The organism is Burkholderia sp. HI4860 (assembly GCF_002223045.2).
Taxonomy (GTDB): domain Bacteria; phylum Pseudomonadota; class Gammaproteobacteria; order Burkholderiales; family Burkholderiaceae; genus Burkholderia.
On the sequence record NZ_NKFO02000003.1, the window covers coordinates 1066458 to 1122038 of the forward strand.

Sequence of the window (55581 nt, forward strand, 5' to 3'; positions counted from 1 at the left end):
GCCTTGAACTCGACCGCGCCGGCGTCGGTCAGCTCGCCGACGACGACCGTGCACGCGCCGCAGTCGCCTTCCGCGCAGCCTTCCTTGGTGCCGGTGCAATGCGCGTCCTCGCGCAGGTATTGCAGCACGGTGCGGGTAACGTCCGCGCCGCTGACTTCGCGGATCGCGTGACGATGGTAGAAGCGGATCGGCTCACTCATGTCTCGATGGTTCTTCAAATGGGGGCAAGGCGGCCCGCGCTATGCGCTCGACCGACGTTTTTCTGACAGTTTGCACGCTATCACCATCAAATTTCGCAACCCATAGCCCATCACGCATGGGGCCCATATAACTGCCGCGATATGAGCGCCGGGCCCGCCCGGCGGCCTTTCCACACGGCGCTCCCGGCCCCTTTCCCGCGCGCTCGCGACCGTCCGGGATGCCCGAAAACAGGTCGCGATTAACTAAATGGTACCTGCGGGAAAACCGGTTCCATGGGAAAATCCCGATTCCCTTTTTCGCCGTCCTCTGTCCGTTTCGTTCATTCGTTCCGACCCCATGTCAACCGATTCCGCCACACCGCCGCGCAGCGGGTTCGCGGTCACGCTGCAAATCGTGTCCGTCGTCTGTTTCACGTTCATCTGCTACCTGACTATCGGCCTGCCGCTCGCGGTGCTGCCGGGCTTCGTCCACGGCGACCTCGGCTTTTCCGCGATCGTCGCGGGCGGCGCGATCAGCGTCCAGTATTTCGCGACGCTCGCGTCGCGGCCGCTCGCCGGGCGCCTGGCCGATACGCTCGGCCCGAAGCAGACGGTATTGCGCGGGCTGGTCGGTTGCGGCGTGTCGGGCGTGCTGCTGCTCGTCGCGCTGCTGCTCGCGCACTGGCCGGTCGCGAGCCTCGTGCTGCTGGTCGCGAGCCGGCTCGTACTCGGCGTCGGCGAGAGCCTGTGCGGCACCGGCGCGATCCTGTGGGGCATCGGGCGGGTCGGCGTCACGCACAACGCGAAGGTGATCTCGTGGAACGGCATCGCGACCTACGGCGCGCTCGCGCTCGGCGCGCCGGTCGGCGTCGCGATCGCGAATACGCTGAATCCGGCGCTGATCGGCGTGATCGTGATCGCGCTGGCCGCAATCGGCTTCTACCTCGCGCGCCTGATCGCTTCGGTGCCGCTCGTGCACGGCGAACGGATGTCGTATGCGAGCGTGTTTACGCGGGTACTGCCGCACGGCCTCGGCCTCGCGCTCGGCTCGGCCGGCTTCGGCTCGATCGCGACCTTCGTCACGCTGTACTACGCGGCGCGCCACTGGCCGAACGCCGCCCTGTCGCTGACCGTGTTCGGCACGTTGTTCATCGGCGCGCGCCTGCTGTTCGCGAACACGATCAAGACGTACGGCGGCTTCCGCGTCGCGATCGTGTCGTTCGCATTCGAATGTTCGGGCCTGTTGCTGCTGTGGCTCGCGCCGGTGCCGCACATCGCGCTCGTCGGCGCCGCGCTGACCGGCTTCGGCTTCGCGCTGATCTTCCCGGCGCTCGGCGTCGAGGCCGTCGCGCTCGTGCCGCCCGCGAGCCGCGGCGCGGCGCTGTCCGCGTACTCGGTGTTCCTCGACCTGTCGCTCGGCATCACGGGCCCGCTCGCCGGCTATGTCGCGGGCGCGTTCGGCTATCCGCAGGTGTTCCTGTTCGCGGCGGCGGCGGCGGCGGCCGGTGTCGCGCTGTCGATGGTGCTGTACCAGCGGCAGGCGCGCGTGGCGGAGAGCGGCGCGACGGCATGAGAAGCGGAGGCGCGTTGCCGCGCGCGCCACGCGGGTTCAACGCAGCAGTATGTTGAAGTCCCGCAATACGCCGGCCGCATCGGGATGCCCCCTGAATGGAACGGCGCGCCCGAGCGAGAGCTTCGGTTTGGCACGATCGAACAGCACGAGCGCTTCCGACGTGTTGAGATGGCGCGACATGTACAAAAAACCCGTCGACGCGACGGGGATGCCGGTGGACGGCAAGCGACCACTGTTGCGGAACGTCGTACGGTGCGATGGTCGACAACGCACCGTCACCACCGAGATTCTTCAGCGGCAAGCCGTGCAGGACGGCGACGGTCAGCGGCACGCCGTCAAATGAAAGAACGTAGCGATCGAGTTCGGTCGTCACGAGCGGAAAACCGCCCAGCACCAGATCGGCGACTTCGTCGTGCAGCACCGTCTCGGCGAATGCGCAATGCAGATCGAAGCCGAAATAGCTCGTGCCGTACCGCCGCCGCTTGCGCGGATCGTCGAAGCGATTGCCGCCCGATTTCCCGAAGTAAGGCTCGCCGGTCGCATATCGCGAGATACGCACCAGCGCCGTCGGCGCAACGTCGCGAGTCACCAGCGTTGCGCTCACGAAATGTTCCCCCGGCGCCGTCAGCAAACGCACCACCTAGCGCTCGGCGAACGCCGTGGCGGCACGCTCGACTTCATCCACCTTCCCGCGCGACAGCGCGACGAGTGGCGTAACGTTGCCCAGGGACGCCTTCGGCGTCGTGAAGAACTGCCATTTGCTCCATCCCGGCAAACCGCCCAGACATTGGGTCACCTTGCCCAACGTCTTGCGATCGATGTCCCCCGCCAGGTAGAAGGCCGGGTAGTACTGTGCGGCGCCGACATCGACCGTGAAGATCCGGCCGGACGCCACGGCCTTGCTGAGCGCCTGCCGCGTCATGCCGAGGCCGACCCATGTCTGCGCGGCAGGCAGCAGCTTGCCGTCGGCGACCAGCATGCGCCGTTCCGCCTGCACCTGCCGCTCCGGATCGGCGACGACGCCCGCCGCCCGCTTCTTCCCGGCGGTCGGCTTCCTGTCGCGCGTCGCGGCCGCAGCGATGCCGAACGTGATCGTGCCAGCCAGATCGATGACCTGCGCGATGCCGACCTTGAACAGGTGCCCCAATTGCTCGTCAGACAGGCTGAGCAGCGCCCGCGCGCGATCCGGGCCGAGCATGGTCGCCGCGCCGACAGCGCTGCGCAGCGCTTCCTCCGTCTCGACGTCAAGAACGACGGCCGTCCCTTCCAGCGTATGAGCCCGCGCAATCATCATCACCTCCCGTCACGACCGGAATGATCAAGCGTAGCCCCGACTCGAAACCAAGTCAACCGTGTCAACCGAATCGACCGTGCGCCACGTTCCTCGATCGTGCGTTCGCGCAGCCCCGAACGTCTCACGCCGCCCGCAAAAACAACCGCCGCGTCAGGTCGAACGCGACCAGGTTGCCGGCCACCACCAGCAGCAGCCCGACCACCGCGAGCGGCGACCACTGGTAGCCCTCGAACACCGTCGACACGGCCAGCGCGACGATCGGGAACAGCACCGTGCAGTACGCGGCGCGCTCCGGCCCGATCCGGCCGACGAGGGTCAGATAAGCGGTAAAGCCGATCACCGAACCGGGCACGGCGAGGTAGACGAGCGCGCCGAGATAACGCGGGCTCGTGTCGAGCGTGAACGGCATCCCGGCCACCATGCTGCCGACGGTCAGGATCGCCGCGCCAATCAGCATCGCCCAGCCGTTGGTCGCGAGCGGGTGCAGCCCCATCGACTGCATCCGGCTCGACAGCAGGTTGCCGATCGAGAAACACATCGTGCCCGCGAACGCGATCGCGAGCCCCGTCCACGTCGCGTGGTCGTCGAGATGGCCGGCCATCTGCTGCCAGAACAGGCACGCGATGCCGGCCAGCCCGAGCAGCGCACCGGCGATCGCCGATGGCCGCAGCGGACGGCCCATGAACAGCCGGCCGTTGATCGAGTTCAGCAGCGGCGCGGTCGAGAAGATCACCGCGACGAGGCCGCTCGGCACGACCTGCTCCGCATAGTAGAAGCACAGGAAGTTCAGGCAGAACAGCGCAAAGCCCTGCGCGAGGAGAAAGCGCCACGCTTCGCGCGGCGGGCGCACCGGCCGGCGCATCACGCGCAACAACGCGAACAGCACGGCGGCCGCGAGCCAGAAGCGCCAGGCGATCGACACGGGCGGCGGCACGGCGCCGAGCTGCCATTTGATCGCGATCCAGGTGGTGCCCCAGATCAGCACGGTGACGAAATAAAGCGACAGGTTCATGGCGACAACGATCCAGAAAGCAGGTGAAACGGATCCCGACTATGCCGCCGCCCGGCGCGCACCGATTGTCCGGAATTGCGGTCTTTTTCGGGCCGCCGCACGCGGCGCCGCGCGCCCGCTTATACTCGGGCCATCATGAGCCTCTCCCTTTCCGCGCCCCCCGTCGACCATCCCACCGCCCTGGCTGGCGGCGATCTGCCGTTCGGCCTGCAGTCGGTCTGCCGCACGCTCGCGGACGCGAACGCGACGCTCGAGCGCTTCGCGTGGCTCGGCGATCACCTGGCGATCGCCGAATGGACGCGGATCACCGACGAAAGCGAGACGGTCTACGAGCAGCCGGGCCACCACACGCTGTCGTGCTACCTCGACGGCGGTTACCGGACCGAACGCCAGCGCGTGCCGCGCTACGGCGCGCCGAGCCTGCTGTGCGCGCTGCCGGGCGACCATGAATCGCGCTGGTGGGTGCGCGGCGAGATGCACTTCATCCACCTGTATTTCCTGCCCGAACACTTCACGCAGCGCGCGATCCGCGAACTCGACCGCGAGCCGCGCGAGCTGAAGCTCGCCGACCGCACTTATTTCGAGGATGCGCGCGTCGCCGCGCTGCTGCGCTCGCTCGCGCTGGACGGCTGGGACGATGCCGACGAACGGCTGCGCGTGAACGAGACCGCGCACGAGGTGCTGAGCCTGCTGCTGCGCGGGCAGAGCACGACCCGCACCGACACGTCGTTCCGCGGCGGGCTCGCACCGGCCGTGCGCCGCCGCGTGCGCGACTACATCGACACGTACCTGACGCAACCGCTGACGCTCGGCGAACTCGCCGATGTCGCTGCGCTATCCGAATACCACTTCTCGCGGATGTTCCGGCTGTCGTTCGGCCGCGCGCCGCACGCGTGGGTGGCCGAACAGCGCCTCGCGCGGGCACGCGAGCTGCTGCGCACGACGGCGCTGCCGCTCGCGCAGATCGCGGCCGACTGCGGCTATGCGAACGCCGGCCACTTCAGCCATCGCTTTCGCGACGCACACGGCACGACGCCGAATACGTACCGGCGCGCGATGCAGGGCCGCTGAGCGCGGGCCCCTTTTTCCCGTTTCCCCGCCTACGCGCCGCGCCGCGACAGTTCCTGTTCGAGCGCCGCGACACCGGCCGGCAGGTCGACCGGCACCTTCAGGTCGACCATCGTGCGGCCGAATGCATGCAGCGTGCGGAACAGGTTGTGTTCGCGGCACTGCTCGCCCATCTGCCCGATCCGTACGATCGGCAAGCCGAACGAGCCCGAGATCTCGACCTGGTACTGCTTCGAGATATGGCCGCAGACCATTCCGGGCGTGAGCCCTTCCGGCGTCTCGATGCCGACCACTGAATTGAGCCGGCAGTCCTTCGGCGCGTAGAGCTTGAGCCCCATCGACTCGACGCCCGCCTGCAGCGCGAGCGAGCAGCGCAGGTGGCGCGCGAAGCGGCTTTCGAGCGTCTCCGCGCAGACGAGCCGCAGCGCCTCGTGCAGCGCGAGCACGCCGGACACGGGCGCCGTGTAGTGATAGCCGGCGTTGTGCCAGAAGTTCTCCGCGAGCGCCATGTCGAGACACCAGTGCGCGTTCGGCTCGGGGCGAGTCTTCATCCGCTCCCATGCGGCGTCGGAGAACGCGATCAGCGACACGCCCGGGATCGACGACAACCCCTTCTGGCCGCCGGTGATCACCGCGTCGATGCCCCACGCGTCCATCTCGAGCGGCATCGTCGACAGCGTGCACACCGCGTCGACCACGACCAGCGCGCCGGCCGCCTTCGCGAGCGCCGCGATGTCGCGCAGGTCGCGATTCCATACAGTGTTCGACGTCTCGCCCTGCACGATCGTGACGATCTCGGGCCGCTCGCGCGCGATTGCGTCCGCGATCTCGTCGAGGCTGGCGACCGCGCGGTCGGCCACTTCGAGCGTCGCGACGTCGGCGCCGACGCGCGTGGCCATCTCGGCCATCCGCGCGCTGAAGAAGCCGTTGCGGATCGACAGCACGCGCGTGCCGCGCCACGCGAGGTTCGAGATCGCCATTTCCATCGCGGCCGAACCGGGGCCCGCGACGCCGAGCACCCACTTCGTGCGGGTCTGGAACACGTAGCGCGCCATTTCCTTCACCTGCTCGATGATCTTCGCCATCGTCGCGCCGAGGTGGTTGATCACGACCGTGTTCGCCTTCGCGACGGCGGCCGGAATCGGGACCGGGCCGGCCCCCATCATCAGCAGCGGTTCTTCGGGCAGGATCGCGTCAAGCGGCACGACGACGGGACAGGGAATCGGCGAGTAATCGATGGACATGGCTGGCAAAAGGTGAGGAAAGGAAGTGCACGGACGCCCGCCGCGCTGCAGGGCGGACTGATCGATCATTCCGCGTTCCGCCGCCTCGCGCAAGAGGCACGCGCGGCCGCACAGCGCGATGGTGGCCCGGTCGCCGAACCGGGCCAGCCAGCCGTGCGCGGGTCGCACGCCGGTCATCCGGATTGAAAAAGGATTGCCGGCAACGGTGTGAAACGGTTCCACGCGCGCGTCAAGCGCACGATTTTCTTCGTCAATAACACCGTGCCCTGTCGATTTCTCCGCTTCAGTGCGACTTCCGTATCGATTGAAATAGACCCGATCCGTGATGAAAATCATCTCGGGGAATCCGATACGCAAAACCCTCGCACCATCGAAAACATCCATTATTGCAGCATGAATTGGGGCGCGCTTCCCGGCAACACCTGAACAAACTCACAAAAATATCTCTCAACCCTTTGAATTAAATAGACAATATTCGCACCCAACATGCGCGCCCAATATCGCGCCGCCTTTGAACGGCAGGCATGCCAGACAGCACTGCGTTTAACGCGTTACTCCCGATTTCGATTTTCCGCAACCCGCCGCTTTTCTCAGGTTGACGGATATCGCGCGGTATTGAACAATCATCTGCGGAATCGAAGAAAACGATTTTTCGATACGATGGAAAACCGAGGGCCGCGCGAGGCGCTTTCGAGGTCGCGCAGCGCAAAACCACAACCATAATCAATCAACCGGGCCAAAAATACGCAAGCCATGAACCAGATTCAGACCATGCGTGTATTCGTCTGCGTCGCCGAGCAACAGAGCTTCCGGCGCGCGGCGCACCATCTCGGCGTGTCCAATGCACTCGTCACGCGTTCGATCGCGATGCTCGAGGGCCACCTGAACACCCGGCTGATCCACCGCACCACGCGGAACCTGTCGCTCACCGAGGCCGGCGTACGCTACCTCGACGGCTGCCGGGCGCTGCTCGAGGAATTCGATCACCTCGAGTCGTCCGTCGCGCATGCCGTGCGCGAACCGGCCGGCACGCTGCGCGTCGTCGCGTCGGGCCTGCTGTCGCCGCTTGCGCTGACGCCGCTCGTCAGCAGCTTCCGGCGCCGCTACCCCGAGTTGCGCGTGCAGCTGACCGTCGCAGAGGGGCCGCTCGACGTGCTCGATTCCGGGTACGACGTCGGCATCGTCACGGGCAACCGGCTCGACGGCAACCCGACGCTGATCGGCCACGCCCTTTCACCGAATCCGTTCGTTGCGGTCGCGGCGCCGGCCTATCTCGAGCGACGCGGCGAGCCGCGGCTGCCCGACGACCTGCCGGGCCACGACTGGGTCACGCTCGCACCGCACCAGCATGCGCCCGCGTGGCAACTGGTCGGCCACGACGGCGTCGCGCATTCCGTCACGGTGCGTCCGGCCTGCACGGTCAACCAGCTCGCGCTCGTCCACGCGGCCGCCGTGGCCGGTGCGGGCATCGCGGTGCTGCCCGAGCCGTGCGTCGCCAGCGCGCTCGCCAGCGGCGCGCTCGTGCGGCTCATGGCCGGCTACCGGATCGACGATCCCGACACGCAGTTGTCGCTCGTCTACCCGAACCGCCAGTACGTGCCGGCCCGCACGCGCAGTTTCGTCGAGCACGCGCTCGATCACTTCAGCGCGCAGCCGGCCCGCGAACACACCGATTACGGCTTCCTGCGGCCGTCGCGCGGGTCCGACCGCTCCGACATCGTCACGGGGCTGCAGTAAACTGCGCGCGTCAGCCTTCGGAGGTGCAGCGTGCGCGTGATCCTGTTCAGCAGCCGGCAGTACGACGACGATTCGTTTGCTGCCGCCAACCGGCAGTTCGGCTATCGGCTGCACTTCCAGCCGTCGCACCTCGACGCGGAAACCGCGATCCTCGCGCATGGTTATGACGTCGTCTGCCCGTTCGTCAACGACACCGTCGACGCGGCCGTCCTCGAACGGCTGGCGGACGGCGGCACGCGCCTGATCGCGCTGCGCTCGGCGGGCTTCAACCACGTCGACCTGGCGGCCGCCGAGCGGCTCGGCATCACGGTCGTGCGCGTGCCCGCCTATTCACCGCACGCGGTTGCCGAGCACGCGGTCGCGCTGATCCTCGCCCTCAACCGCCGCCTGCCGCGCGCCGTCGCGCGCACCCGCGAAGGCGACTTCTCGCTGAACGGCCTGCTCGGCTTCGACCTGCACGGCAAGACCGTCGGCGTGATCGGCACCGGCATCATCGGCAGCGTGTTCGCGAAGATCATGATGGGCTTCGGGATGCATGTGCTCGCGCATTCGGTGCCGCCGTACAACGACGAACTGATCGCGTTCGGCGCGCGCTATGTCGCGCTCGACGAATTGCTGCACCACGCCGACATCGTCAGCCTGCACTGCCCGTTGCTGCCGTCGACGCACCATCTGATCAACGAACGGACGCTCGCGCGGATGAAGCACGGCGCGATGCTGATCAACACCGGGCGCGGCGGCCTCGTCGACGCGCAGGCGCTGGTCGACGCGCTCAAGAGCGGCCAGCTCGGCCATCTCGGGCTCGACGTGTACGAAGAGGAAAGCGGGCTCTTCTTCGAGGATCACTCCGACCTGCCGCTGCAGGACGACGTGCTCGCGCGGCTGCTGACGTTCCCGAACGTGATCGTCACGTCCCACCAGGCATTCTTCACGCGCGAGGCGCTCGCCGAGATCGCGCACACCACGCTGTTGAACATCGAGGCATGGCATGCCGGCACGCCGCAGAACGTCGTGACCGCGAATCGCTGAGAAATCGACGAATCCGGCTCATTTCATGGCGGCAAGCGATATCGCAATCGTTTGCTTTTGCTCGCCGCTGAAAACACGACCTTTTGCGTCAACAATTTCGTGCTTTGTTTCAAATGATGTAACGCGGCGCGTGCGCCGTCTGCTATCGTTGCGCCGACGTTATCCCGCCTCCTCCCGTCCATGCGTTTCGACGACTCCGACATCGCCGCCGTCTACCGCGCCATTTTCGAACGGCGCGACATGCGCCATTTCACGCCGGCACCCGTCGATCCCGCCGTGCTCGCGCGCCTGCTGCGCGCGGCGCATCACGCACCGAGCGTCGGCTTCATGCAGCCGTGGCGCTTCATCCGCATCACCGATCCGGCGCTGCGCACCGCGATCCACGCACTGGTCGAGGCCGAGCGCCGTGCGACAGCCGACGCGCTCGGCGAGCGCCAGGACGAATTCATGCGGCTCAAGGTCGAAGGCGTACGCGAATGCGGCGAGCTGCTGGTCGTCGCGCTCGCCGACGGTCGCGAGCGCCACGTGTTCGGCCGTCGCACGCTGCCGGAGATGGATCTCGCGTCCGCGGCTTGCGCGATCCAGAACATGTGGCTCGCGGCCCGCGCCGAAGGGCTCGGGATGGGCTGGGTATCGCTGTTCGACGTCGATGCGCTGCGCACGCTGCTGCGCATGCCCGACGGCGCGAAGCCGATCGCCGTGCTGTGCGTCGGGCACGTCGACGCGTTCTATGCGAAGCCGATGCTCGAGCAGGAGCGTTGGGCCGCGCGGATGCCGATCGAAGCGTGCCTGTTCGAAAACGGCTGGGACGATCCGCCCGCGATCGATGCCGCAGGGTCGCCTTCGTCGCCCGCCGACGTAGCGGACGCGGCAACGGAAACGGGCACCGACCTGGCAAGCGCATCAACCGAAAGCGTCGACGACTCCCCCGAACGCATCGCCTGACGAGCCCCCGCGGTCATCGTTCCGCCCCGCAATTTCACCGCCGCCAACCCCGCCGAATCCCACACTGTGAGCGTCACGCGGGCAATCCCGTCGCACGCCGGCAACAACCGTTTTGGCCCCAAGCATAGGGGTTTTCACTGAAGTAGAATCGCGGCTGTCGTTCGCCTTACCGTCCGCCCGTCCCGCGCATCCTGCGCCCGCCCGAGCGGCGGCTTTTCCCGAGCCCTCCGCGATGCCCTTACCTCTTTTCGCCCTCGCCGTCGCCGCATTTGGAATCGGTACCACCGAGTTCGTGATCATGGGGCTGCTGCCCAATGTCGCGCGCGATCTCGGCGTGTCGATCCCGGCCGCCGGCATGCTCGTGTCGGGCTATGCGCTCGGCGTGACGATCGGTGCGCCGATCCTCGCGATCGTCACCGCGAAGATGCCGCGCAAGCGCGCGCTGATGGGCCTGATCGGGCTGTTCATCGCGGGCAACCTGTTCTGCGCGATCGCCCCGGGCTATGCGGTGCTGATGGCCGCGCGCGTCGTCACCGCGTTCTGCCACGGCGCGTTCTTCGGGATCGGCTCGGTGGTCGCGAGCAACCTCGTCGCGCCGAACCGTCGCGCGCAGGCGATCGCGCTGATGTTCACCGGCCTCACGCTCGCGAACGTGCTCGGCGTGCCGCTCGGCACCGCGCTCGGCCAGGCATACGGCTGGCGCGCGACGTTCTGGGCCGTCACCGGCATCGGCATCGCCGCGGCCGCCGCGCTCGCCGTCTGCCTGCCGAAGCATCTTGCGATGCCCGACACCAGCATCACGCGCGAATTCAGCGTGCTGAAGCATCCACAGGTGCTGATGGTGCTCGGCATCAGCGTGCTCGCGTCGGCCAGCCTGTTCAGCGTGTTCACGTACATCACGCCGATCCTCGAGGACGTGACCGGCTTCTCGCCGCGCCAGGTCACCTACGTGCTGCTGTTGTTCGGCCTCGGGCTGACGGTCGGCGGAACGCTCGGCGGCAAGCTCGCCGACTGGCGCCGGATGCCGTCGCTGATCGCGACGCTCGCGCTGATCGGCGTGGTCCTCGCGCTGTTCGCGGGCACGATGCACCTGCCGTTCGCCGCGCTCGCGACGATCTTCGTGTGGGGTATCCTCGCGTTCGCGATCGTGCCGCCGCTGCAGATCCTGATCGTCGACCGCGCCAGCGACGCGCCGAACCTCGCGTCGACGCTGAACCAGGGTGCGTTCAACCTCGGCAACGCGACCGGCGCATGGCTCGGCGGGATGGCGATCGGCTCCGGCGTGTCGCTCGTGAACCTGCCGTGGGTCGGCGTCGCGATGGCCGTCGCGGCGCTCGCGCTCACGCTGTGGTCGGCGTCGCTCGAACGTCGGCCGGTGGCCGTGCCGACCGAGTACGTGTGACGCAACCCTGCTGAAATCGTTGCGGGCACAACTCCACTCAAAGCTGATGGCCTTCATGGACCTTTCAAGATCCGCGGTGTAGCATCCCCGCCGATGAAAGCCATTCTTAATCGCGATTTCCTCGCACTCATCCTGAGCGTCGCGGTCGTCGGTCTCGGCACCGGCGCCACGCTGCCGCTCACCGCACTCGCGCTGACCGAAGCCGGACACGGCACCAACGTCGTCGGCATGTTGACGGCCGCGCAGGCGCTCGGCGGCCTCGCGATCGTCCCGTTCGTCACCGCGCTTGCACGGCACATCGGCTCGCGCCGCGCGATCGTCGTGTCGGTCGTGTTGCTCGCGGCGGCCACCGCGCTGATGCAGTTCACGTCGAACCTGATCCTGTGGGGCGCGCTGCGCGTGCTGTGCGGCGCCGCGCTGATGCTGCTGTTCACGATCGGCGAGGCGTGGGTCAACCAGCTCGCCGACGATTCGACGCGCGGCCGCGTCGTCGCGATCTACGCGACCAATTTCACGCTGTTCCAGATGGCGGGCCCCGTGCTCGTAAGCCAGATCGCCGGTGCGACGAGCATCCGCTTCGCGCTGTGCGGCGCGCTGTTCCTGCTCGCGCTGCCGACGCTCGCGACGATCCGGCGCGCGCCGCTCGCCGGCGACGACGCGCATCACGAAGCGCACGGCTGCTGGCTCGACATCCTGCCGCGCATGCCCGCGTTGATCATCGGCACCGGCTTCTTCGCGCTGTTCGATACGCTCGCGCTGTCGCTGCTGCCGCTCTACGCGATGGATCACGGCGTCGCGAGCGCCACCGCCGTGCTGCTCGCGTCGATCATGCTGTTCGGCGATACCGCGATGCAGTTCCCGATCGGCTGGCTCGCGGACAAGCTCGGCCGCGAACGCGTGCACCTCGGCGCAGGCTGGATCGTGCTCGCCGGCCTGCCGCTGCTGCCGTTCGTGATCGCCAATCCGTGGCTGTGCTGGCCGTTGCTGTTCGTGCTCGGCGCGGCGGCCGGCAGCATCTACACGCTGTCGCTCGTCGCGTGCGGTGAACGCTTTCGCGGTGCGGCGCTCGTCACCGCAAGCTCGCTGGTGTCGGCGTCGTGGAGCGCCGCGAGCTTCGGCGGCCCGTTGGTCGCCGGCGCGCTGATGGAACAACTGGGCAGCCACGCGCTGGTCGGCGTGCTGGTCGTCTGCGTCGCGGCGTTCGTCGCGGCCGCGCTGTGGGAGCGCCGCGTCGCGCTGCAGCGCGCGGTCTGATGCAGATTGGCGTTGGCGTTGGCGTTGGCGTTGGCGTTGGCGTTGGCGTTGGCGTTGGCGTTGGCGTTGGCGTTGGCGTTGGCGTTGGCGTTGGCGCGCAGCATCATGCACCGATACGCGTCAGCCCGCTCGCGTCCCTCCCGCGGTAAACGAAAACGGCCCGCGCAATGCGGGCCGCCCTGTCCTTCCGGACTACGCGCGATCGACACGTGACCTACGCGTGACGTTTCGCGCTGCGATCCGTCACGCACCGCGCGCCGGCAAGATCTTCCCCGCACACGTGCCGAAGCCTACCCGATAACCGTCACCCTGACACCAGCCGGCGAGCGTCAGCTCGTCGCCGTCCTCGATGAACGCGCGGCTGCCGCCACCGTTCAGCGCGACCGGCTCCTTGCCGTTCCACGTCAGTTCGAGCAGGCTGCCGAACGAATCCTTCGTCGGCCCGCTGATCGTGCCCGAACCCATCAGGTCACCCACGCGCGTGTTGCAGCCCGCGACCGTGTGATGCGCGAGCTGCTGCGCCATCGTCCAGTACATGTGCTTGAAGTTCGTGCGGCAGATCGACGTGGCTTCGGCCGCCCCTTCCGCGCGCAGCGTCACTTCCAGCGCGATGTCGAACCCGTGCTTGCCCGCGTGCTGCAGATACGCAAGCGGCTGCGGCGACTGCTCCGGCTGCGCGACACGGAATGGTTCGAGCGCGTCGAGCGTGACGATCCATGGCGAGATCGTCGTCGCGAAGCCCTTCGAATTGAACGGCCCGAGCGGCACGTATTCCCACTGCTGGATGTCGCGCGCGCTCCAGTCGTTCAGCAGCACCATCCCGAAGATATGCGCTTCCGCGTCCTCGCACGCGATCGGCTCGCCGAGCGCATTGCCCTTCCCGACGATGAAACCCGTCTCCAGTTCGATGTCGAGCTTGCGGCACGCGCCGAACACCGGGCGCTCCTGGTCGGGCAACTTCAGTTGCCCGTTCGGGCGCCGCACCGGCGTGCCGCTCACGACTACCGACGACGCTCGGCCGTTGTAGCCGATCGGCATCTCCGACCAGTTCGGCAGCAGCGCATTCTTCGGATCACGGAACATCGAGCCGACGTTGGTCGCATGCTCCTTCGACGAATAGAAATCGGTATAGCCGGGAATGTCGACCGGCAGATGCAGCGTCGCGTCGCGCTGCGCGACGAGCGCCTGTGCGCGCAGCGCCGTATCGTCGCGCAACCGCGCGTTGTCGCGCGAAAACAGATCGCACAGCTGCACGCGCACGCTACGCCATGCGTCACGGCCGAGCGCGATGAATGCATTGAGCGTCGGCGCGGCGAACACGTCGGCGCCGGCCGGCAGCGTCACGAGGCCCGCGCGCGCAAGCGCCGCGAGATCGACGATCTGGTCGCCGAGCGCCACGCCCGCACGGCGCGACGCTTGCTTCGCATCGCTGAAGATCCCGAACGGCAGGTTCTGGATCGGGAAATCGCAGGCGGCGTCGTTCGCCGTCTCGACCCAGCTCTTGCGGGCCGGGTCGAGCGTCGCGCGCCAGTCTTGGGTATCGCTCATCGTTGCTCCGGGTTGAAGTGTTTCTTGATGCCTTGCCAGCATTCGAAGTAGTCGGCCTGCAGCTGCGCGGTGTCGAGCGCGTAGCGCGTCGGCCGGATCAGCGTGCGGGTTTCGAACATGAACGCCATCGTCGCGTCGACCTTGTGCGGCTTCGTCGTGTCGCTCGCCGATGCCTTCTCGAACGTGTCCGCGTCGGGCCCGTGGCCCGACATGCAGTTGTGCAGGCTCGCGCCGCCCGGCACGAAGCCTTCGGCCTTCGCGTCATAAGCGCCGTGCACGAGCCCCATGAATTCGCTCGCGACGTTGCGGTGGAACCAGGGCGGGCGGAACGTATCCTCGGCCGCGAGCCAGCGCGGCGGGAAGATCACGAAGTCGATCGTGTCGACGCCCGGCGTGTCGCTCTGCGACTGCAGCACCAGGAAGATCGACGGATCGGGATGGTCGTAGCTGATCGAGCCGATCGTATTGAACAGGCGCAGGTCGTACTTGTAGGGCGCGTAGTTGCCGTGCCACGCGACGACGTCGAGCGGCGAATGGCCGATGTCCGCGCGCCACAGCCGGCCGTTCAGCTTCGCGATCAGCTCGAACGCGCCCTCGCGGTCTTCATACGCGGCTTGCGGCGTCAGGAAGTCGCGCGGGTTCGCGAGACCGTTCGAGCCGATCGGGCCGAGATCCGGCAGGCGCAGTTGCGCGCCGAAGTTTTCGCAGATGTAGCCGCGCGCGTCGCCGTCCGGCAGCGTGACGGCAAAACGCACGCCGCGCGGGATCACCGCGATCTCGAACGGCTCGACGTCGACGCGGCCGAATTCGGTCGCGATGAACAGGCGCCCCTGCTGCGGCACGATCAGCAGTTCGCCGTCCGCGCTGTAGAAGAAGCGGTCCTGCATCGAGCGGTTCGCCGCGTACAGGTGGATCGCGCAGCCGTTCATCGCGGCGGCCGAACCGTTGCCGGCCATCGTCACGAGGCCGTCGACGAAATCGGTCGGCTCGGCCGGCATCGGCAGCGGATCCCAGCGCAGCTGGTTCGGCGGTGTCGGCGGCACGTCGGCCGAATCGCCGAACTCCGACACGAGCCGCTGCGGCCCCGCGTACGGCTCGAACGGCCGGTGCACGGCCGCCGGGCGGATGCGGTACAGCCACGAGCGGCGGTTGTGGCCGCGCGGCGCGGTGAACGCCGTGCCCGACAGCTGCTCCGCATACAACCCGTACGGCGCGCGCTGCGGCGAGTTGCGGCCGTGCGGCAGCGCGCCGGGCAGTGCCTCGGTCGCGAATTCGTTCGCGAAACCGCTCTGGTAGCCGGCGGTTGCCGGTTTCGACAGGTCAAGCGTCATCGTTTCCTTTCTCCCTCAATTCATCGCGGCGTTCGGCGCCTGCGCACCGCTTCGCCGCGTCACACCGGCAAGCCCGAGGACGAACAGCGCCGAGCACAGCACGGGCACCGCTGCCGCATGGAACAGCGCACCGTTCGACCAGTTGAGCGCAATCAGTTGTCCGCCGACGAGCGGCCCGAGCACCGAGCCGATCCGGCCGATGCCGAGGCTCCAGCCGATGCCCGTCGAGCGCAGCGACGTCGGGTAATACTGGCCCGCGAGCGCGTTCACGGCCGGCTGCCCGCCGACCACGCAGAACCCGCCTGCGAACACCACCACCAGCAGCCACGGCAGCGCATGCGCGACCGAGCCGATCAGCCCCACCGACACGGCCGCGCACGCGAAGCAGGCGAACAGCACGCGCACGAAGCCGTAGCGTTCGATGAACCAGCCGAGCGACAGCGTGCCGATCACGCCGCCCGTCTGCAGCACCGTGCCGACGATCACCGCCGTGCCCGGCGAATAGCCCGCGTCGCGCATCACGGTCGGCAGCCAGTTCGACAGGAAGTACAGATCGATCAGGTTCATGAAGCTGATCGCCCACAGCAGCAGCGTGACCGGCAGGCGGCCGTGGCTGAACAGTTCGGCGACCGGCGCACCGGTCGCGGCGCGCTCGCGCACGACGAGCCGCGTGTTCGCATCGATGCCGGCCTGCGGCGCGAAATGCGCGAGCCACTCGCGTGCCTGCGGGACGCGCCCTTTCAGCACCAGGAACTGCAGCGACTCCGGCAGCCGCGCGACCATCGCGATCGTCAGCACGAGCGGCACCGCGCCGCCGACGAAGAACACCGACCGCCAGCCGAGCGCCGGAATCAACGCGGCGCTGATGAAGCCGCCGAGCGCCGCGCCGAGCGTGAAGCCGCACGACACGATCATCATCCGCTTCACGCGATGCGCGGCCGGGCTGAACTCGCCGACCAGCGCCATCGCGTTCGGCATGATGCAGCCGAGGCCGAGGCCCGTGACGAAGCGCAGCGCCATCAGCACCGGGATCGAACCTGCGAACGGCGTCGCGAGCATCGTCACCGCGAAGAACAACGTCGAGCCGATCAGCACCGGGCGCCGCCCGATCCGGTCGGCCAGCACCGACAGCCCGAGCGCGCCGAGCAGCATCCCGAACAGGCTCGCGCTGAACACGGGCCCCAGCGCCTGCTTCGGCACACCCCATTCGGCGATCACGCTCGGTGCGACGTAGCCCATCGCCTGCGCATCGAACCCGTCGATCACGAGGCACAGCCCGCACAACACGAGCAGCATCCAGTGGAAGCCCGGGCGATGGGTGTCGTCGATCACGCGCTCGACTTCGAGCACGCGCGCGTCGGCCGGCGCCGCGCTCATTGCGTCACCTCGGCGGCCGGATGCACGGGCGGCGTCACGCCCTGGCGCGCGAGCGCCATTGCTTCGCGCAGCACGTCGGCGTCGCCGATCTGGTTCGCGAGCAGCAGGATCAGCTTCGCGTTGACGAGCTGGCTGTCGGCGTCGGACAGGTCGCGATGCATGTCGATCAGCGCTTCGTAGAACGCGTCAGGGTCAGCCAGGCGCGGGCGGGTGTCGAGTGGGGGCATGACGGAGTCTCCGGTGTCTTTATCGTTTTCAGCGTGCGCAGGTCGCGCGCGCCAGTGCGTCGGCCAGCGCCTGACGGTCGAGCGTGCGCGACCGCGCGCACACGTGCTGGTCGGGACGCAGCAGGTAGAACGTGCCGGGCGTCGCGTCGTAGCGTTGCGCGGCGAGGCCGTCGACGTCCTCCACGACGACGACACCCGCGACCGGCTGCGCGTGCCCGGCCGGCACGACGAGCACGGGCCGCACCGGCAGCGCGAGGCCGTCGAGCGCCTGCGCGAGCGCGGGCGCATCGCCCGGCAACCCGAACAGCACACCGGTGAAGCCGCTGCCCAGATGCTGCAGCAGCCAGCCCGCCGCGCCCTGCGTACGCACCGGCGCATCGGCCGCCGCCGCGCCCGGCCGCATCGCGCCCGTGAAGGCGTCGCCGTTGCGGTCCGGCGTGTTCAGCGGCGAATCGGCGAGCACCGCCGGCACCGACAGGCGGCCGCTGTTCACGAGCTTGCGCGCGAATTCGCAGTCGCGCGCAAGCTTCAGCGTCGCATCGCGGAACACGCGCGACACCGGGCTCTTCGGCGTGATGAAGTCGGTCGAGCGCGTCGAGTTGCGGATGTTCTCGTCGGCTGCGAATTCACGCTCGCTCGCATACGTATCGAGCAGGCTGTCGGCCGAGCGGCCGTCGAGCACGAGCTTCAGCTTCCACGCGAGGTTGTCGGCATCCTGCACGCCGCTGTTCGCGCCGCGCGCGCCGAACGGCGACACGCCGTGCGCGGAATCGCCCGCGAACAGCACGCGGCCGTGCCGGAACGTGTCCATCCGCTGGCAGCGGAACGTATAGACGCTCACCCATTCGAGCTCGAACTCGACGTCCGGCCCGAGCAGCGCGCGCACGCGCGGGATCACGCGCTCCGGCTGCTTCTCGGCGACGGGGTCGGCATCCCAGCCGAGCTGGAAGTCGATGCGCCACACGTTGTCGGGCTGTCGATGCAGCAGCACCGACTGATTCGGGTGAAACGGCGGGTCGAACCAGAACCAGCGCTCGGTCGGAAACTCCGCCTTCATCTTCACGTCGGCGATCAGGAAACGGTCCTTGAACGTGCGGCCGTGGCTTTCGAGGCCCATCATCGTGCGCATCGGGCTGCGCGAGCCGTCGGCCGCGATCACGTACTGCGCGCGCAGCGTCGCGACGCCTTCCGGCGTTTCGATCGTCAGCACCGCGTGTTCGGCCGACTGGTCGATGCCCGTGACCTTGTGCTTCCAGCGGATGTCGATGTTCGGCAGCTCGAACGCGCGGTCGGCCAGGTAGCCTTCGACGTAGTACTGCTGCAGGTTGATGAACGCGGGGCGCGCATGCCCTTCCTCGGGCAGCAGGTCGAACGCGTACAGCTGCTCGTCCTGCAGGAACACCTTGCCGACGTGCCAGCTCACGCCCTTGTCGACGAAGCGCTCGCCGCAGCCGAGCCGGTCGAAGATCTCGAGCGTGCGCTTCGCGAAGCAGATCGCGCGCGAGCCGGTCGACAGCGTGTCGTCGTCGTCGAGCAGCACGACGCTCACGCCCTGCTGCGCGAGGTCGATCGCGGCCGCAAGGCCCACCGGGCCCGCACCGACGACGATCACCGGGTGCACGGTCGTGTCCTGCGCACGCGGGCGGTATTCGAACTTCAGCGTCTGGTAATCGATGCTCATGGTCGCCATCCGCTCCTCAACCCTGCCGGGCGCGGGCCGGCACGCCCGTCATCCCGCCCGTCGCCTGCCGGCGCGCCGCGCCGCTCTCCCGCGTGCCATTCCTGTCAACCGCCACGTCTCGCTCCTTGCTTCCTGTTGATTCGTGAACGGCGCCGTTTCGCGGCGCCCGCATGCCGCATTTCTTGATCGGCGACAAATCTTGGATTTACGAATAGTAAAACCAATTACGAATAGTGAAATCATTGTAAACCCTAGGCGAAGCGTCGAGGACGGGATAACCATATGAGCGAAACGCCAAGCCGAGCTTGGCCGGCGCTGCTAATATCAAGCTACGAGGCGGCCCGTTCGGCCGCCGTTTTTCCTTCTTACGCCGATGATTCCGCCCACCATTCCCGAGCTGGTCGCCCGTGCCGGGCAACTGCCGTATCTGCGGGATCACCTCGCGCTCGCCGATGGCGGCACCGCAAGCGCGAACCTGCCCGAGCGCACGCTCGGCAGCGCCTACGAACCGATCTACGACGTGACGATGCCCGGTGCGCCGCAATCGACGTCGTTCGCCGACGCGATCGAGCGCTACGGCGACGAGCTCGGCTTCCAGGCCGTGACGGTCGTCACGGGCGCGCCGCACGATCCGGTCGACTCGGCCGTCGACGTTCAGACGCTCGTCGCGATCGACCGCCTGTCGCGCGCACTGCATGCCATCAATTTCTTTGGCGCACAGCGCCACGGGCTGCTGTTCCTGCGCGTGCACGAACGGCTGCTGAAAAGCGTGAAGTACGACCACGGCAAGCATTTCTCGTCGGTGCTGCAGCGCTTCGGGCTGCCGACCGAGCGGATCGTGATCGAGCTGCCGGCGGTCGCGGTCGCGCACAAGACCTTCCTCGGCTACCTGACGCGCAGCTATCAGCATCACGGCTTCAAGGTCGCGGACAAGCTGCCGGACCCGGGCCGGATCCTCGCGGTCGAATCGGAGATGGCGCGCCCGGACTACATCAAGATGGATGCGGGCATCGCGTTGCGCGACGGGATGGTCAAGGCGCTCGTCGCGTATGCGCAGCGCGTGCGGATTCCGCTGATCTTCGACGGCGTCGTCGACGAAACGCAGTGCGAGCTGCTGCGCCAGTACGACGTGCGGTTCATGCAGGGGCCCGTGTTCGCGAAGGTCGTGACGGCCTGAGCCTCGGTGGATGAGGGGGTTCGCACACGCGGGGCGTCGCGTGCCGACAGTTGAATGCAGGTGATGTAACGGGGGAGTCGCGCCGTCTGGCTTGCCCCGTCGTCCGAGATCCGGCGGGCGGTTGCCGGCCTCGTGGAAAGACCGGCTTCGCGGGAACGCGCGCTTCGTTTCCGGCACAACCGATGTCGACGGTGACCTACCGCTTACGCCCTTCCACCGTCATCGTACTTGGGCAGATCGTCGTCGATCTCGATGCCCGGAAAGCGATCCCCATACCAGACATGCCAGGCCGGACGAAGCCGCGACGGCTCGTCGAGCGTCGCGTAATTGATCTCGACCGTCCTGGGTGCATCACTGAGACGGTATTCGAGCTGCGCGCCGCAACGGCCGCAGAAGCGCCGCTCGCCCCACGCGCTCGACGCATACACCGTCGGCTCGCCTTGCAGGTATTCGAACGCGTCGATCGGCACCGATGCCGACGCGACGACTGCCGCGCCGGTCGTGCGCTGACAGAGCCGGCAGTGGCAAAAACCGGCGTCGGCCGGGACATGGGTGATCCGGTACCGGATCGCGCCACATGCGCATCCGCCTTCCATCGATTCTGCGTGAGACATGGCAAGCCTCTTCGTCGGTGAGCTGGCGAACGATCATGCGCGCGGTTCGTTCGTGGCACAACCGGCGGCGGTGTCGTGCTCGTACGCTGCCGGCCGTACCAGCGCCCCTCGCTCAGGCCGTCTGCCCAAGTCGCTGCGCGAGCGCCTTCAGCTTCGGCCCGACCTGCGTACGGAACACGTCCTCGTCCATCGACGAGGCGGGGCCGCTGCAACTCAGGATCAGCCAGCGCCCTTCGCGCGGCTCGCGAAACGGCACGGCCGCTGCGTTGACGTCCATGTGCCACGCCCGGAACGAATAGCAGCAGCCCCCCGCCGAGAACTCGGCCACTGCCTGCTGCGCGGCAGCGACGAGCGCATCGGCGTCGGCCGCGCCGCCGGCCGCACGATGCAGCTCCGCATAAAGCGCGCGGCGCACGTCTTCCGGCTGCACGGCCAGGTACGCGCGCCCCATCGAGCTCGTCAGCATCGACAGCCGCGAACCGGGCGCGAGCCCGAGCGTCAGTGCGGTCTCGCTGCGGATCGTCTCCAGGTAGATCATGTCGAGCCCATCGCGGCAGCCGAGCGACACGGCCGCGCCGATGTCGCGCGCGAGCGCCTGCATGTGCGGCCGTGCGAGGTCGATCGTGCCCGAGCCCGACAGCAGCGCGTAGCCGAGCGACAGCACGCCGGCGTCGAGCGCATACTTTCCGAGCGTCTCGTCGTAACGCAGGTAGCCGAGCACGGTCAGCGTGTAGGCGAGCCGGTTCACCGTCGCCTTCGGCAGCCCCGTGCGCTCCGCGAAGTCGCGGTTGCCGAGCATCGTCTCCCCGGGTCGGAATGCGCGCAGCAGGTCGAGCCCGCGCGCAAGCGCGACGACGAACTTGCGTTCGTCGATCGTGGTTTCGTCGATGGTTGAAAGTGTCATCTGGTGCTACACTGAAGTCGATTTGCAAAACATTGTTCCGCACAGCGGAACTTCCGTCAAGCAAACTCTCAGGCAATAAACCCGGCTGAATCAGGGACCGACCGTAAAGCGTGGGACCCGGGGAAGCGCTGGAGTGCTAACTCGGGTCGACCGCAAAGCATGGGATCCGGGGAAGTGCTGAAGTGCCAACTCGGGTCGACCGCGAAGCATGGGACCCGGGGAAGTGCTGAAGCGCCAACTCGGGTCGACTGCAAAGCATGGGACCCAAGCAAGCGCTGAAGTGCCAACTCGGATCGACCGCGAAGCATGGGACCCGAGTAAGCGCTAAAGCGCTAACTCGGGTCGACCGCGAAGCATGGGACCCGAGTAAGCGCTAAAGCGCTAACTCGGGTCGACAGGAGATAAGACGATGAGTGCTGCAACTTTTCATTGGGACGATCCGCTGCTGCTCGACCAGCAACTGACCGAAGAAGAGCGGATGGTGCGTGATGCCGCGCAGGCGTACGCGCAGGACAAGCTCGCACCGCGCGTCACCGAAGCGTTCCGCCACGAACGCACCGACGCCGAAATCTTCCGCGAAATGGGCGAAGTCGGCCTGCTCGGCCCGACGATTCCCGAGGAATACGGCGGCCCCGGCCTCAATTACGTGAGCTACGGCCTGATCGCCCGCGAAGTCGAGCGCGTCGACTCGGGCTACCGGTCGATGATGTCCGTGCAGTCGTCGCTCGTGATGGTCCCGATCTACGAATTCGGCTCCGACGCGCAGAAGCAGAAATACCTGCCGAAACTCGCCACCGGCGAATGGATCGGCTGCTTCGGGCTGACCGAGCCGAACCACGGCTCCGATCCGGGCAGCATGGTCACCCGCGCGAAGAAAGTGCCCGGCGGCTACTCGCTGTCCGGCGCGAAGATGTGGATCACGAACTCGCCGATCGCCGACGTGTTCGTCGTGTGGGCGAAGCTCGAAGAGAACGGCAAGGACGCGATCCGCGGCTTCATCCTCGAGAAAGGCTGGAAAGGCCTGTCGGCGCCCGCGATCCACGGCAAGGTCGGGCTGCGCGCGTCGATCACCGGCGAGATCGTCCTCGACGAGGTGTTCGTGCCGGAAGAGAACCTGATGCCGAACGTGAGCGGCCTGCGCGGCCCGTTCACGTGCCTGAACTCGGCGCGCTACGGGATCGCATGGGGCGCGCTCGGCGCCGCCGAGTCCTGCTGGCATACCGCGCGCCAGTACGTGCTCGACCGCCAGCAGTTCGGCCGGCCACTCGCCGCGAACCAGCTGATCCAGAAGAAGCTCGCCGACATGCAGACCGAAATCACCCTCGGCCTGCAAGGCGTGCTGCGCCTCGGCCGGATGAAGGACGAAGGCACGGCGGCCGTCGAGATCACGTCGATCATGAAGCGCAACTCGTGCGGCAAGGCGCTCGACATCGCGCGACTCGCGCGCGACATGCTCGGCGGCAACGGTATCTCCGACGAATTCGGCGTCGCGCGCCACCTCGTGAACCTCGAAGTGGTCAACACGTACGAAGGCACGCACGACATCCACGCACTGATCCTCGGCCGCGCGCAGACGGGCATCCAGGCATTCTTCTGATCGTCCGGATGCAGCGCGCGGCAACCACGCCGCGCCATGCTCGCGCAAAAGACACGGCCCGCCCGGCAATCATGCCGGGCGGGCCGTTTTTCATCGGATCCGCGCACCGGGCCGCCGGCCCGGTATCGCGTTCCTCTGCAGCCGATGCTTACTTGTTCGGCTGTGGCGTGAGGCGCAGATACGGACGCACCGCGTTGAAGCCCTTCGGGAAGCGTTTCTTCAGCTCTTCCGGATCCTGCAGCGACGGGACGATCACGACGTCGTCGCCATCCTTCCAGTTGCCGGGCGTCGCGACCTTGTAGTTGTCGGTCAGCTGCAGCGAGTCGATCACGCGCAGCACTTCGTCGAAGTTGCGCCCCGTGCTGGCCGGATACGTGATGGTGAGCCGCACCTTCTTGTTCGGGTCGATCACGAACAGCGAACGCACCGTCAGCGTTTCGTTCGCGTTCGGGTGGATCATGTCGTACAGCTGCGAAACCTTGCGGTCCGCGTCGGCGATGATCGGGAAGCCGACGACCGTCGACTGCGTGTCGTTGATGTCGTTGATCCAGCCCTTGTGCGACTCGACACCGTCGACCGACAGCGCGATCACTTTTACATTGCGCTTCTCGAATTCGCCCTTCAGCTTCGAGGTCAGCCCGAGTTCGGTCGTGCACACCGGCGTGTAGTCGGCCGGATGGGAGAACAGGACGCCCCAGCTGTTGCCGAGCCATTCGTGAAACTTGATCGGGCCCAGGCTCGATTCCTGCTCGAAATCCGGTGCGATGTCGCCAAGACGCAGACTCATGATGTTCCCTCCTCGAACGATGCTGGTTGAAACCGCGCCCGGATCGGCGCGGGAAAGTCTGTCAGCTTACGGGAAGCGATGGGGCGTGCGAACGATTATTCCGTTTGATATTCATACTTTTTTGTCATTTTTGCCTGATGCCGGTGCCGGACAGGCGGCCGCTGGGAAACTTTTCACCCCGTTTGCCGCTCTGTTCATGATTACAAGTCGTTTACCATGCGGTCTTGCACTGCCGTTGTGTGTGTTCCCGGCTCGCCAGCAGGCAGGCGTTTCGCTACGATGTGAACCTGCAGCATGACAGCACGAAGGGAGTTGCAATGTCGGAAATCAACAAGGAGAAACTGATGTCGGATATCAAAACCGTTCTCTCGGACGCCGAAGACCTGCTCAAGCAAGCTGCGAGCAGCACGGGCGACCGTGCGGCCGAGCTGCGCGAGAAAGCCATGTCGCGCCTCAAGCAGGCCAAGGAAAAGGCAGCCGACGTCCAGGTCGTGGTGGTCGAGAAAGGCAAGAAGGCCGCACGCGCGACCGACGACTACGTGCACGAGCATCCGTGGACGTCGATCGGCGTTGCCGCCGGCGTGGGCGTGCTGATCGGCCTGCTGATCAACCGCAAGTAACGCGCTCTGCGCTGTTTCGTCCCGTGGGCCGCGTCGCGCGGCTTGCGGGCGTCGAAGCCAGCCGGCGGTTTCCGCCTGCCGGCTTTGTCCTGGCTGCACACTGCACGCGCACGCACCTTACCCATGACGACAGACACCCCCTCGCAGCCGTCCGGCCAAGGACCGCTGCGCCGCCTCGTCGGCTCCGCGATCGGCCTTCTGCAAACACGCCTCGAACTGGTGGGCATCGAGCTTGCCGAGGAGAAGGAGCGCCTGATGGGCGTGCTGTTCCTCGGGCTCGCCGCGATGATGCTCGCCACGATGGCGCTCATCAGCCTGACCGTGCTCATCGCGATCGCGTTCTGGGATACCTACCGCTGGCAGTCGCTCGCGGCGATCACCGCGCTGTATGCCGCGGGCGGAATCGCATGCGCGCTAAAGGCCCGCTCGGGCCTGCGCGACGCGCCGACCGTATTCGAGGCGACGCTCGCCGAACTCGAGAAAGACCGCGAACTGTTCCGCGGCAAGCCGTGAACGCAATCGCGCTCCCCCCTCCCACCTACTTCGCCGACGCGCCATGAGCCAGAACATCACGGGCAATCCACCCCGCTCCCATTCGTCGCGATCGAACTGGAGCGCGTCGCAGCATCGCGCGCTCCGCAAGGAACTGCTGATCCTGCGATCCGAAGTCGAGCGGCTCGAACTCGCGGAAGCCGCTGGCGACATGCGCCGCGCGGTGACGCGCTTCAGCTGGCTCAAGGTGTTCATCCCCGGCCTGTCCAGCAACAAGTTCAGCCAGTCTGCCAAGAACCTGAACGCGAACCTCGGACAGCTCGTCAACCAGTATCCGATGCTGAGCTCGCTCGCATCGCTCGTGCTCGCCAAACCCGTTCGCTCGCTGCTGCGCGCGAGTGCCGGCCCCGCGCTGAAGTGGGGCACCCTCGGTTTCGCTGCATGGGAGGTCTACCGGATCTGGAAGCAGTCCCGCGACGAGCGTGGCCTCGACACGCAGGACGACTGACCGCATTCGGCATCCTGCGCGCACGGCCAAGCGCCGTCGCGCGCCTTCCCGCCGCACTCAACGCACGCCCCAGCACGCCGCGATCTGTCCGTCGGCGCCGTCACTTCGCACATTGCCTTTCGTCCCGTCCGAACGCAGCGTGAATGCACCGCACGCGTCGTCGTGCATCGGGCCCGTGTCGAGCGGGATGGCCTCCAGGTCATAACTCACCAGCGAATCGTCGCGGTCCGGCCGCCTGAGCGCCAGTCGATAGACCGCGCGCCCGTCCGGCGGCGCTTGCGTGAGCGCCATCGGCAATGCCGAAGGCGGCACACCGTCCAGTGTTTCGAGATATTGGGCCGCGCGGTACAACGCGGCGACCGCCGACGCGCGATGAACGCGCACGACATGCTCGCGATACGACGGGATGCCCCATCCGGCCAGCACCGCTACGATCGCGAGCACGATCATCAGCTCGATCAGCGTGAATCCCGCCGAGCGGTACACGCACGCGCGACCGTTCATCGCAGCACCGTCGCGACGCGACGCCAGTGCAGGGCGACGACGTGTCCATCACGGATCGCGACCTGATGCTGCAGCCAGACTGCGCTCGATGCATGCGCACCGACGCCGCGCGCGGTGACGACGTAAGCGCGGCCGCCGGCCGGCCCCGCCCCGCGCCACGCTTCGATCAGGCATCGCGGCGGTTGAGCGGCCATCGGCCATCCGGCGAACGGCGCGAACGCTTCGGCGGCCACCAGCGCCGGCATGCGCCGCCACGCGTCGGGCTCCGCGTGCGACTCGCCTTCGCTCATGTACGGCGCGGCGCCCCGGCGCAATCGCGCGGTGCACGCTGCCAACGCGGCATCGGCCGCGTGGAACGCGACCAGCCGGTCGGATAACGCGCGCGTGCGGCGCGATTCCGTCAGTGCGGCTTCGAACCACGTGCCGGTCAGCGCCGCCACCGCCGCGCCAACCGCGATCACCGCAGGCAATGCGAGGCCCGCGTCGCGACGCCAATCGCGGCTGGCTGACCGCAAACGTGTGTGCGGCGCTTGCTGGCTCGCTGGTTGGACTTTCGCACCTGCGGCCTGCCGCGGATCGTCACGGCGTGTTTCGATTCGCTCATGCCGGTTGCGTGTCGCGACGCACCGCGACCTCTTGCGCGCATGCTGCGTCGCTCCGTTCATCGCGGCACCTCGCGGTTATCCGTGGCGTCACGCGACGTATCGTCGAATGTGCGCGCGGCATTGCGCAACGCGACGATGCGATCGAGCGTCAGACGCGCGCGGCTGTCTTGCGCAACGACAGTACGGCCGTCGCAGTCGACGTGCCGCATCGGTTCGCCCGTCGGTTCGCCGCGCGCCCGCACGCAGACATGCACGGCCACGACATCGCGCCAGTCGTCGCCGCGCAAGGCATCGGCCTCGATGAACTGCGCGCCGCCGCGGCGAAGATAGCGCACCCGCAACTGATCGATTCCCGACACGAGCGGCTGCGGCGTGCCCGGACGGCCGCTTCCTTCGCAATACAGTTCAGGCTCGCCCGTCGACGGACTGATGTGCACATCGAAGCGGTTCTCCACCGGCGCACGTTCGCCGGACACGCCGACACCCTGCCCGAGGCAATCCGACACGTGGCCGCTCACGGTGAGCCACGTCGACACGGCATCGCCGACGTAGCGGATCAGCAACGCGTCCGACGCACCGCGCACAGGCTCGCACCGTACCTGCGCGCCCTCTCCTCTCACGCGCGCCATCGAACAGCCGAACACGGGTGGCAACGACGAGACACCTTCCAAATCGAGCGGCCGAAATCCGGCCATCTGGATCTGCTGGCCGATCAGCATCAGTGCGGTGCCAGCCGCATCGCGCATCCGGAACCCGTCGTCCGCGCGCCGCTGTGCGACGCGCTGCGCGTGGTACAGCGCACCGGCCGCCGCGAGCACGAGCAGACCGACGGTCATCGCAATCAACACTTCAAGCAACGTATGCGCACGCATGCGGCGATCAGCGCTCATCGGCATCCGCCTCCCGATACGGAATCCGGACGCACGACGGCGGTTGCGCCGAGCTTCCCGTCGCTTCGCATCGCGGCCCGGCGGCCGCATTGCCGCCACGCCAGCCGACAACCGTGTAGCGAACGCCATCCGGCCCGTCACCGCGCGTCATCGTGCCGCCGGGCAGCGACGCTGCGGCCCGCGCCGCGAGGTCATCACCGGCCTCCGCAGCGACATGCATGCGCTCGATGCGTGCATCGGCCAGCCACAGCGCGCGTTCACGCCAGATCGTCGCGCGCTGCGCACGCGCCATCGCAAGCTGGCTGCCCGCTACAGCCAGCATGACGGTCGCGAGCAGCGCGATGGCCAGCATCGCTTCGATCAGCGACGTGCCGCGCATGGCGTTGCGCATGACGCTCACGCCGCGTCGCAACGGCCGGCGACAACCCGCGCCCGGCCGCCTGCCGCGATCCGCACGCAACGCGATGCATGCGCGTCGTCCGCCCCCGGCACGTCGCGTCGCGGACGCAATTCGAAGCGCCGGATGCCACCGATTGCCTGACCGACCGGCGGTGCGAACGCGAGATCGTGCGCGGCACCCGCGACGGCCACCTCGGCATCGCGCGGATAGCGCCGCAGCACGCGTGACTGCCCGTCGACCTGCCCGCTGACGATCCAGTCGCACGACCATTCAGCCGGATCGCACCGTTCACCCGCACGCAGACAGGTGCCGGCGCTACCCGCGCGGCACAGCGTGACGCGCACGCCGAGGCGCGTCGCCTCGGTACGTGCAAACGACAGCGCACCGAGCAACGCGCGCGAGCGTGCGTCCACACGTTCGCGCATGCGCCATTGGTCGAACGCGGGCGCAGCATAAAGCGCGAGCCCGGCCGCCAGCGAGATGGCGACCATCAGTTCGACGAGCGTGAATCCGCCCGCGCGTCGCATTGCATTTTTCAGGGGTTGAGCGTGCCGTCCCATCGCAGTCGTCCTTCGCCAAGGTGATGCGACGACTGTAGCGACACGTGCGGACACGCACCATTTGCCGAATGGCTGACTGGCGGCATGCGATCGCGACCGACACAATCGGCGCGAACTGATCCAACGGAGAAGACGATGAACGAACGCAGCGCGTCAGCGCTTACGGGGAGTCTTGGCGGGAGAGGCGCGACGGAACTCTTCGATCACGTCGGCAAATTCGGAAACGTCCTCGAACTGGCGATACACCGATGCGAAGCGGACATAAGCGATCGTATCGAGCCCACGCAACTCGTTCATCACGAGTTCGCCGAGTTTCTCGCTACGCACTTCGCGCTCGCCTGTCGCGAGCAGTTGATACTCGATACGGGCGACCGCCGCGTCGATCGCGTCGGCAGCAACCGGCCGCTTGCGCAGCGCGAGTTGCATGCTGGCGACGATCTTGCGACGGTCGAATTCCGTGCGGCTGCCGTCCTTCTTCACGACGAACGGCAGCGACAGCTCGACCCGCTCGTATGTCGTGAAGCGCTTGTCGCAAGCCGAGCAGCGACGGCGCCGCCGGATCGCGGCGCCATCTTCGGACACGCGGGAATCCACGACCTGCGTGTCGTCATGCCGGCAGAACGGGCAGCGCATCGTCGATCAGCGATAGACCGGGAAACGCTTGGTCAGCTCGGCGACCTGCGCGCGCACGCGCTCGATCGTCGCAGCATCTTCCGGATTGTCCAGCACGTCCGCGATCAGGTTGCCCACCTGCTCCGCTTCCGCCGGACCGAAACCGCGCGTCGTCATCGCCGGCGAGCCCAGGCGCACGCCGCTCGTCACGAACGGCTTTTCCGGGTCGTTCGGGATCGCGTTCTTGTTCACCGTGATGTGCGCCGCGCCCAGTGCCGCTTCCGCTGCCTTGCCCGTGATGTTCTTCGCACGCAGGTCCACCAGCATCACGTGGCTTTCCGTGCGGCCCGACACGATCCGCAGGCCACGCTTCACCAGCGTTTCAGCCAGCACGCGGGCGTTCTCGATCACCTTCTCCTGGTACGCCTTGAACTCCGGCGACAGCGCTTCCTTGAACGCCACCGCCTTGCCCGCGATCACGTGCATCAGCGGGCCGCCCTGGATCCCCGGGAAGATCGCCGAGTTGATCGGCTTCTCGTATTCCGCCTTCATCAGGATCACGCCGCCGCGCGGGCCGCGCAGGCTCTTGTGCGTCGTCGTCGTCACGAAGTCCGCGTGCGGCACCGGGTTCGGGTACACGCCCGCTGCGATCAGGCCGGCGTAGTGGGCCATGTCGACCATCAGGTACGCGCCGACCGACTTCGCGATCTTCGCCAGGCGTTCGAAATCGATCTTCAGCGAGAACGCCGATGCGCCCGCGACGATCAGCTTCGGCTTGTGTTCCTGCGCGAGCTTCTCGGCCGCTTCGTAGTCGATGTCTTCGTTTTCGTTCAGGCCGTAGCTCACCACGTTGAACCACTTGCCCGACATGTTCACCGGCGAGCCGTGCGTCAGGTGGCCGCCGTGCGCGAGGCTCATGCCCATGATCGTGTCGCCCGGCTTGAGCATCGCGAAGAACACGCCCTGGTTCGCCTGCGAGCCCGAGTTCGGCTGCACGTTCGCGGCTTCCGCGCCGAACAGCTGCTTCACGCGGTCGATCGCCAGCTGCTCGACCACATCGACGTATTCGCAGCCGCCGTAGTAGCGCTTGCCCGGATACCCTTCGGCGTACTTGTTCGTGAGTTGCGAACCCTGTGCGGCCATCACCGCCGGGCTCGTGTAGTTTTCCGACGCGATCAGCTCGATGTGATCTTCCTGGCGGCGGTTTTCCTGTTCGATCGCGGCAAAGATTTCGGGATCGACGTTCGCAATGGTGCTTTGGGCTCTGTCAAACATACGGTTTCCGTTAAGTGTGTACAGGTTGACCGGAGCGGCCGAGTACGGTGCGCTGCTGGCGGGACCAGCTCGACGTGGCGGAAGAATCCGTATGACGCGAGGCAGGACAGCCACCGGCGATGCACGCGACGGCGCACAACGGCTGCCCAGGCGAACGGCAAAAACGGCGCCCCGCGCTTCACGGTGGGATGCTCCACCTTGACCCCGAAGGGTTCTATCGCCAGTCACGCAGGGGTGATGAGCGCGTTAGTGTATTGGATGCGTCATGAATAGGCAACCGCACGGCGGTGCGCCGGAAGCAATTGGGGCCAGACTCTACGCGCCCGTGCGGGAACGCTGTGCCGCCTTGCCGCGGTGCGGCAATCTCAGTAGGCTTGCGGGATACCACTCGCTATTTTGTCATCCACCAGGAGCAGCAATGATCGTGTTCGTCACAGGCGCGTCCGCCGGCTTCGGCGCCGCCATCGCCCGTGCCTTCGTCAAGGGAGGCCACCGCGTCGTCGCGACCGCGCGCCGCAAGGATCGTCTCGATGCGCTCGCCGCCGAACTCGGCGATTCCCTTCTGCCGCTCGAGCTCGACGTACGCGATCGTGCGGCCGTCGAGGCCGTGCCGGCCGCCCTTCCCGCCGAATTCGCGGCGCTCGACGTGCTCGTCAACAACGCCGGCCTCGCGCTCGGCGTCGAGCCGGCCCAAAAGGCCAGTCTGGACGAATGGCACACGATGATCGACACGAACTGCACGGGCCTCGTCACGGTTACGCACGCGCTGCTGCCCGGCATGATCGACCGCGGCCGCGGCCACATCTTCAATATCGGCTCGGTCGCGGGTTCGTACCCTTATGCGGGCGGGAACGTCTACGGCGCGACCAAGGCTTTCGTCAGACAATTCAGCCTGAACCTGCGCGCCGACCTGCTCGGCACGCCGCTGCGCGTCACCGACATCGAGCCCGGCCTGTGCGGCGGCACCGAATTCTCAAACGTCCGCTATCGCGGCGACGACGCGAAAGCGGCGAACGTCTACAACAATGTGCAGCCGCTGATGCCCGACGACATCGCCGATACGATCTACTGGATCGCGACGCGCCCGGCGCATGTCAACGTCAACACGATCGAGCTGATGCCGGTCGCGCAAGCCCCCGGCGGCCCGACCGTCCACCGCGGCTGAAGCCACGCGGGCCCGGCCCTCCCGGGCCGGCCCGCGGTGTGCTACGACATACTACATTCCGTTACGAATCGGTTACGAATCAGGCTCTTGCCTTCCGGTAGAATGCGCGCCATGACCCAGCCTACCCGCTCCCCGGAAGCGCCGTCCGGCTTCATCTGGCCGGTGCGCGTGTACTACGAGGATACCGACGCAGGCGGCATCGTCTTCTATGCCAACTACCTGAAGTTCTTCGAACGCGCCCGCACCGAGTGGCTGCGCGCATGCGGCATCGACCAGCGCCAGCTCGCCGACGATACCGACGCGATCTTCGTCGTCCGCAGCACGTCGCTCGACTACCGCGCCCCGGCGCGACTCGACGACACACTGGCGATCACGAGCCGGCCCGGACGCATCGGCCGCGCGTCGGTGGAATTCGCGCAGGAAGCCTGGTGCGGAGACACGCTGCTCGTGGCCGGGCACATCCGTCTCGGCTGCGTCGACCGTACCGGCATCCGGCCCGCGGCTATCCCGCCGGCCGTGCTCGACGCGCTGCAGCGCGGGCCCGTCATCGACGACGGGCAGACTGCACTGTCAACGAAGCTCGCATGAGCGCCGTTTAGACAAAGCCTATGAACTTGCCTTTCTGATTCGATACTAAGCAAGGTTCGGCGCCAGGCATGGCCGGCGCGCCGCGCCGCACGCATACCGGCGCCCCGAAGGGACGTTACTCAAACCTCTATGAACACTTCTCAAGACCTGTCGATCATTTCCCTCGTCCTCAATGCGAGCGTGCTGGCCCAGGCCGTGATGGGGCTGCTGCTGCTGCTGTCGCTGATGTCGTGGACCTTCATCTTCCGCAAGTGGTTTGCGATCCGCCGCGCACGCGCGCAGACCGAACGCTTCGAGAAGGATTTCTGGTCGGGCGGCGACCTGCAGGCGCTATACCAGAGCGCAGCCAACAACCGCCACACGATCGGCGCGCTCGAGCGGATCTTCGAATCGGGCATGCGCGAGTTCCTGAAGGCGAAGGAAAAGCGCATCAGCGATCCGGGCCTCGTGCTCGACGGTGCGCGCCGCGCGATGCGCGCGTCGTTCCAGCGTGAAATGGACGTGCTCGAAGCGAACCTCGCGTTCCTCGCCTCGGTCGGCTCGGTCAGCCCGTACATCGGTCTGTTCGGCACGGTCTGGGGGATCATGAACTCGTTCCGCGGCCTCGCGAACGTGCAGCAGGCCACGCTCGCCAACGTCGCACCGGGCATCGCCGAGGCGCTCGTCGCCACCGCGATCGGCCTGTTCGCCGCGATTCCGGCGGTGGTCGCGTACAACCGCTACGCGCACGACATCGACCGCCTCGCGATCCGCTTCGAGACCTTCATCGAAGAGTTCTCGAACATCCTGCAGCGTCAGGCCCAGTAAGGAGCGCGCCATGGCAGGAAGTCCCATCCGATCCAGCATGCGCGGCGGCCGCTCGCGCCGCGCAATGGCCGACATCAACGTCGTGCCGTACATCGACGTGATGCTGGTGCTGCTCGTGATCTTCATGGTCACCGCACCGCTCGTCGCCCCGTCGATCATCAACCTGCCGACCGTCGGCAACGCCGCGCCGCAGGAGCAGACGCCGCCCGTCGTCGTCAACATCAAGGCCGATCGCACGATGAGCGTCAAGTACAAGGGCGACTCGGGCGCGACCCAGGAAGACACGATGACGAAGGCCGAGCTCGACAGCTTCATCGTGGCCCGGCAGGCTGACCATCCCGACCAGCCGGTCGTGATCGCGGCCGACAAGACGGTGCAGTACGATGCCGTCATGACCGTGATGTCCGATCTGAAGGCGCGCGGCGTCAAGCGCGTCGGCCTCCTCGTCAAATCGCAATGAACCGGCAGCAATCCACGCGCAGCTCCGCCTACCCGCCTCAGCCTCCCCGCGAGCGCGGCACCTGGCGCGCATTCGCGCTCGCCGCGCTGATGCACGTGCTGCTCGCGCTGTTTCTGTATCACGGCGTGCAGTGGCAGAACAGCACGCCGGCCGGCGCCGAAGCCGAGCTGTGGACCGAGGTGCCCGATGTCCCGGCGCCGCGGCCCGTTGTCACACCCGCACCGCCCGTGAAGGTCGCGCCGCCCCCTCCCCCGGTGCGCGACGAGCAGGCCGACATCGCGCTGCAGCAGAAGAAGCGGCAGCAGGAAGCGGCCGCGCGTGAAGCATTGCTCGAGCAGCAGCGCCGCGCGCAGCAACTGAAGGCCCAGCGGGAAGAGGAAGCCCGGCGCGCGCAGCTCGCGGCGCAGCAGGCAGCCGCACTCGCCGCGCAGAAGGCCGCGGAACGCGACAAGCAGAAGCAGGCCGACAAGCTCAAGCAACAGCAGCTCGCCGAGCAGCAGAAGCTCGAACAGCAGAAACTCCAGCAACAGAAGCAGGCGCAGCTCGAAGCGCAGCAGGCGGCGAAGGCGAAGGCCGACGCGGCCGCGAAGGCAAAGGCGGAAGCCCAGGCCAAGGCGAAGGCCGAAGCCACGGCGCGCGCGAAGGCCGAAGCGGCAGCGAACGCGAAGCTCGACCGCGAGCGCAGCGCACGCCTGGCACAGATGCAGGGCCTGTCCGGCGCCGGTGAAGGCGGCGGCGAAGGCCTCGCGAAAAGCGGCACGGGCACGGGCTCAGGCGGCAATGCCGCGACGCCCGGCTATGCCGACAAGGTGCGCCGCCGCGTCAAACCGAACATCGTTTGGGGCGGTGAGCGAGCAGGCCTGACCACCGTCGTCAAGATTCGGTGCACGCCGTCCGGTGACGTATTGAGCGCATCGGTTTCCCGCTCCAGCGGGAATTCGGGGTGGGATCAAGCCGTGGTGAGTGCAATCCACGCTTCGGTCCCGTTGCCGCCCGATTCTAACGGTCGTACCCCGTCGGACATTACGATTACCTTCAAGGCGGCGGAGTGAAAAGAAATGCGCTTACACTCCGGGCGTCGCTGTCGGACGGGAACGAATCGGGTATTTTTACTGTCTCTGCCGTTGCGCAGCGATCCAAGCCATACGGGAAGCAAGAAGCATGAGTTTGATGACAAAGCTAGGTTTCAGGGCACTCGTGGCCTCGTGTCTGATTACGGCGGGCAGCGCCGCTAACGCCCAGGTCAACGTGCTGATCACCGGTGTCGGGTCGACCCAGTTCCCCATCGCCACGGCGAATTTCGCGAATGAGGCGAACCTGCCGCAGCAGGTCACGTCGATCGTCCGCGCCGACCTCGCCCGCAGCGGCAAATTCACCAACATCGACGCCGGCAGCACGCCCGTGCCGGAAAGCGCGTCGGTCGATCTCGGCGCATGGAAGGCCAAGGGCGCGAATGCGTTCGTCGCCGGCAGCGTGAACCGCGAGGCGAACGGCCAGTACAAGGTCAACTTCATCCTGTACGACACCGTGAAGCAGCAAAGCCTCGGCGGCCTGTCCCTGACGGCCACCGACACCACGCTGCGCACGGCCGGCCACAAGATCGCCGACTACATCTACCAGAAGCTGCTCGGCGTGCGCGGCGTGTTCGCCACGCGCCTGTCGTACGTGATCAAGACCGGTAACCGCTACCAGTTGCAGATCTCGGATTCGGACGGCCAGAACGCGCGCATCGCGCTGTCGAGCACCGAACCGATCATCTCGCCGTCCTGGTCGCCGAGCGGCACGAAGGTCGCGTATGTCTCGTTCGAGCGCAAGAAGCCGATCGTCTACATCCACGACCTGCCGACCGGCCATCGCTACATCGTCTCCGACCAGAAGGGCAACAACAGTGCACCGGCCTGGTCGCCGGACAGCAACACGCTGGCCGTCGCGCTGTCGCTGACGGGCAACACGCAAATCTATACGGTCAACTCCACGGGCGGCGGCCTGCGCCGCCTCACGCAGAGCAGCTCGATCGACACCGAGCCGTTCTACTCGCCGGACGGCCGCTGGATCTACTTCACGAGCGATCGCGGCGGCGCGCCGCAGATCTACCGGATGCCGGCACAGGGCGAAAGCGCCGGTGCCGCGCAGCGCGTGACTTTCACCGGCAGCTACAACACGAGTCCGCGTATCAGCCCGGACGGCAAGCTGCTCGCTTACATCTCCCGCACGGGCGGGGGCTTCAAGCTGTACGTTCAGGATCTGCAGTCCGGCGCGGCGAACGCCATCACGAATACGAATCGCGACGAATCGCCGAGCTTCGCGGCAAACGGCCAGTACCTTCTGTACGCTACCCAGTCGGGTGGTCGCAATGTTCTGGCAGCAGTGCCCTCGGACGGCAGCGCGCCGCCGCAAATCCTGTCCGTCCAGGGCGGCTCCGTACGTGAGCCGTCGTGGGGGCCCTTCATGCAATGACCACAAGGAGAGTAAACATGATGTCGAATAAAGCTCGTCTGGCCCTGGCCGTGATGATGATCAGCGCGCTCGCAGCGTGCAAGTCGGGCGTGAAGCTCGACGACAAGGCGAATGCCGGCGGTGCGGTCAGCACGCAGCCGAGCGCCGACAACGTCGCGCAAGTGAACGTCGATCCGCTGAACGACCCGAACAGCCCGCTCGCGAAGCGCAGCATCTACTTCGACTTCGACAGCTATTCGGTGAAGGACGAGTACCAGCCGCTGATGCAGCAGCACGCTCAGTACCTGAAGAGCCACCCGCAGCGCCACGTGCTGATCCAGGGCAACACCGACGAGCGCGGCACGAGCGAGTACAACCTCGCGCTGGGCCAGAAGCGTGCGGAAGCCGTCCGTCGCGCGATGGCACTGCTCGGCGTGAACGATTCGCAAATGGAAGCCGTGAGCCTCGGCAAGGAAAAGCCGCAGGCAACGGGTCACGACGAAGCATCGTGGGCGCAGAACCGTCGCGCCGACCTCGTCTACCAACAGTAAGTAACGGAAGAATCGCCGTATGACGCACCGTGTATCCCTGCTGCGCGTTGCCGCAGCATTCTGCGTCGCCGGCGCGGCGTGGTCGGCCGCGCCGGCGCACGCCGGCGTGTTCGACGACAACGAAGCGCGCCGCGCCGTGCTCGATCTGCGCAGCAAAACCGACAACCTGGCGAGCCAGTTGTCCGCCGCCCAGCGTACGATCCTCGATCAATCCGGCCGTCTCGACCAGCTGAACCAGCAGGTCGCGACGCTGCGCGGCGAGAACGAGGACCTGACGAACCGGCTGACGACGCTCGAGCGGCAGCAGAAGGAGTACTACCAGGATCTCGACACGCGGCTCAAGAAGTTCGAGCCGCAGCAGGCGACGATCGATGGTGTCGAAGGCACCGTGCAGCCGGGTGAAACGGATGCGCTCAATGCGGCGCAGCAGCAGTTCCGCAACGGCAACTTCAAGGCGGCCGCGGCTTCGTTCCGCGCGTTCATCGCGAAGTATCCGCAGAGCCCCTACCAGCCGACCGCGCAGTACTGGTACGGCAATGCGCAATACGCGCTGCGCGACTACCGCGGGTCGACTGCAACGTGGCAAGGGATCGTCAGCAAGTTCCCGCAACATCCGCGCGCAGCCGACGCCCTGGTGGCAATCGGCACGAACCAGCTCGAACAAGGCCAGAAGGCGGCCGCGAAGAAGACGTTCGAGCAGGTCGTGTCGCAGTACGCCGGGTCGAACGCAGCGCAGACCGCGCAGGGCAAGATCGAGTCGATCAAATAATTATCGCGGCGGGTTGTTGACAGCCTGATAATCCGTCGCTATAATTTTTTGCTCTTTGGGTCGTTGCCCAAGTTGTTGAAGCAACGAACCAACAGGTTTCAAGAACGTGGGGTGGTAACTCAGTTGGTTAGAGTATCTGACTTTTAATCAGAGAGTCGAGGGTTCGAGTCCCTCCCACCCTACCAACTATCTTCGATAGTGCAAATTAAAGCCTCCCAAGCGGAGGCTTTTTTGCGTCTGTCGCATCCGTATCGCGCGCGGCATCCCGGTGATGTCTGCGACACACTCAGCCGCCCCCTCCCGACTCCGCTACCGGACAGCGCACGCTCACGTCGCGCAGCACACCACCATATCCCGCGTACAGATTGCCGTCGGGCAGCAACTGCCGCTCGGCAAGCTGCCGATGCACGACCCGCAGGTGATGGAACGGCATCCGCGCGAACAGGTGATGTTCGATATGAAAATGAATCGCGTGCGGACCGAACAGGAACGTCTGCCACGAACGCCGGACGATCGTGCGCGCGTTGCGGCTCTGGTCGGCACCGGCCGGCAGCCCCGCGTGCTCGAAGATCGCGCGCACCTGCCCGGCGAGCGGCAGCAGCGTGACGGACGGCACGATCCACAACGTGACGTACAGCAGCGGATGTCCAGCCCATGCGAGCGCGCAGAACAGCACACCGTTGCCGGCCAGCATCGACGCGACTTCCCACGCGACATACGCGCGCGACTTCCCGACCTTCGGCAACGCATGCGCAAACTCCCCGCGGGCGAGCTTCACGACACTCGTCACGTAGCCGATCCCGCATGCGTACGCGAGCAGGCGGCCGATCAGCCGACCGCGCGTCACCGGATAGTCGTGCACGCCGAACAGTAGCGCGACGGGATCGTCCGCCTCCATCGGTGCGCGATGGTGCTTCAGATGCCCGGCACGATACGTGCGCAGCGACAGCCACAGCGGGCCGGCCGCGAACAGTTGGCCCAGCGCGTCGTTGACGCGCCGGTTCCGCGCCAGCAACCCGTGTGCGCCTTCGTGCATCATGACCGCGAGCGCAAGCTGGCTGCGCGCGATCACGATCGCGGCCAACGCGTACACGAGCGGATGCGCAAACGCGATCGCCACCGCGAACGCGACGGCAATCATCAGCCAGTCGCCTGCCAACGCCGCACCCACACGCAACGCGCTCACGCGAAACAGCGCGGGATCGGGCACGAACCGCGCAAGCCCGGCATTCGGCCCGGCCTGATGAACAGGGGCATCCGTCACGCGAGCCTCCCGCGCAGCGAGCGCCACTCGACCCACAGCGCACTGACCATCGCGAGCGCCACGCCGCCCAGCACATCGACGACCGTATGCTGCTTGAGCGTCAGCGTCGACGCGCAGATCAGCAGGCCGACCGCCGCGGTCACGAGCCGTCGCCGGTCCGTCAGCATCCGGCAGGCGAGGCAGGTCACCGCAACATGCAGGCTCGGAAAACCATTGGCCGCGAGATCGAGCTGCCACATGCGTGCGAGACGGTGACGCACGAACGTGTTGCCGATCTCCGCGACGTCGGGCCGCGGTACGGCTTCCGGAAACAGCAGGAAGCACACGACACCGAGCACGAACGCGATCAGCACGGCCTCCTTGAACGCGGCGAACGCAGGCGGCCGCGCATACGCGGCAAGCGCGATCACGAATGGAAAGAAGCCGACATAGACGAACCACGACCATGCGATGAACGGAATCCGCGCATCGATCGACGTGGCAAACACGAAGCGCGGCGTGACGCTGCGCTCCAGCAGAAAGAAGATCGCGAGGCCGGCTGCCATGCCGAACGTCGCGGCCAGCATCTGCCGGATATCGGGCCGGCGATCGTCACGAAACGACAGCGAATTCATCGTGGTGCCGGCGCCTCGCATCGTGTCTCCACATCGGCCACCTTCGCATGCGGCAGCAACGCGAGGAGGCGTGACGTCCATGCGTCGACGCGCGCACGTGCATGCTCGCGGCCGGCGATCGTCCCTGCCCGCGTACCGGGGTGGCGCATCAGCTCGGCGGCAGCCTGCCCGACTTCCCGCCGGAACGCGGCCGCGTCGCCGCGCCACGTGACGACGCGATGCACAAGTTGCAATTGCGCGGCGCGCGCGGCGTTGCTCGCCTGCTCGGGCTGGTCGGACTGCACGAGCAGGATCGGGCGGTGATACACGCGTGCGATCGACAGCGCGGCCATGCCGGGTGCGGACACGATCAGCGGCGCATGGGCGGCGCGGGTCACCCAGTCGGCATCGACCCCGGTCCAGCCGTCGTGCCCGGCATAGCCCTCGCCCACGCGATGGGCGGCGAGCCCCGCGTCGCGCATGCCGGCCGACAACGCATCGGCGAGCGCGATATCGCGAAAGTGCGGGTTCAGATAAATGGCGGCTGCAGCCGGCTCCGAAGCCGGTCGCTCGGCGACGATCGGCACCGGCGTCGGCAGACGGCAATGCGTGCGCGATCGCCGGACGTCATCGGCGGCATCGTACGCGAAGTCGTGTTCGATGCAGCACCGCGCCGAATCGATCTGCCAGTCGACGATCCGTGCAAATGCACGCGCCAGTGCGCGCGGCAGCCGTGCATCGAAATTCGCGGTCAACGCGCGGCGCAGGCTGCCGCCGTACACGTGGACGATACGGCGCCGCCAGCCCGGCATCGCGCCCATGAACAGCAGCGCCGGATGAAACGAGTCGTTGATCACGAGATCGGCATCGCGGACGATCGCACGCAGCCGCACGATGTCTCGCAGCATGCGCGTCGGCCTGAACACGTAGTGCGCGACATTGCGATCGGTTGCGTCGCGCAGCATGTTCTGCCGTTCGTCGAACTGCACCGCGTAGTGACGGGACAGCACGGCCGCGTCGATGTCGAACGCAGCCAGGAACGCCTGCCCCGCATCGGACGTCGTCAGCACGTCGACCTGCGCGCCGGCCGCACGCAACGCATGCACGAGCAGTTGCGCGCGCATCAGGTGGCCGCGTGCGTCGGCCGTCGCGAGATAGACGATGCGCGGCATCATGCGCGGGCACGAAGCGACTGGAACCATCCGGCCGCGACCATCGCCAGCGCACCCGTCACGCCGAAACCGGCCTCGATCGCGCGGATCTCGTTCAGCAACGCGGCGAGATGCGCCGCCTCGGACGGTGCAACCAGACGGCGCAGCGTGTCCGAACAGAGCCGGACATGCCGCGCCTCGTCGGCGAGCACGCGCGAGAGCAGCGGGTACAACGGATGGGCATCGCCGATCGTCGCGCAGTGACGCGCGAGCACGCGCATCGCCATCTGTTCCGCGCACAGGCCCGTCGCATAGACCGGCACGAGCACGCCTTGCGAGAAATGCGGTGCATGTCGCCGCGCAAGCCGGCGCCATCGCATGATCTTGCGCCGGCTCAACCAGTCAGGCTCATGCGGCGCAGTCGACGGCGCGACGCCACGCTCGCGCAGCGCATCGGCGAACGCCGCGGCGTGACGACGCTCGTCCGCGAGGTGCTGCTCGATCCGCGGTGCAAGCCAGTCCGGCGGCTGTCCGGTCCAGTCTTCGTGCAATGCGCACTCGGTCGCTTCCTCGCCGATCAGGTACATGCGCAGCACCCAGCGCTCGCCATGCACGCTGCGATGCAACCGCCGGATCGCCGCCCGCTTGAGGCGATCGACGAGGTACGCGCGCACCCACGCCGCGCCGCGCGGCACCGGCGCCTCGAGACAATCGAAGCGTGCATCGTGCGCTGCCTGCGGCGACGCCGGCAGTTCGCCTGCCGCGCTCATGCCGGCTCGCCTCGTGCAGACGCGGATTTCGTCGCAGCCGCCGCAGCGCCAGCCGGATCGCGACGCCATCCGAGGATCAGGCCGATGAAACTTTCCTGCATGAACGCGTGCGCGGATGCGGCTGCACCCGCAAATGCTTCCTCACGACCGTTGACGCGCAGATAGCCATTACCGTCACGCGCACCGAATTCGATCCGGTCGTTCTTCCTGAAGCCGCGCGTGAGCATGTCCTTCACCAGCGCACTGCCGTCCAGGCCGAACAGGAACAGCTCGCGACGGGCGACCCACACCGGAATGTGATTGCTCAGCGCATCGAAGCGAATCGTCCACGTGCCGGAGGCGAGCGCGCGATCGACGTCGGCATCGTGCGGCGCGTTCGATGCAAAGCTCGCACGCGCGACCGACTTCGTCAGGCCGCCGACGCCGAGCCCAATCGTGATGTCGTCCGCGAACGGTTGCTTCGGATCGGTCGCGCTCACCTTCACGAGATGCCGCGCGAGACGCGATGCAAGCGACGGATGCGCGAACAGCGCCAACGTTTCGTCCGGCGTGAGCACGTCACGCTCGCCCTCGCCTTCCTTCACACGCACGCGATACGGATCGATCCGAACCTCGGTGAACGTGCCGTGCACGGGCGCATGGACGTACACGTCCCGGTCCCATTTCGCGCCGTCGCGACGCAGCAGAACGTGCACGCTCAACGGCACGCGCCGGCCTTCGCCGTCGACGCCCGTGCCCTGCAGCAGCACGTCGCCGAGCACGTCCTTCGTGCGGCGCGTCGCATCGCTCGAGAAGACGATCGCGTGCGCATCGGTGTCGATGCTCGCGTGAACGTCCGGCGCATCGAGCGCGACGCGGTTGCAGTCCGCGGTGGCCGCGTTCGTAAACGGGCAGCCGCTTTGCGATGCGAAGTGGTAGATCCCGCGCCCCGCGTGATCGACCGGCGCGGCATGGGCGCCAGCGCTGGCGACAAACAGGGCGAGGCAGGCAACACGGGTGGCGAGCGTGGACATGGTCGTGGGCAGGATGGAGGCCGGGTATCGGCGTGTCGTGGCCGCGCGTGATGCGCGGCGCCGGTTCAATGACGGTGATAGGACAGCGCTTCAAGGTCGCGCCGGGCCGATGCGCGCCCGGCGAGACCGAAACCGCGTGCGAGCGCGCCGAGCGTGTCGACGGCGGACGCCGCGATCGTGACGCCGACGGCCGCGAGATAGCGGACGACGCCAAGCCGCGGCAACTGCTGGCGATTCAGCGCGCGCAGGCTGTAGCCGAGCCGCATCGCCATCACGCAGAACGGGCCGAGCGGGCCGCTGCGGCCGAGCCACTGCCAGCCGCGCGGCAGGTACGCATTCACGAGATACGGTGTCAGGCCGACGCTGTCCTCGCCGCGCATCCAGCGCAGCTTCAGCGATTCGCGTTGCGTGTCCGGCAGCCGATGTTCGGTGTGCGCGGCCGGTGCGAACTCGACGGCCACGCCGGCCGCCTGCATCCGCAGCCCCATCACCTGGCAATGCGCGCGATAGACGCCGTCGAGCGGCTCGTAGCGGAATTGCGCGAACACGTCGCGCCGGAATGCGACGTTGTTCGCGTAGAAATTGCGCGTCGCACCGTCACGCAGCGGGCTCGGGAAATACATGAAATCGATCGACGTCAGCGCGATGCCGAGCACGTTCGGCGCATAGCTGGTGCGCCCCGCCACCGCCGCGGGCGCATCGCCGGCTTCGCGCGCGAACGGTGCGAGCAGATGCTCGAGCCAGTCGTCGGCCGGCCGGCAATCGGCATCGCCGAACACGACGATGTCGCTACGGGCCGCGTCGACGCGGTCGAACCCGTCGTTCTTCGCATCGTAGTAGCCGGTGCTCGCGCCGATCTCGACGAAGTCGATCGGGCAGCCGGCCAGCGCGGCGATCTCCCGGCACGCATCGGCCGGCAGCCCGTCGTGCGTGACGATCCATTGCGCGAGCGCCGCGGGCGGCACGGTCTGCTTCGACAGCGCCGAGACGAGGCGCTTCAGGCTGTCGACGGCCTGCACGAGCCCCGCGCCGCCGCGCAGGTTGTTCGTCTCCAGCACGAACGCCGCCCGCGCCGCGACGGCACGCGCAGCCGCGCGGGTATGCCGCGTGGTTTCTGTGAAGTCTGGCATCCGGAATATCTCCATCGTCATGCGCACCGGCATGGATGAAACGAATGGGCGGGGAGCCCGCGGCGCATCGGCGAATGCAGGCCGCCCGCGACCGTCGTCGCAAAGCGGGCGGCCTGGACGGCGCCCGCTTCGCGTACCGTCACTCCTGGACGGACGGCACCGATTCGGCGTCGGGATAGCGCGGCTTCGCGCTCTGCAGGTCGCGCGTGTTCTTCTGCACGGCCACCGAACCGAACAGCGCGAGCACGAACGACATCGCGTAGAAGCCCTTCTCGCTCAACTGCAGCGTCGCGTTGAAGAGGCCGACGACCAGCAGCGCGATCGACAGCAGCAGCGCGATCCAGCTGAGGCCGTAGTAGATGCCGGTGACGGGAATGCCTTCCGCGCGGTCGCGGACGCTCTTCTGCAGCGAGATGGCCGCATAGAGACCGAACACCAGCACGGTGAAGTAGTAGCCCTTCTCGTTGAGCTGCATGCCTGCGTTCCAGAGACCGATCAGGAATGCCGCGAAACCGGCGAGCAGCGCGGCCCACGACGCGGCCACGAACGCGAACGACGGCTGCTGGATGGTGGTCTGGTTCATTGCTTTGCCCTCTCTTTCTTTTTGTTCGAAATCGTTTTTGTTGAACTGCGTTTCGCGCATGGTAGCAGCTTTGGCGCGTGCCACGACAGCGTCGCTTGCAGTCTTACATGCCGCGCTGCGCCCGCCGCCAGCGCCCCGGCGTCGTGCCGAGCACGGCGCGAAACGCCTTGCCGAAGGCGGCTTCGGACTGGTAGCCGACCGCCTGCCCGATTTCCGCCTGACCGCGCTGCGTGTCCTGCAGCAGCGCGCACGCGTGCATCATCCGGATCTGCGCGACGAACGCGCCGACGCTCATCCCGGCCCGCTCGCGGAAATGCCGTGCGTACGTCGCGCGCGACATCGCGGACGCGTCGCCGAGCGACTCGACCGTCCACGGCTTCCCCGGCGCCTGCAACACGGCCTGGACCGACGGGCCGAGCCGCGCGTCGGCCGCCAGCGCCAGCCAGCCGGACGGCACGCGTGCCCCCCGACCGTATGCGCGCAACGCGTACGCGAGCAGCGCCTGGCCGAGCGCGTTCACGATCGCGCCGGCGCCCGGCTGCCCGTTCGACGCCTCGGTGCGCAGCACGCTCGTCAGCAGTTGCAGCGGCGCGAACCCCGACGCCTCGCGCAACCCGACATGCAGCACGTGCGGCAGCGTGCGCATCAGCAATTCGCCCGCGCCGCGCGCATAGACGAACCGCCCGCACAGCAGGTCCACGCTCGCGCCGCCCGGTTCGGCCGGATCGAGATTCGACTTGACCGGCAACACCGCGCCGCCGCCCGCGCCCTGTTCGCGCAGCGCCGCAGCTGGCCGCGATCGGCCGGCCCCGGCGTCGAGCAAGTCGTGTGCGCCGCCCGCGGGCAGCAGCACGAAATCGCCGTCGGCGAGCTGCAGCGTGCGCCCGTCCGCGGTACGCAGCCGGCAGGTTCCGGCCAGCACCAGGTGAAACGCCGCCTCGCCGGACGGCAGCGGGTCGTGCGGCATCGCGAACGGCCCGTCGAGCAGGCAGCGCACGTCGAGCTCGACATGGCTGCGGCCCAGCGACAGGAGTTGACTCAACGCATCCATGAGACGATTGCGCTAAAAATTGACACTCTAGCGTATCGAAACCCTCAGCGCGAGCGATCAGAATAGCCCTGCATCGCCCGAGATCGCGGCACCCGCCGCCCTCCTCACCCCTACTCGAAAGGACGCATCATGCTGAACTGGAACGAATACCGGAAGGAACTCTCGACGCGCATCGGCGAGATCGCCAAGCTGTCGCCCGATACGCTGGCCGGCTACAAGGCGCTGTCAGGCGCCGGCGCCAAGACGGGCCATCTCGACGCGAAGACGCGCGAACTGATCGCGCTCGCGGTCGCCGTCACGACGCGCTGCGACGGCTGTATCGCCGTGCACACCGCGGAAGCGGCCAAGCATGGCGCGACCAAGGAGGAAGTGGCGGAAGCGCTCGGCGTCGCGATTGCGTTGAACGCGGGTGCGGCGCTCGTCTATTCCGCGCGTGTGATGGACGCGCTCGGCGAGTGAACCTGACGGCCGCGGCGCTACCGTCAGGGGGCGCCCGGCCGCATTGGCCACATTGGCCACATTGGCCGCATTGGCCGCATTGGCCGCATGGCCGCGGGGTTGCGTATCGCGTATCCGTGCAGGCAACCGATGTATGAAGATTGGCCAGCCTACCTGCCCGAATGACTGGCCGCGTGCGCCCAGGCACGGATGCGCCGCGAAGTCGGCTACCATGCTGCGAACGATCCATCGTGAAGGAGCGCTCCATGTGCCGCTGGCTCGCCTATACGGGTAATCCGATTCATCTCGAGACCGTCCTGTTCCGCGCGAAGCATTCGCTGATCGACCAGAGCCTGCATTCGGAGCTCGGGGCGACGACCACCAACGGCGACGGCTTCGGCATCGGTTGGTACGGGCGCCCCGACGAACTCCCGTTCCGCTACCGCTCCGTGCATCCCGCATGGAACGACCGCAACCTGCGCGAAGCCGCACGCGCGATCCGCTCGCGGATGTTCATCGCGCACATCCGTGCGGCCACCGACACCCCCGTGCAGGAAACCAACTGCCACCCGTTCCGCCACGGCCGCTGGCTGTTCGCGCACAACGGGCTGATCCGCGATTTCCACAAGCTGCGCCGCGACCTGACGATGAAGGTCGATCCCGCGCTGTTCCCGACGCTCGAAGGCTCGACCGACTCCGAACTGATGTTCCGCCTCGCGCTGACCTACGGCCTCGAGCAGACGCCGCTGCCGGCGCTCGAGCGGATGGTCGGCGTGGTCGAGGAAAGCGCCGCGCGGCATCGCGTGGCCGACCCACTCAACATGACGATCTGCGCGACCGACGGCGAACGGATCATTGCAGTGCGCTATTCGAGCGAACGACAATCGCGCTCGCTGTTCCACAGCACGTCGTTCAAACACCTGCACGAACTGTATCCGCACAACCCGCGCATCGCCGAAGCCGGCGACGACGCGTTCATGGTCGTGTCCGAGCCGCTCGTCGACTTGCGGGGCGCGTGGGAGGAAGTACCGGAGAGCACGGCGATCGTCGCGCAGGGGGCCGATGTGCAGCAGCGGCCGTTCGGGCCGCGGCACAAGTAGCGCGGCGGGCTGTCACTCGCGCCGTCAGGCGCGGCGCGACAACCGCATCCGGATCGAATCGAGTTCAGCGGGCAGCCGACGCGACCGTGCACGCGGACGCGGCAGCGCGGTGAACCCGAGCCGTTCATATAGCGCGCGGGCCCGCACGTTGCGGGTCAGCACGTCGAGCACGACGTCGCGGCTGCCGTCGGCGGGCAATGCGCCGGTGTCCAGCGCATCGCGAAACAGTGCGCTGAAGATCCCCGTTCCGCGTTGCCGCTCGTCGGTCGCGCAATGCGCGACGAGGATCTGCGAACGCTTCGGTGCCGGAATTTCCGTTTCGAGGATCAGCCCGCGCAACAACTGGCCGATCGTGCGGCGCACGCCGAAGAAGCGCGCCAGTGCCCACACGACATGCACGTCGTCGAACATTGTCTGCTGCCCGTCGTGGATCGCCATCACGGCGAGCACGGTGCCGTCGTCGGCGACTGCGACGCGATGCCGGCGCCACGAGAATCGCCCGTAACGCGACCGAAACGCCTGCTGCAAAAACGCGATGCAGCGTGCGTCGCTTTCACCGAGAAAGAACCCGAATTCGGCCACGCCGGACGCAAACACGAGCGGCGCGCATGCCGCCGCGTCGCCCGCATTCGCCGCACGAAACCGCACGCACTCACCAGCGCGCGGCACCGCTTGCGCGAACGCGCCGGCCAGCGTCACGCGCTGCGCCCCGCGAGACGCGACAACACGGCGACCGTCCGGCTGATCTGCTCCGGCTCGTGCGTCGAGCAGATGAAGAAGCGCAGTCGCGCGGCCTTTTCCTCGACGGCCGGATAGAAGATCGGCTGCACGTTGATCCCTTCGTCGAACATCGCATTGGCCCATTGCGCGGCCTTCAGCGAGCTCCCCGTGATCACCGGCACGACCGCGAACCCGGCGCTCGTGCCCGTATTCAGCCCGGCGGCACGCGCCTCGGTCAGGAACTGCCGCCCGCGCGCCTGCAGTTGCGCGACGCGCTCCGGCTCGGCCTGCAGGCGCTCGAGCGCGGCCAGCGACGCTTCGGCGAGCGTCGGCGCGAGCCCGACGCTGTACAGGAAACCCGGCGCCAGGTGGCGCAGCATGTCGACCAGCGGCTGGCAGCCGGCGATGAAGCCGCCGCAGCCCGCCAGCGTCTTGCTCATCGTGCCCATCCACATGTCGACCTGGTCGGGCGCGACGCCGCAGTGCTCGCGGATGCCCTTGCCGGTCGCGCCGAGCACGCCGAGCGAATGCGCCTCGTCGACCAGCAGGAATGCGCCGTGGCGCGTCTTCACGTCGACGAAGCGCTGCAGGTCGGGGAAATCGCCGTCCATGCTGTACAGCCCTTCGATCGCGATCAGCACGTGCCGGTATTCGCGGCGTACGCGCGACAGCAGTTCGTCGAGCGCCTGCCAGTCGTTGTGCGCGAAACTCAGCCGCTTCGCACCGCTCAGCTGCGCGCCCTGCACGATGCTGTTGTGCGCGAGCGAATCGTGGACGACCAGATCGCCGGGGCCGAACAGCGCACCGATCACGGTCACGTTCGTTGCATGGCCGCTTACGAACGCGACACAGTCGTCGGTCTCGTAGAACGCGGCCAGCGCGCGCTCGAGATCGCGCTGCACCGGACGCTCGCCCGCGACCATCCGGCTTGCGGAGGCCGATGTGCCGTAACGGTCGATCGCGGCTTTCGCGCGCGACGACACGGCCGGATCGCCGGCCAGGCCGAGGTAGTTGTAGTTCGCGAAGTTCAGGTACTCGCGGCCGCCGATCTGCGTCGTCGCACCGGCCACGCCTTCATGCACGCGGAAAAACGGCGAGTCGACGCGCAGCTTCTCGCCCATCTCGCGCATGATCCGGACCTGCTGATACTGCGGCATCGATTCGAAGCGACTGCGCGCCGATGCGGTCTGCGCGGCCAGCGTGCCGGGCACACCCGGTGCCGCGGCCGCATCCGTTGCACGCTCCAGTTGCCGCTTCAGCGCTTTCGCCGCCAGTTGCTGGCGAAGATGCTCTCCCAGTGCCATTGCTTCCTTCGCTATATCTCGAAAAGGCGCTATGTTACGCCGCGCATCATGAAAAAGCGTGGTGTCACGCGTCGGGAAACTCGGCCCACTGCCATGCGTCGGGTTGGGCCAGCAACGCATCGACCAGCCGGAAATTCATCTCGTGGCTCGGCCGCAATGCGCTCACGCGCGCCAGCAGCGGCGCGCCGGCCAGCGCGAGATCGCCGACCAGGTCGAGCACGCGATGCCGGACGAACTCTTCCGGCAGCCGCATCCCGCCCAGCACGCGATTGCCGACGATGGACGCCGTGCACGACGGCCGCGCGCCGCGCAGGATCGGCACCCCGCGCAGATAACCGGCGACGATCGCGGGCACGGCCCACTTCACGCGGCCATACGAGCGCGACGGTGCGATTTCGCTCGCGAATGCGGCCGGGGTCAGCGCCCCATCCCAGTGCATGTCGCCGAAGCCGCGCAGGTCGTTGCGCACGCTCAGTTCGTAACGCGGCGCCGGTTCGATTCGCATTTCTCGCCGCTGGTCGCCGTCGTCATCCGTGACGACGACGGGCCGCAGCACGCGGATGAAGCGTTTCGGCGCATCGAGCGCGACCCGGCCGCACGCGCGGATGGCGTCCACCCACGGCGCGGCGCTACCATCGAGAATCGGCACTTCTTCCGCATCGATCTCGACGATCGCGTGATCGATCTCGCATGCAAGCAGCGACGCGAGCAGATGCTCGATCGTGCGAACGCCGACGCCGTCGGCATTGCGCAGCATCGTGCACAGCGGCTGCGCGCGGCGCAGTGCGGGATCGACCGGCAGCGTCGCAAGCGTGCGCCCCTGCGCGACGCGACGGAACGCGATGCCCGTCACGCCCTCTTCCGGACGCCCGGGCAGGATCCGTACACCCACCCGGCGCCCCGTGTGCAGCCCGTGACCGTCGATCGTCAGCGGCCGTGCCAGCGTGCCCTGCCGCGTCGCCCACCCGGACGGCGCGCTCATCGCGCGACCTCCAGCGTCGGCGACGCCTGCCGCGCATCCAGCATCGCGCGCGCCTCGCCGTCGATCGCATGCTTCGCCGCGAGCGCCGCGACGGCCTCCTGCGCGGCATCCGTCGCGGAACCGGCATCCGCATCGGTCGACGCGCCGATCGAATCGACGATACGTCCGGCCAGCGTCGTCACCGACGCGCCCTCGGCAATCGCCATCACCGACAGCTTGACCTCGAACGCTTCCTCGACCGCGAGGCCGAGTTCCATCCCCATCAGCGAATCCATGCCCATGTCGAGCACCGACTTGTCGAGCGCGATGCGGTCCGGCGTCATGTGCAAAATCCGCGCGATCTGCGCCTGCAGCGTCCGCGCCACCAGCGCGATCGCTTCGTCGCGCGGCAACGCGAGCACCTCTTCGCGCAGCTGCGTGCCGCCGTCGCGCGCATCGCCGCCGCTCGCGTGCGATTGCAGCAGCGAATACCGGCGCGCCTTCGCGGCGGGCATCCCGCGCGCTACCGCGTGCCAGTCGAGCCGGACCACGGCCTCGCCGGCCGCGCCCGCGACCAGCGTGCGTTCGAGCGCGACCATCGCCTCGTCGGACGTGATCGACGCACCGCCGATCCGCGACTGCAGCGCCTCGCGCGTATCCGCGTGGCGCGCGAGGAAGCCGACGTCCTCGAGCGGCCCCCAGGCCATGAACGTGCCCGGCAACCCGGCCGCGCGACGATGTTCGACGAGCGCCTCGAGGAAGGTGTTGGCCGCGACGTAGTTCGACTGCCCCGGATTGCCGAGATAGGTCGTCGCCGACGAATAGACCACGAACAGGTCGAGCGGCAACGCGCGCGTCGCGCGATGCAGGTTCCACGCGCCGGCCACCTTCGGTGCGAGCACCGCGGCCATGCGCGCATCGTCGAGATTGCGCACGAGGCCGTCGTCGATCGACATCGCGGAATGCAGCACGCCCTTGAGCGGGCTGCCGCGCCGGACGATCGCCTCGATCATCGCGTCGACTGCCGCGGCGTCGGTCACGTCGCACGACACGACATCGACCGTCACGCCGAGCGTCGTGCGCCAGCGCTCGACTTCCTCGCATGCGGCCGCAGCGAGCTCGCCGGAACGGCTCGCCAGCGTCAGCCGGCGTGCGCCGCGCTCGACCATCCAGCGCGCGCTCGCGAAACCGAGCCCGCCCGTGCCGCCGACCACCAGGTACGTGCCATGCGGATCGAGCGCGAGCGTACCCGCGCGCGTAACGCCGCGCGTCGGGGCCGGCGTGCCGGACGGATAGGTCACGAGCACCTTGCCGATCTGGCGCGCCTGCTGCATGTAGCGGAACGCATCTTCCGCCCGCTCGGCCGGAAACGCGCGATACGGCAGCGGATGCAGCACGCCTGCCTCGAACAGCGCCATCACTTCGCCGAACAGGCGCGCGGTCAGCTCCGGCAACGCCCCCATCAACTGGTCGGCGTCGATGCCGAAATAGCTGATGTTGTTGCGGAACGGCCGCAGCCCGATATGGCTGTTTTCGTAGAAGTCGCGCTTGCCGAGCTCGAGGAAGCGACCGAACGGCCGCAGCGTATCGATGCTGCGCACCATCGCTTCGCCGGCGAGCGAATTCAGCACGATGTCGATGCCCTGTCCGCCCGTCAGCGCGCGAATCTCGTCCGCGAACGCGAGACTGCGCGAATCGAGCACGTGATCGGCGCCGAGCAGGCGCACGAACTCGCGCTTCTCGTCGCTGCCCGCCGTCGCGAACACTTCCGCGCCGAAGTGGCGCGCGAGCTGGATCGCGGCGATCCCGACCCCACCCGCGCCGCCGTGCACGAGCACGCGCTCGCCGCGACGCAGCCGCGCAAGCTCGACGAGTGCGTAGTACGCGGTGAAGAACGTGGTCGGCACGGTCGCCGCTTCCTCGAACGACAGCCGCTCGGGTTTCAGTGCGATCGCTTGCGCGCGCGTCCTGACGCGCGTCGCGAACGAAGCCGGCGCGAAGCCGAGCATCGCGTCGCCCGGCGCGAATGCCGTCACGGCGTTGCCCACCCGCACGACGCGGCCGGACAGTTCCATCCCGATCGTCGCGCCCGCGAAGCCGGTCTCGACCGCCTCATCGGACAAGAGCCCCATCGCATACATCACGTCGCGGAAATTGAGGCCGGTGGCAACGGGCTCGATCTCCACCTCATCGTCACCCAGCGGGCTTTCCGGCAACGCGAACCATTCGAGATTGCGCAACGAGCCCGGCGCGTCGAACGCGAGCATGGCCGCACGCGCGATCGCGCCATCGTTGCGGGCCGCGGCCTGCGCGGCCGTCAGCATGCGCGGCACCTGCCGCCCGTGTGCGCCCAGGACGACCTCTTCCTCGACCGCCGCGCCGGTCAGCTCGCGAATCAGCGCGTCGGGGATCCGGTCCGCCGCCCGATCGACGTCGATCAGGCGGCACGCGAGTTCGGGATGCTCGTTCGCCAGCACGCGGCCGAGGCCCCACAGCGTGGCCTGTTCCGGATGCGCATTCGCGGTCCCGGCGAACGGCGCGCCGCCGCGCGTGACGACGGTCAGCCGCGTGGCCGCGTTCGGCTGCGCACCGAGCGTGCGAACGAGTTCCGCCAGAGCGATCACGCCGTTACGCTGCGCGGCCATCAGGCCATCGCCCGTCGCCGATTCGGCGAGCGGCGTTTCCGGCGCGCAGAAGACGACATGCGCCGGCCGTCCGGCCGGCAACGACGCGATCGCATCGGCCGCGTGCGTGACGTCGACGATATCGGCCGGATAGCCCGCGCGCGCCAGTGCATCGGCCAGCCGCCCGCCGAAACTGCCGGCGGCATCCGGTGCGTGCACGACGAGCCATTGCTCGCTGCGTGCAAGCGTATCGAGATCGCTTGGATCCTCGCCGCGCTGAGCGACCGCGGCGCTCGCGGGGTTACGCGCGATGACGAACGTCGGCGTGCCGTCCAGATCGAGCGATTGCTCGACGTGCCGCACGACGTCGACGAAGCCCGCGCGTTCGAGCGCCGCGTCGAGATCAGCCGGCGCCAGCGGCGCGGGCGCATCGCCTTCCGCCGACGAAGCCTGCGCACCGAATACGATGTCGGAGAAACGGCCACGACGCGACTCGGCCAGCAGCAGCAATCCGCCCGGCGCCAGCCACGACCGCATTGCATTCAGCGCGTCGGCCACATCGTGCCGGCCGCTCAACGCGCGGTTCGCGACGATCAGGTCGTAAGGGCCGGCTTCGTCGGCCGCCAGCGACAACCGCTCGCCCGACTGCAACGCAACCGTGCGCACCGCCGCTTCCGCATCGGCGTCGAACCCGGCCAGTTGGCCGGCAGTCGCGGCGATCGTGTGATCGCAACGTGCGGCCGCGAGATGCATGCCGAGCGTCTGCAGCACGTCGCCGTCCGTCGCGCCCAGCTCGAGCACGCGCAACCGGCGTGCCGGCTGCCATGCGTCCACGGCCTGCTCGACGCTCGCGGCCAGCAACGCATGCACGTGCTGCCACGTCGGCGATGCGGCCAGGAGTTGTTCGACCAGGCTGTGCCCGGTCGGCGACAGCAGGCGGGCGCCGTCCTTCGCGCCATTCAGCACGTCCGGCAACGCCGCGCCGCAATGCGCGAGCAGCGTCAGCTCGGCCACGTGCCCCGGCGATTCGGCCAGCAGCCCGCGCCACAGCTCGTCGAGCGGCGGCAACGCCGCGCACGCCGCGTCGTCGCGCACGAGCAGCGCGCCATCGCGATGAGCGAGGCCGTCCTCGACCAGCATGTCGGCAAGACGTGCAGCCAGTGCCTCACGCCCGGCCGCCGGCTGCCAGGTGCCGGCGAATGCGCCGAGCGCATCGAACGCGCGGAGCGCGTAGAGGCTCGCCAGCACGTCGAGCAACGGCAGGATTTCGGTCAGATGCTGCGTCCGGCGGCCGTCGCGCCCGGCCGCATCGAGCCGCGCGGCTGCATGCGCGAGCAACGCGTCGGGGGCCGGCAAACCGGCTGCATCGACGTCACCCGGCAGCGGCACTTCCTCCAGGCGGTAGACGAAGCGCGCGGGCAGGTTCTGCCGGCGGCCGACGATGTCGACACGCCGGAACCGGCATGCGCCGAGCCGCGCGACGATCGCGCCGCGCGCGTCGAGGAATTCGAAATGCGCGACGATCGAATGCGGGCTGTGGCGGTCGATCCGCACGAGCACCCGCTCGACCGTGTCGCCGCGCAGATAATCGACCCGGCCGATCTGCACCGGCACGTAAGCCGGATGCTCGCCTTCGCGCGCGTGCACCGCCAGCAGTGCGAACAGCGGATGAAACCCGCTGTCCATCAGCGCCGGATGCAGCAGATAGGCGGACAACGCCCGCGCATCGCCGCATGCGGCCGGCACGGCGACGTCGGCCAGCGCCGCGCCGTCGTCCGCGGCGACCCGCACGGTGCGGACCCAGCGGAATGCCGGCCCGTAGCTGAGGCCGATGGCCGCCGTGTTTGCATACAGCGTGTCGCCGTCGGCAGCGGGCAACGCGAGCAGGCGATCGAGCGCGTCGGACGGCACGACGCTCGCCTCGCCGAGCGTGTTGCCGCTTTCCAGCATCCGCCCCGTCACGTTCAGCGTCCATGCCCCGTCGGACATCCGGTCGCGCGTCTCGATCGTGAAGGTCGCGGTACGCGGCTCGATCACGAGCCGGAACAGCTTCGCCTGCTGCGGCTGGAATACCACCGGCGTGCGGATCTCGACGTTTTCGAGCGCCGCATCCGGCGTATCGAAGAAGGTACGTGCCGCGGCGAGCGCCATTTCCACGTAGCCCGCCCCCGGGAACGCCACGCCGCCGTCGACGACGTGATCGGCCAGCATCGGCAGCTTCGCCGGATCGAGCTGGTTTTCCCACGCGAATGCGTGCTCGTGCAGGCGGTAGCCGAGCAGCGGATGCTCGCGACGACGATTGACGAGGCCGTAGCCTTCGACGGTCGGCGTCAGCCAGAAATGGTCGCGCTGCCACGGATAGGACGGCAATGCAGCACGCGATTCGCCCGGCGCGAAGCGGTCGGGATCGACGCTCGCACCGTGCGCGATCGCCGCGAGAATCGCTTGCCGCAGCGTCGCCGCGCTGCCGTGATCGCGCTTGAGCGTCGGCAGCACCACGCCGGTCGCGCCGGCGGCCGAGAATGCCTGCTTCACGTACGTGCGCAGGATCGAATGCGGCGAGACCTCGACGAACAGCCGGACGCCCTGCTCGATCAAATGCGCGATGCCGTCGCCGAAGCGCACCGGCTCGCGAATGTTGCGCCACCAGTAGCGGGCATCGAGCTCGGTGCCGGCCAGCGCGCCGCCGGTCACGGTCGACACGAACGTGCCGTTGCCCGGCTGCGGCCTCAGGCTCGCCAGTTCGGCCAGCACGACCGGCTCGATGCGGTCCATGTGGCTGCTGTGGAACGCGTAGTCGAGATCCAGCATCTGGAAGAACTTGCCGCTGCCGCGCAGCGCGGCCTCCAGCGCCTGCAAGCCCTGCAGCTCGCCCGCGAGCGTCACCGCGTCAGGGCTGTTGATGCCTGCGATCTCGACGCGCCGCGCCAGCCCGTGGCGTGCGATCAATTCGCGCGCCGCCGCGTCGCCGATGCCGACGGCCGCCATCCGGCCGCTGCCGCGTGTTATCGCCTGTGCGCGGCTGCGGATCTTGATTACGCGAACCGCGTCGGCGAGCGACAGCGCACCCGTCACCCACGCCGCGGCAATCTCGCCGACGCTATGGCCGATCGCCGCGTCGTAACGCATCCCGCGCGCGTCGATCACGCGAATCATGCCGACCTGGATCGCGAACAGCAGCGGTTGCGCGTTCTCCGTCGCGGCGAGCCATTCGGCACCCGCGCCGGCCAGCCATTCCGCGCTCGGGCCGCCGCGCATCACGTCGACGAGCGACGGGCTGCCATCGGCGCACCACAGCGCATCGACTTCGTCGAGCGCCGCGCGGAAGACCGTGTTCTCGGCATAAAGCTCGTTACCCATCCCGACCCACTGGCAGCCATTGCCCGAGAACACGAGCGCGGTGCGTACCGCGTCGGCCGGGGCCTGGCCGGTCGCCACGCAAGCTGGCAGCCCTTCCGCTGCCGGCTGGGCCAGTGCCGCCAGCGCCGCACGGCCTTCGCTCACGTCGACCGGTGCAACGACTGCACGGTGTTCCAGCCACTGGCGGCGACGTGCGGCCGCGGCAGCCAGCGCCTGCCAGTCGCCGCCGTTGTCGAGCATCGTCAGATAGCGGCCCGCGAGCGCGCCGAGCGCATTCGCGCTGCGCGCGGTCAGGAC

56 protein-coding genes, 1 tRNA gene, 1 pseudogene and 1 riboswitch (2 of these 59 running past the window's edge) are annotated in these 55581 nt (G+C 67.7%); of the genes and pseudogenes, 25 read left to right on the top strand and 33 right to left on the bottom strand.

Annotated features, from left to right (window positions below):
* Window positions 1-200, bottom strand: the 5' portion of a protein-coding gene (gene xdhA, locus CFB34_RS20245) for a xanthine dehydrogenase small subunit (RefSeq protein WP_089439337.1). 1351 nt of this gene lie to the left of the window's left edge; 200 of the gene's 1551 nt are visible here — the first part of the coding sequence; its start codon is at window positions 198-200; its stop codon lies off the left edge, out of view.
* A gap of 337 nt (window positions 201-537) precedes the next feature.
* On the opposite strand from xdhA, the gene CFB34_RS20250 reads away from it, so the two are divergent.
* A complete protein-coding gene (locus tag CFB34_RS20250; RefSeq protein WP_089439336.1) occupies window positions 538-1752 on the top strand; it encodes an MFS transporter in 1215 nt (404 codons plus the stop codon).
* Between the two features lie 36 nt (window positions 1753-1788).
* On the opposite strand, the gene CFB34_RS20255 is transcribed toward CFB34_RS20250, so the two are convergent.
* The 4 genes and pseudogenes from CFB34_RS20255 to CFB34_RS20270 all read right to left on the bottom strand — a co-directional run bounded on the left by CFB34_RS20255 (window position 1789) and on the right by CFB34_RS20270 (window position 4058).
* Window positions 1789-1932, bottom strand: a complete 144-nt coding sequence (locus CFB34_RS20255; protein WP_242808739.1) for a hypothetical protein — start codon at window positions 1930-1932, stop codon at window positions 1789-1791.
* 58 nt (window positions 1933-1990) lie between these two features.
* A pseudogene (locus CFB34_RS20260) lies at window positions 1991-2392 on the bottom strand (RES family NAD+ phosphorylase); the annotation flags it as partial.
* Window positions 2393-3046, bottom strand: coding sequence for a hypothetical protein (locus tag CFB34_RS20265; protein ID WP_242808729.1), 654 nt, complete (start codon window positions 3044-3046; stop codon window positions 2393-2395).
* A gap of 121 nt (window positions 3047-3167) precedes the next feature.
* The gene (locus CFB34_RS20270; protein WP_089439335.1) at window positions 3168-4058 is read right to left on the bottom strand and encodes an EamA family transporter; all 891 of its coding nucleotides are present in this window, start codon (window positions 4056-4058) and stop codon (window positions 3168-3170) included.
* A gap of 135 nt (window positions 4059-4193) precedes the next feature.
* Here CFB34_RS20270 and CFB34_RS20275 point away from each other — a divergent pair, with 135 nt between their 5' ends.
* Window positions 4194-5129, top strand: coding sequence for an AraC family transcriptional regulator (locus CFB34_RS20275; RefSeq protein WP_089439334.1), 936 nt, complete (start codon window positions 4194-4196; stop codon window positions 5127-5129).
* A 29-nt stretch (window positions 5130-5158) separates the two neighbouring features.
* Here the strand turns inward: CFB34_RS20275 and CFB34_RS20280 are convergent, their stop codons facing one another.
* Window positions 5159-6370, bottom strand: coding sequence for an alanine--glyoxylate aminotransferase family protein (locus CFB34_RS20280; RefSeq protein WP_039361540.1), 1212 nt, complete (start codon window positions 6368-6370; stop codon window positions 5159-5161).
* Between the two features lie 207 nt (window positions 6371-6577).
* Between CFB34_RS20280 and CFB34_RS20285 the strand changes: the two genes are divergently transcribed.
* The 6 genes from CFB34_RS20285 to CFB34_RS20310 all read left to right on the top strand — a co-directional run bounded on the left by CFB34_RS20285 (window position 6578) and on the right by CFB34_RS20310 (window position 12737).
* Window positions 6578-6796, top strand: coding sequence for a hypothetical protein (locus CFB34_RS20285; protein ID WP_143329421.1), 219 nt, complete (start codon window positions 6578-6580; stop codon window positions 6794-6796).
* Window positions 6797-7123: 327 nt separating this feature from the next.
* A complete protein-coding gene (locus CFB34_RS20290) occupies window positions 7124-8107 on the top strand; it encodes a LysR family transcriptional regulator (protein ID WP_089439333.1) in 984 nt (327 codons plus the stop codon).
* A 30-nt stretch (window positions 8108-8137) separates the two neighbouring features.
* Window positions 8138-9136 carry a 2-hydroxyacid dehydrogenase gene (locus CFB34_RS20295; RefSeq protein WP_011351100.1) on the top strand — a complete coding sequence of 333 codons (999 nt, stop codon included), beginning with the start codon at window positions 8138-8140 and terminating at the stop codon, window positions 9134-9136.
* A 180-nt stretch (window positions 9137-9316) separates the two neighbouring features.
* Window positions 9317-10081, top strand: a complete 765-nt coding sequence (gene bluB, locus CFB34_RS20300) for a 5,6-dimethylbenzimidazole synthase (RefSeq protein WP_089439332.1) — start codon at window positions 9317-9319, stop codon at window positions 10079-10081.
* A 232-nt stretch (window positions 10082-10313) separates the two neighbouring features.
* Entirely contained in the window at window positions 10314-11483 is a 1170-nt protein-coding gene (locus CFB34_RS20305; protein WP_089439331.1) for an MFS transporter, read from the top strand.
* Between the two features lie 93 nt (window positions 11484-11576).
* The gene (locus CFB34_RS20310) at window positions 11577-12737 is read left to right on the top strand and encodes an MFS transporter (protein ID WP_089439330.1); all 1161 of its coding nucleotides are present in this window, start codon (window positions 11577-11579) and stop codon (window positions 12735-12737) included.
* Window positions 12738-12980: 243 nt separating this feature from the next.
* Here CFB34_RS20310 and fahA read toward each other — a convergent pair whose 3' ends face one another.
* Genes fahA through CFB34_RS20335 form a run of 5 tightly spaced genes read right to left on the bottom strand, consistent with a single transcriptional unit; the run spans window position 12981 to window position 18910 of the window.
* Window positions 12981-14285 (bottom strand): fumarylacetoacetase, encoded by a 1305-nt coding sequence (gene fahA / locus CFB34_RS20315; RefSeq protein ID WP_089439329.1) that lies wholly within the window; start codon window positions 14283-14285, stop codon window positions 12981-12983.
* Window positions 14282-15616, bottom strand: coding sequence for a homogentisate 1,2-dioxygenase (gene hmgA / locus CFB34_RS20320; protein WP_089439328.1), 1335 nt, complete (start codon window positions 15614-15616; stop codon window positions 14282-14284). Before hmgA ends, fahA begins: the two co-directional genes overlap by 4 nt.
* Before the next feature lie 15 nt (window positions 15617-15631).
* Window positions 15632-16993 carry an MFS transporter gene (locus tag CFB34_RS20325; protein WP_089439327.1) on the bottom strand — a complete coding sequence of 454 codons (1362 nt, stop codon included), beginning with the start codon at window positions 16991-16993 and terminating at the stop codon, window positions 15632-15634.
* Window positions 16990-17220: a DUF2783 domain-containing protein gene (locus tag CFB34_RS20330; protein WP_069247256.1), complete on the bottom strand. Its 231-nt coding sequence runs from the start codon at window positions 17218-17220 to the stop codon at window positions 16990-16992. Before CFB34_RS20330 ends, CFB34_RS20325 begins: the two co-directional genes overlap by 4 nt.
* 28 nt (window positions 17221-17248) lie before the next feature.
* Window positions 17249-18910: an FAD-dependent oxidoreductase gene (locus tag CFB34_RS20335; protein WP_089439326.1), complete on the bottom strand. Its 1662-nt coding sequence runs from the start codon at window positions 18908-18910 to the stop codon at window positions 17249-17251.
* Window positions 18911-19274: 364 nt separating this feature from the next.
* Between CFB34_RS20335 and CFB34_RS20340 the strand changes: the two genes are divergently transcribed.
* Window positions 19275-20078, top strand: coding sequence for an EAL domain-containing protein (locus CFB34_RS20340; protein ID WP_089439325.1), 804 nt, complete (start codon window positions 19275-19277; stop codon window positions 20076-20078).
* 203 nt (window positions 20079-20281) lie between these two features.
* Here CFB34_RS20340 and CFB34_RS20345 read toward each other — a convergent pair whose 3' ends face one another.
* Both CFB34_RS20345 and CFB34_RS20350 read right to left on the bottom strand, forming a co-directional pair.
* Window positions 20282-20692 carry a GFA family protein gene (locus tag CFB34_RS20345; RefSeq protein WP_089430670.1) on the bottom strand — a complete coding sequence of 137 codons (411 nt, stop codon included), beginning with the start codon at window positions 20690-20692 and terminating at the stop codon, window positions 20282-20284.
* A 112-nt stretch (window positions 20693-20804) separates the two neighbouring features.
* The gene (locus tag CFB34_RS20350; RefSeq protein WP_047850652.1) at window positions 20805-21596 is read right to left on the bottom strand and encodes an IclR family transcriptional regulator; all 792 of its coding nucleotides are present in this window, start codon (window positions 21594-21596) and stop codon (window positions 20805-20807) included.
* 409 nt (window positions 21597-22005) lie between these two features.
* On the opposite strand from CFB34_RS20350, the gene CFB34_RS20355 reads away from it, so the two are divergent.
* Window positions 22006-23193 carry an acyl-CoA dehydrogenase gene (locus CFB34_RS20355; RefSeq protein ID WP_021157157.1) on the top strand — a complete coding sequence of 396 codons (1188 nt, stop codon included), beginning with the start codon at window positions 22006-22008 and terminating at the stop codon, window positions 23191-23193.
* 148 nt (window positions 23194-23341) lie between these two features.
* On the opposite strand, the gene CFB34_RS20360 is transcribed toward CFB34_RS20355, so the two are convergent.
* Window positions 23342-23980: a peroxiredoxin gene (locus CFB34_RS20360; RefSeq protein WP_069247250.1), complete on the bottom strand. Its 639-nt coding sequence runs from the start codon at window positions 23978-23980 to the stop codon at window positions 23342-23344.
* Between CFB34_RS20360 and CFB34_RS20365 the strand changes: the two genes are divergently transcribed.
* From CFB34_RS20365 to CFB34_RS20380, 4 genes are all read left to right on the top strand, one after another.
* Window positions 23979-24278: a hypothetical protein gene (locus CFB34_RS20365; protein WP_143329420.1), complete on the top strand. Its 300-nt coding sequence runs from the start codon at window positions 23979-23981 to the stop codon at window positions 24276-24278. The genes CFB34_RS20360 and CFB34_RS20365 overlap by 2 nt on opposite strands.
* 19 nt (window positions 24279-24297) lie before the next feature.
* Complete coding sequence (locus CFB34_RS20370; RefSeq protein WP_006494044.1) at window positions 24298-24600, top strand: YqjD family protein; 303 nt, start codon at window positions 24298-24300, stop codon at window positions 24598-24600.
* 123 nt (window positions 24601-24723) lie between these two features.
* The gene (locus CFB34_RS20375) at window positions 24724-25113 is read left to right on the top strand and encodes a phage holin family protein (RefSeq protein WP_089439324.1); all 390 of its coding nucleotides are present in this window, start codon (window positions 24724-24726) and stop codon (window positions 25111-25113) included.
* A gap of 43 nt (window positions 25114-25156) precedes the next feature.
* On the top strand, window positions 25157-25600 hold the full coding sequence (locus tag CFB34_RS20380; protein WP_089439323.1) for a DUF3318 domain-containing protein: 444 nt from the start codon (window positions 25157-25159) through the stop codon (window positions 25598-25600).
* Window positions 25601-25657: 57 nt separating this feature from the next.
* On the opposite strand, the gene CFB34_RS20385 is transcribed toward CFB34_RS20380, so the two are convergent.
* From CFB34_RS20385 to glyA, 7 genes are all read right to left on the bottom strand, one after another.
* Window positions 25658-26104, bottom strand: a complete 447-nt coding sequence (locus CFB34_RS20385) for a type IV pilin protein (protein WP_089439322.1) — start codon at window positions 26102-26104, stop codon at window positions 25658-25660.
* Window positions 26101-26562: a pilus assembly protein gene (locus CFB34_RS20390; protein ID WP_089440359.1), complete on the bottom strand. Its 462-nt coding sequence runs from the start codon at window positions 26560-26562 to the stop codon at window positions 26101-26103. The genes CFB34_RS20385 and CFB34_RS20390 overlap by 4 nt, the downstream gene beginning before the upstream one ends.
* A 203-nt stretch (window positions 26563-26765) precedes the next feature.
* Complete coding sequence (locus CFB34_RS20395) at window positions 26766-27605, bottom strand: PilW family protein (protein ID WP_089439321.1); 840 nt, start codon at window positions 27603-27605, stop codon at window positions 26766-26768.
* Entirely contained in the window at window positions 27589-27978 is a 390-nt protein-coding gene (locus tag CFB34_RS20400; protein WP_089440358.1) for a hypothetical protein, read from the bottom strand. Before CFB34_RS20400 ends, CFB34_RS20395 begins: the two co-directional genes overlap by 17 nt.
* 17 nt (window positions 27979-27995) lie before the next feature.
* Complete coding sequence (locus tag CFB34_RS20405) at window positions 27996-28559, bottom strand: GspH/FimT family pseudopilin (RefSeq protein WP_089439320.1); 564 nt, start codon at window positions 28557-28559, stop codon at window positions 27996-27998.
* Window positions 28560-28712: 153 nt separating this feature from the next.
* Complete coding sequence (gene nrdR / locus CFB34_RS20410) at window positions 28713-29192, bottom strand: transcriptional regulator NrdR (protein ID WP_050011738.1); 480 nt, start codon at window positions 29190-29192, stop codon at window positions 28713-28715.
* Between the two features lie 6 nt (window positions 29193-29198).
* A complete protein-coding gene (glyA, locus tag CFB34_RS20415) occupies window positions 29199-30446 on the bottom strand; it encodes a serine hydroxymethyltransferase (RefSeq protein WP_089439319.1) in 1248 nt (415 codons plus the stop codon).
* Window positions 30447-30583: 137 nt separating this feature from the next.
* Window positions 30584-30684: riboswitch (ZMP/ZTP riboswitch) on the bottom strand.
* A 180-nt stretch (window positions 30685-30864) separates the two neighbouring features.
* Here glyA and CFB34_RS20420 point away from each other — a divergent pair.
* The 9 genes from CFB34_RS20420 to CFB34_RS20460 all read left to right on the top strand — a co-directional run bounded on the left by CFB34_RS20420 (window position 30865) and on the right by CFB34_RS20460 (window position 37407).
* Complete coding sequence (locus CFB34_RS20420) at window positions 30865-31611, top strand: SDR family NAD(P)-dependent oxidoreductase (protein WP_089439318.1); 747 nt, start codon at window positions 30865-30867, stop codon at window positions 31609-31611.
* Window positions 31612-31713: 102 nt separating this feature from the next.
* Window positions 31714-32199 carry a tol-pal system-associated acyl-CoA thioesterase gene (ybgC, locus tag CFB34_RS20425; RefSeq protein WP_089439317.1) on the top strand — a complete coding sequence of 162 codons (486 nt, stop codon included), beginning with the start codon at window positions 31714-31716 and terminating at the stop codon, window positions 32197-32199.
* Between the two features lie 129 nt (window positions 32200-32328).
* Window positions 32329-33006 carry a protein TolQ gene (gene tolQ / locus CFB34_RS20430; protein ID WP_021157170.1) on the top strand — a complete coding sequence of 226 codons (678 nt, stop codon included), beginning with the start codon at window positions 32329-32331 and terminating at the stop codon, window positions 33004-33006.
* A gap of 10 nt (window positions 33007-33016) precedes the next feature.
* The gene (gene tolR, locus CFB34_RS20435) at window positions 33017-33466 is read left to right on the top strand and encodes a protein TolR (protein ID WP_011351075.1); all 450 of its coding nucleotides are present in this window, start codon (window positions 33017-33019) and stop codon (window positions 33464-33466) included.
* Window positions 33463-34518, top strand: a complete 1056-nt coding sequence (gene tolA, locus CFB34_RS20440; RefSeq protein WP_089439316.1) for a cell envelope integrity protein TolA — start codon at window positions 33463-33465, stop codon at window positions 34516-34518. The genes tolR and tolA overlap by 4 nt, the downstream gene beginning before the upstream one ends.
* 109 nt (window positions 34519-34627) lie before the next feature.
* Window positions 34628-35923: a Tol-Pal system beta propeller repeat protein TolB gene (gene tolB, locus CFB34_RS20445; protein WP_089439315.1), complete on the top strand. Its 1296-nt coding sequence runs from the start codon at window positions 34628-34630 to the stop codon at window positions 35921-35923.
* A 17-nt stretch (window positions 35924-35940) separates the two neighbouring features.
* Window positions 35941-36453, top strand: a complete 513-nt coding sequence (gene pal, locus CFB34_RS20450; protein ID WP_089439314.1) for a peptidoglycan-associated lipoprotein Pal — start codon at window positions 35941-35943, stop codon at window positions 36451-36453.
* Window positions 36454-36472: 19 nt separating this feature from the next.
* Window positions 36473-37222: a tol-pal system protein YbgF gene (ybgF, locus tag CFB34_RS20455; RefSeq protein ID WP_071333989.1), complete on the top strand. Its 750-nt coding sequence runs from the start codon at window positions 36473-36475 to the stop codon at window positions 37220-37222.
* 108 nt (window positions 37223-37330) lie between these two features.
* Window positions 37331-37407 (top strand) — tRNA-Lys (locus CFB34_RS20460).
* A 101-nt stretch (window positions 37408-37508) separates the two neighbouring features.
* Here the strand turns inward: CFB34_RS20460 and CFB34_RS20465 are convergent.
* From CFB34_RS20465 to CFB34_RS20500, 8 genes are all read right to left on the bottom strand, one after another.
* A complete protein-coding gene (locus CFB34_RS20465; protein WP_089439313.1) occupies window positions 37509-38486 on the bottom strand; it encodes a fatty acid desaturase family protein in 978 nt (325 codons plus the stop codon).
* On the bottom strand, window positions 38483-39121 hold the full coding sequence (locus CFB34_RS20470) for a phosphatase PAP2 family protein (RefSeq protein ID WP_242808688.1): 639 nt from the start codon (window positions 39119-39121) through the stop codon (window positions 38483-38485). Before CFB34_RS20470 ends, CFB34_RS20465 begins: the two co-directional genes overlap by 4 nt.
* Complete coding sequence (locus tag CFB34_RS20475) at window positions 39097-40254, bottom strand: hypothetical protein (RefSeq protein WP_089439312.1); 1158 nt, start codon at window positions 40252-40254, stop codon at window positions 39097-39099. Before CFB34_RS20475 ends, CFB34_RS20470 begins: the two co-directional genes overlap by 25 nt.
* Window positions 40251-41000 (bottom strand): hypothetical protein, encoded by a 750-nt coding sequence (locus CFB34_RS20480; RefSeq protein WP_089439311.1) that lies wholly within the window; start codon window positions 40998-41000, stop codon window positions 40251-40253. The genes CFB34_RS20475 and CFB34_RS20480 overlap by 4 nt, the downstream gene beginning before the upstream one ends.
* Window positions 40997-42013 carry a hypothetical protein gene (locus tag CFB34_RS20485; RefSeq protein ID WP_089439310.1) on the bottom strand — a complete coding sequence of 339 codons (1017 nt, stop codon included), beginning with the start codon at window positions 42011-42013 and terminating at the stop codon, window positions 40997-40999. Before CFB34_RS20485 ends, CFB34_RS20480 begins: the two co-directional genes overlap by 4 nt.
* A 65-nt stretch (window positions 42014-42078) precedes the next feature.
* Window positions 42079-43143: a glycosyltransferase family 2 protein gene (locus CFB34_RS20490; protein WP_089439309.1), complete on the bottom strand. Its 1065-nt coding sequence runs from the start codon at window positions 43141-43143 to the stop codon at window positions 42079-42081.
* 139 nt (window positions 43144-43282) lie between these two features.
* Window positions 43283-43726: an inner membrane protein YiaA gene (gene yiaA, locus CFB34_RS20495; protein ID WP_089440356.1), complete on the bottom strand. Its 444-nt coding sequence runs from the start codon at window positions 43724-43726 to the stop codon at window positions 43283-43285.
* Between the two features lie 103 nt (window positions 43727-43829).
* Window positions 43830-44777, bottom strand: coding sequence for an AraC family transcriptional regulator (locus tag CFB34_RS20500; protein WP_089439308.1), 948 nt, complete (start codon window positions 44775-44777; stop codon window positions 43830-43832).
* Between the two features lie 129 nt (window positions 44778-44906).
* On the opposite strand from CFB34_RS20500, the gene CFB34_RS20505 reads away from it, so the two are divergent.
* Together CFB34_RS20505 and CFB34_RS20510 are read left to right on the top strand one after the other, a co-directional pair.
* Window positions 44907-45236, top strand: a complete 330-nt coding sequence (locus tag CFB34_RS20505; RefSeq protein WP_011351062.1) for a carboxymuconolactone decarboxylase family protein — start codon at window positions 44907-44909, stop codon at window positions 45234-45236.
* Window positions 45237-45481: 245 nt separating this feature from the next.
* Window positions 45482-46315, top strand: a complete 834-nt coding sequence (locus CFB34_RS20510; protein ID WP_089439307.1) for a class II glutamine amidotransferase — start codon at window positions 45482-45484, stop codon at window positions 46313-46315.
* Between the two features lie 24 nt (window positions 46316-46339).
* On the opposite strand, the gene CFB34_RS20515 is transcribed toward CFB34_RS20510, so the two are convergent.
* The 4 genes from CFB34_RS20515 to CFB34_RS20530 form a co-directional block, all read right to left on the bottom strand.
* Window positions 46340-47014 (bottom strand): GNAT family N-acetyltransferase, encoded by a 675-nt coding sequence (locus tag CFB34_RS20515; RefSeq protein ID WP_089439306.1) that lies wholly within the window; start codon window positions 47012-47014, stop codon window positions 46340-46342.
* Window positions 47011-48339 (bottom strand): aminotransferase class I/II-fold pyridoxal phosphate-dependent enzyme, encoded by a 1329-nt coding sequence (locus CFB34_RS20520; RefSeq protein ID WP_039361294.1) that lies wholly within the window; start codon window positions 48337-48339, stop codon window positions 47011-47013. The genes CFB34_RS20515 and CFB34_RS20520 overlap by 4 nt, the downstream gene beginning before the upstream one ends.
* Window positions 48340-48403: 64 nt before the next feature.
* On the bottom strand, window positions 48404-49321 hold the full coding sequence (locus CFB34_RS20525) for a UDP-3-O-acyl N-acetylglycosamine deacetylase (RefSeq protein WP_089439305.1): 918 nt from the start codon (window positions 49319-49321) through the stop codon (window positions 48404-48406).
* A protein-coding gene (locus tag CFB34_RS20530) for a type I polyketide synthase (protein WP_089439304.1) crosses the window boundary here: on the bottom strand, window positions 49318-55581 show its 3' portion. Its footprint extends 1350 nt past the window's final position; the window shows 6264 of its 7614 coding nt (coding positions 1351-7614); its start codon lies beyond the right edge, outside the window — the gene reads right to left on this strand; it ends in the stop codon at window positions 49318-49320. The genes CFB34_RS20525 and CFB34_RS20530 overlap by 4 nt, the downstream gene beginning before the upstream one ends.

Bases quoted from the DNA above. Each gene is read 5' to 3' on its own strand.
- CFB34_RS20330 (WP_069247256.1), bottom strand. From the start codon at position 17,220: ATGCCCCCACTCGACACCCGCCCGCGCCTGGCTGACCCTGACGCGTTC.
- CFB34_RS20505 (WP_011351062.1), top strand. From the start codon at position 44,907: ATGCTGAACTGGAACGAATACCGGAAGGAACTCTCGACGCGCATCGGC.
- tolA (WP_089439316.1), top strand. From the start codon at position 33,463: ATGAACCGGCAGCAATCCACGCGCAGCTCCGCCTACCCGCCTCAGCCT.
- CFB34_RS20335 (WP_089439326.1), bottom strand. From the start codon at position 18,910: ATGGCGACCATGAGCATCGATTACCAGACGCTGAAGTTCGAATACCGC.
- CFB34_RS20325 (WP_089439327.1), bottom strand. From the start codon at position 16,993: ATGAGCGCGGCGCCGGCCGACGCGCGCGTGCTCGAAGTCGAGCGCGTG.
- tolB (WP_089439315.1), top strand. From the start codon at position 34,628: ATGAGTTTGATGACAAAGCTAGGTTTCAGGGCACTCGTGGCCTCGTGT.
- CFB34_RS20255 (WP_242808739.1), bottom strand. From the start codon at position 1,932: ATGTCGCGCCATCTCAACACGTCGGAAGCGCTCGTGCTGTTCGATCGT.
- CFB34_RS20470 (WP_242808688.1), bottom strand. From the start codon at position 39,121: ATGCGAGGCGCCGGCACCACGATGAATTCGCTGTCGTTTCGTGACGAT.
- CFB34_RS20385 (WP_089439322.1), bottom strand. From the start codon at position 26,104: ATGAACGGTCGCGCGTGCGTGTACCGCTCGGCGGGATTCACGCTGATC.
- CFB34_RS20400 (WP_089440358.1), bottom strand. From the start codon at position 27,978: ATGCGCGGCACGTCGCTGATCGAAGCGATGCTGGCCATCGCGCTGCTC.
- ybgC (WP_089439317.1), top strand. From the start codon at position 31,714: ATGCGCGCCATGACCCAGCCTACCCGCTCCCCGGAAGCGCCGTCCGGC.
- CFB34_RS20360 (WP_069247250.1), bottom strand. From the start codon at position 23,980: ATGAGTCTGCGTCTTGGCGACATCGCACCGGATTTCGAGCAGGAATCG.
- CFB34_RS20290 (WP_089439333.1), top strand. From the start codon at position 7,124: ATGAACCAGATTCAGACCATGCGTGTATTCGTCTGCGTCGCCGAGCAA.
- CFB34_RS20420 (WP_089439318.1), top strand. From the start codon at position 30,865: ATGATCGTGTTCGTCACAGGCGCGTCCGCCGGCTTCGGCGCCGCCATC.
- glyA (WP_089439319.1), bottom strand. From the start codon at position 30,446: ATGTTTGACAGAGCCCAAAGCACCATTGCGAACGTCGATCCCGAAATC.
- CFB34_RS20405 (WP_089439320.1), bottom strand. From the start codon at position 28,559: ATGGGACGGCACGCTCAACCCCTGAAAAATGCAATGCGACGCGCGGGC.
- CFB34_RS20250 (WP_089439336.1), top strand. From the start codon at position 538: ATGTCAACCGATTCCGCCACACCGCCGCGCAGCGGGTTCGCGGTCACG.
- hmgA (WP_089439328.1), bottom strand. From the start codon at position 15,616: ATGACGCTTGACCTGTCGAAACCGGCAACCGCCGGCTACCAGAGCGGT.
- CFB34_RS20485 (WP_089439310.1), bottom strand. From the start codon at position 42,013: ATGTCCACGCTCGCCACCCGTGTTGCCTGCCTCGCCCTGTTTGTCGCC.
- CFB34_RS20380 (WP_089439323.1), top strand. From the start codon at position 25,157: ATGAGCCAGAACATCACGGGCAATCCACCCCGCTCCCATTCGTCGCGA.
- yiaA (WP_089440356.1), bottom strand. From the start codon at position 43,726: ATGAACCAGACCACCATCCAGCAGCCGTCGTTCGCGTTCGTGGCCGCG.
- CFB34_RS20340 (WP_089439325.1), top strand. From the start codon at position 19,275: ATGATTCCGCCCACCATTCCCGAGCTGGTCGCCCGTGCCGGGCAACTG.
- CFB34_RS20275 (WP_089439334.1), top strand. From the start codon at position 4,194: ATGAGCCTCTCCCTTTCCGCGCCCCCCGTCGACCATCCCACCGCCCTG.
- CFB34_RS20265 (WP_242808729.1), bottom strand. From the start codon at position 3,046: ATGATGATTGCGCGGGCTCATACGCTGGAAGGGACGGCCGTCGTTCTT.
- ybgF (WP_071333989.1), top strand. From the start codon at position 36,473: ATGACGCACCGTGTATCCCTGCTGCGCGTTGCCGCAGCATTCTGCGTC.
- CFB34_RS20510 (WP_089439307.1), top strand. From the start codon at position 45,482: ATGTGCCGCTGGCTCGCCTATACGGGTAATCCGATTCATCTCGAGACC.
- CFB34_RS20270 (WP_089439335.1), bottom strand. From the start codon at position 4,058: ATGAACCTGTCGCTTTATTTCGTCACCGTGCTGATCTGGGGCACCACC.
- CFB34_RS20305 (WP_089439331.1), top strand. From the start codon at position 10,314: ATGCCCTTACCTCTTTTCGCCCTCGCCGTCGCCGCATTTGGAATCGGT.
- CFB34_RS20525 (WP_089439305.1), bottom strand. From the start codon at position 49,321: ATGAGCGCGCCGTCCGGGTGGGCGACGCGGCAGGGCACGCTGGCACGG.
- fahA (WP_089439329.1), bottom strand. From the start codon at position 14,285: ATGAGCGATACCCAAGACTGGCGCGCGACGCTCGACCCGGCCCGCAAG.
- CFB34_RS20475 (WP_089439312.1), bottom strand. From the start codon at position 40,254: ATGATGCCGCGCATCGTCTATCTCGCGACGGCCGACGCACGCGGCCAC.
- CFB34_RS20500 (WP_089439308.1), bottom strand. From the start codon at position 44,777: ATGGATGCGTTGAGTCAACTCCTGTCGCTGGGCCGCAGCCATGTCGAG.
- CFB34_RS20310 (WP_089439330.1), top strand. From the start codon at position 11,577: ATGAAAGCCATTCTTAATCGCGATTTCCTCGCACTCATCCTGAGCGTC.
- CFB34_RS20350 (WP_047850652.1), bottom strand. From the start codon at position 21,596: ATGACACTTTCAACCATCGACGAAACCACGATCGACGAACGCAAGTTC.
- CFB34_RS20345 (WP_089430670.1), bottom strand. From the start codon at position 20,692: ATGTCTCACGCAGAATCGATGGAAGGCGGATGCGCATGTGGCGCGATC.
- bluB (WP_089439332.1), top strand. From the start codon at position 9,317: ATGCGTTTCGACGACTCCGACATCGCCGCCGTCTACCGCGCCATTTTC.
- CFB34_RS20365 (WP_143329420.1), top strand. From the start codon at position 23,979: ATGATGTTCCCTCCTCGAACGATGCTGGTTGAAACCGCGCCCGGATCG.
- CFB34_RS20375 (WP_089439324.1), top strand. From the start codon at position 24,724: ATGACGACAGACACCCCCTCGCAGCCGTCCGGCCAAGGACCGCTGCGC.
- CFB34_RS20355 (WP_021157157.1), top strand. From the start codon at position 22,006: ATGAGTGCTGCAACTTTTCATTGGGACGATCCGCTGCTGCTCGACCAG.
- CFB34_RS20395 (WP_089439321.1), bottom strand. From the start codon at position 27,605: ATGCCGATGAGCGCTGATCGCCGCATGCGTGCGCATACGTTGCTTGAA.
- CFB34_RS20520 (WP_039361294.1), bottom strand. From the start codon at position 48,339: ATGGCACTGGGAGAGCATCTTCGCCAGCAACTGGCGGCGAAAGCGCTG.
- tolR (WP_011351075.1), top strand. From the start codon at position 33,017: ATGGCAGGAAGTCCCATCCGATCCAGCATGCGCGGCGGCCGCTCGCGC.
- CFB34_RS20280 (WP_039361540.1), bottom strand. From the start codon at position 6,370: ATGTCCATCGATTACTCGCCGATTCCCTGTCCCGTCGTCGTGCCGCTT.
- CFB34_RS20370 (WP_006494044.1), top strand. From the start codon at position 24,298: ATGTCGGAAATCAACAAGGAGAAACTGATGTCGGATATCAAAACCGTT.
- CFB34_RS20480 (WP_089439311.1), bottom strand. From the start codon at position 41,000: ATGAGCGCGGCAGGCGAACTGCCGGCGTCGCCGCAGGCAGCGCACGAT.
- pal (WP_089439314.1), top strand. From the start codon at position 35,941: ATGATGTCGAATAAAGCTCGTCTGGCCCTGGCCGTGATGATGATCAGC.
- tolQ (WP_021157170.1), top strand. From the start codon at position 32,329: ATGAACACTTCTCAAGACCTGTCGATCATTTCCCTCGTCCTCAATGCG.
- nrdR (WP_050011738.1), bottom strand. From the start codon at position 29,192: ATGCGCTGCCCGTTCTGCCGGCATGACGACACGCAGGTCGTGGATTCC.
- CFB34_RS20490 (WP_089439309.1), bottom strand. From the start codon at position 43,143: ATGCCAGACTTCACAGAAACCACGCGGCATACCCGCGCGGCTGCGCGT.